At 73.7% G+C, this 57,671-nt stretch carries 48 protein-coding genes (2 of these 48 cut by a window edge); 23 read left to right on the forward strand and 25 right to left on the reverse strand.

Going from position 1 to position 57,671, the window contains the following annotated elements; genetic code table 11:
* Window positions 1–697, forward strand: the 3' portion of a protein-coding gene (locus AC1DQC_RS08550; protein ID WP_477050801.1) for an LCP family protein. It extends 233 nt beyond the left edge of the window; the window shows 697 of its 930 coding nt (coding positions 234–930); its start codon lies beyond the left edge, outside the window; it ends in the stop codon at window positions 695–697.
* 4 nt (window positions 698–701) lie between these two features.
* Here AC1DQC_RS08550 and AC1DQC_RS08555 read toward each other — a convergent pair whose 3' ends face one another.
* The 3 genes from AC1DQC_RS08555 to AC1DQC_RS08565 all read right to left on the reverse strand — a co-directional run bounded on the left by AC1DQC_RS08555 (window position 702) and on the right by AC1DQC_RS08565 (window position 3,692).
* Window positions 702–1,829 carry an acyltransferase family protein gene (locus AC1DQC_RS08555; RefSeq protein ID WP_477050802.1) on the reverse strand — a complete coding sequence of 376 codons (1,128 nt, stop codon included), beginning with the start codon at window positions 1,827–1,829 and terminating at the stop codon, window positions 702–704.
* Window positions 1,830–1,900: 71 nt separating this feature from the next.
* Window positions 1,901–2,440: a 5-(carboxyamino)imidazole ribonucleotide mutase gene (purE, locus tag AC1DQC_RS08560; protein ID WP_477050803.1), complete on the reverse strand. Its 540-nt coding sequence runs from the start codon at window positions 2,438–2,440 to the stop codon at window positions 1,901–1,903.
* 85 nt (window positions 2,441–2,525) lie between these two features.
* On the reverse strand, window positions 2,526–3,692 hold the full coding sequence (locus tag AC1DQC_RS08565; RefSeq protein ID WP_477050804.1) for a 5-(carboxyamino)imidazole ribonucleotide synthase: 1,167 nt from the start codon (window positions 3,690–3,692) through the stop codon (window positions 2,526–2,528).
* Window positions 3,693–3,819: 127 nt separating this feature from the next.
* Here AC1DQC_RS08565 and AC1DQC_RS08570 point away from each other — a divergent pair, with 127 nt between their 5' ends.
* Entirely contained in the window at window positions 3,820–4,314 is a 495-nt protein-coding gene (locus AC1DQC_RS08570) for a GtrA family protein (RefSeq protein ID WP_477050805.1), read from the forward strand.
* Between the two features lie 10 nt (window positions 4,315–4,324).
* Here the strand turns inward: AC1DQC_RS08570 and manA are convergent, their stop codons facing one another.
* The 3 genes from manA to AC1DQC_RS08585 all read right to left on the reverse strand — a co-directional run bounded on the left by manA (window position 4,325) and on the right by AC1DQC_RS08585 (window position 7,626).
* Window positions 4,325–5,521 carry a mannose-6-phosphate isomerase, class I gene (gene manA / locus AC1DQC_RS08575; RefSeq protein ID WP_477050806.1) on the reverse strand — a complete coding sequence of 399 codons (1,197 nt, stop codon included), beginning with the start codon at window positions 5,519–5,521 and terminating at the stop codon, window positions 4,325–4,327.
* A gap of 80 nt (window positions 5,522–5,601) precedes the next feature.
* Window positions 5,602–6,924, reverse strand: coding sequence for an ATP-binding protein (locus AC1DQC_RS08580; RefSeq protein WP_477050807.1), 1,323 nt, complete (start codon window positions 6,922–6,924; stop codon window positions 5,602–5,604).
* 3 nt (window positions 6,925–6,927) lie between these two features.
* The gene (locus AC1DQC_RS08585; RefSeq protein ID WP_477050808.1) at window positions 6,928–7,626 is read right to left on the reverse strand and encodes a response regulator transcription factor; all 699 of its coding nucleotides are present in this window, start codon (window positions 7,624–7,626) and stop codon (window positions 6,928–6,930) included.
* 153 nt (window positions 7,627–7,779) lie between these two features.
* Here AC1DQC_RS08585 and AC1DQC_RS08590 point away from each other — a divergent pair, with 153 nt between their 5' ends.
* The 5 genes from AC1DQC_RS08590 (at window position 7,780) to AC1DQC_RS08610 (ending at window position 16,949) form a co-directional block, all read left to right on the forward strand.
* Window positions 7,780–9,084, forward strand: coding sequence for a sensor histidine kinase (locus AC1DQC_RS08590; RefSeq protein WP_477050809.1), 1,305 nt, complete (start codon window positions 7,780–7,782; stop codon window positions 9,082–9,084).
* Complete coding sequence (locus AC1DQC_RS08595) at window positions 9,081–9,797, forward strand: response regulator (RefSeq protein WP_477050810.1); 717 nt, start codon at window positions 9,081–9,083, stop codon at window positions 9,795–9,797. The genes AC1DQC_RS08590 and AC1DQC_RS08595 overlap by 4 nt, the downstream gene beginning before the upstream one ends.
* 105 nt (window positions 9,798–9,902) lie before the next feature.
* Window positions 9,903–10,697, forward strand: coding sequence for an ABC transporter ATP-binding protein (locus AC1DQC_RS08600; RefSeq protein ID WP_477050811.1), 795 nt, complete (start codon window positions 9,903–9,905; stop codon window positions 10,695–10,697).
* Complete coding sequence (locus AC1DQC_RS08605) at window positions 10,697–13,273, forward strand: ABC transporter permease (RefSeq protein WP_477050812.1); 2,577 nt, start codon at window positions 10,697–10,699, stop codon at window positions 13,271–13,273. Before AC1DQC_RS08600 ends, AC1DQC_RS08605 begins: the two co-directional genes overlap by 1 nt.
* Window positions 13,274–13,364: 91 nt before the next feature.
* On the forward strand, window positions 13,365–16,949 hold the full coding sequence (locus AC1DQC_RS08610; RefSeq protein ID WP_477050813.1) for an FtsK/SpoIIIE domain-containing protein: 3,585 nt from the start codon (window positions 13,365–13,367) through the stop codon (window positions 16,947–16,949).
* Here AC1DQC_RS08610 and AC1DQC_RS08615 read toward each other — a convergent pair.
* A complete protein-coding gene (locus AC1DQC_RS08615) occupies window positions 16,918–17,313 on the reverse strand; it encodes a hypothetical protein (RefSeq protein ID WP_477050814.1) in 396 nt (131 codons plus the stop codon). The two genes, AC1DQC_RS08610 and AC1DQC_RS08615, sit on opposite strands and share 32 nt — an antisense overlap.
* A 426-nt stretch (window positions 17,314–17,739) precedes the next feature.
* Here AC1DQC_RS08615 and AC1DQC_RS08620 point away from each other — a divergent pair, with 426 nt between their 5' ends.
* Window positions 17,740–17,988, forward strand: coding sequence for a WhiB family transcriptional regulator (locus AC1DQC_RS08620; RefSeq protein ID WP_477050815.1), 249 nt, complete (start codon window positions 17,740–17,742; stop codon window positions 17,986–17,988).
* Between the two features lie 116 nt (window positions 17,989–18,104).
* On the opposite strand, the gene AC1DQC_RS08625 is transcribed toward AC1DQC_RS08620, so the two are convergent.
* Window positions 18,105–19,586, reverse strand: coding sequence for a sensor histidine kinase (locus AC1DQC_RS08625; protein ID WP_477050816.1), 1,482 nt, complete (start codon window positions 19,584–19,586; stop codon window positions 18,105–18,107).
* A 98-nt stretch (window positions 19,587–19,684) separates the two neighbouring features.
* Here AC1DQC_RS08625 and AC1DQC_RS08630 point away from each other — a divergent pair, with 98 nt between their 5' ends.
* From AC1DQC_RS08630 to AC1DQC_RS08650, 5 genes are all read left to right on the forward strand, one after another.
* Complete coding sequence (locus AC1DQC_RS08630; RefSeq protein WP_477050817.1) at window positions 19,685–20,203, forward strand: DUF2505 domain-containing protein; 519 nt, start codon at window positions 19,685–19,687, stop codon at window positions 20,201–20,203.
* 287 nt (window positions 20,204–20,490) lie between these two features.
* Entirely contained in the window at window positions 20,491–21,795 is a 1,305-nt protein-coding gene (locus AC1DQC_RS08635) for an ABC transporter substrate-binding protein (protein WP_477050818.1), read from the forward strand.
* A gap of 86 nt (window positions 21,796–21,881) precedes the next feature.
* Window positions 21,882–22,889, forward strand: a complete 1,008-nt coding sequence (locus tag AC1DQC_RS08640) for a carbohydrate ABC transporter permease (RefSeq protein WP_477050819.1) — start codon at window positions 21,882–21,884, stop codon at window positions 22,887–22,889.
* Window positions 22,886–23,800: a carbohydrate ABC transporter permease gene (locus tag AC1DQC_RS08645; RefSeq protein ID WP_477050820.1), complete on the forward strand. Its 915-nt coding sequence runs from the start codon at window positions 22,886–22,888 to the stop codon at window positions 23,798–23,800. Before AC1DQC_RS08640 ends, AC1DQC_RS08645 begins: the two co-directional genes overlap by 4 nt.
* 152 nt (window positions 23,801–23,952) lie before the next feature.
* Window positions 23,953–24,993 (forward strand): LacI family DNA-binding transcriptional regulator, encoded by a 1,041-nt coding sequence (locus AC1DQC_RS08650; protein WP_477050821.1) that lies wholly within the window; start codon window positions 23,953–23,955, stop codon window positions 24,991–24,993.
* A 65-nt stretch (window positions 24,994–25,058) separates the two neighbouring features.
* Here the strand turns inward: AC1DQC_RS08650 and AC1DQC_RS08655 are convergent, their stop codons facing one another.
* Window positions 25,059–28,340 (reverse strand): proline dehydrogenase family protein, encoded by a 3,282-nt coding sequence (locus AC1DQC_RS08655; RefSeq protein WP_477050822.1) that lies wholly within the window; start codon window positions 28,338–28,340, stop codon window positions 25,059–25,061.
* A gap of 405 nt (window positions 28,341–28,745) precedes the next feature.
* Between AC1DQC_RS08655 and AC1DQC_RS08660 the strand changes: the two genes are divergently transcribed.
* Window positions 28,746–30,017: a Glu/Leu/Phe/Val family dehydrogenase gene (locus tag AC1DQC_RS08660; protein ID WP_477050823.1), complete on the forward strand. Its 1,272-nt coding sequence runs from the start codon at window positions 28,746–28,748 to the stop codon at window positions 30,015–30,017.
* 46 nt (window positions 30,018–30,063) lie between these two features.
* Window positions 30,064–31,116 (forward strand): MsnO8 family LLM class oxidoreductase, encoded by a 1,053-nt coding sequence (locus tag AC1DQC_RS08665; RefSeq protein WP_477050824.1) that lies wholly within the window; start codon window positions 30,064–30,066, stop codon window positions 31,114–31,116.
* 7 nt (window positions 31,117–31,123) lie between these two features.
* Here the strand turns inward: AC1DQC_RS08665 and AC1DQC_RS08670 are convergent, their stop codons facing one another.
* The 8 genes from AC1DQC_RS08670 to AC1DQC_RS08705 form a co-directional block, all read right to left on the reverse strand.
* Entirely contained in the window at window positions 31,124–31,480 is a 357-nt protein-coding gene (locus AC1DQC_RS08670) for an META domain-containing protein (protein WP_477050825.1), read from the reverse strand.
* A 23-nt stretch (window positions 31,481–31,503) separates the two neighbouring features.
* On the reverse strand, window positions 31,504–32,196 hold the full coding sequence (gene hemQ, locus AC1DQC_RS08675) for a hydrogen peroxide-dependent heme synthase (protein ID WP_477050826.1): 693 nt from the start codon (window positions 32,194–32,196) through the stop codon (window positions 31,504–31,506).
* A 23-nt stretch (window positions 32,197–32,219) separates the two neighbouring features.
* The gene (locus tag AC1DQC_RS08680) at window positions 32,220–33,437 is read right to left on the reverse strand and encodes a ferrochelatase (RefSeq protein ID WP_477050827.1); all 1,218 of its coding nucleotides are present in this window, start codon (window positions 33,435–33,437) and stop codon (window positions 32,220–32,222) included.
* A 150-nt stretch (window positions 33,438–33,587) separates the two neighbouring features.
* Window positions 33,588–34,520 carry a carbohydrate ABC transporter permease gene (locus tag AC1DQC_RS08685; protein WP_477050851.1) on the reverse strand — a complete coding sequence of 311 codons (933 nt, stop codon included), beginning with the start codon at window positions 34,518–34,520 and terminating at the stop codon, window positions 33,588–33,590.
* A 32-nt stretch (window positions 34,521–34,552) separates the two neighbouring features.
* Window positions 34,553–35,482 carry a carbohydrate ABC transporter permease gene (locus AC1DQC_RS08690; protein ID WP_477050828.1) on the reverse strand — a complete coding sequence of 310 codons (930 nt, stop codon included), beginning with the start codon at window positions 35,480–35,482 and terminating at the stop codon, window positions 34,553–34,555.
* A gap of 100 nt (window positions 35,483–35,582) precedes the next feature.
* Window positions 35,583–36,977, reverse strand: coding sequence for an ABC transporter substrate-binding protein (locus AC1DQC_RS08695; protein ID WP_477050829.1), 1,395 nt, complete (start codon window positions 36,975–36,977; stop codon window positions 35,583–35,585).
* A 108-nt stretch (window positions 36,978–37,085) separates the two neighbouring features.
* A complete protein-coding gene (locus tag AC1DQC_RS08700; protein ID WP_477050830.1) occupies window positions 37,086–38,729 on the reverse strand; it encodes a glycoside hydrolase family 13 protein in 1,644 nt (547 codons plus the stop codon).
* A gap of 275 nt (window positions 38,730–39,004) precedes the next feature.
* Window positions 39,005–40,033, reverse strand: a complete 1,029-nt coding sequence (locus AC1DQC_RS08705) for a LacI family DNA-binding transcriptional regulator (protein ID WP_477050831.1) — start codon at window positions 40,031–40,033, stop codon at window positions 39,005–39,007.
* Window positions 40,034–40,222: 189 nt separating this feature from the next.
* Between AC1DQC_RS08705 and AC1DQC_RS08710 the strand changes: the two genes are divergently transcribed.
* Complete coding sequence (locus AC1DQC_RS08710) at window positions 40,223–41,083, forward strand: serine/threonine-protein kinase (RefSeq protein ID WP_477050832.1); 861 nt, start codon at window positions 40,223–40,225, stop codon at window positions 41,081–41,083.
* A gap of 4 nt (window positions 41,084–41,087) precedes the next feature.
* Here AC1DQC_RS08710 and AC1DQC_RS08715 read toward each other — a convergent pair whose 3' ends face one another.
* Window positions 41,088–41,564, reverse strand: coding sequence for a MarR family winged helix-turn-helix transcriptional regulator (locus AC1DQC_RS08715; protein ID WP_477050833.1), 477 nt, complete (start codon window positions 41,562–41,564; stop codon window positions 41,088–41,090).
* A gap of 188 nt (window positions 41,565–41,752) precedes the next feature.
* On the opposite strand from AC1DQC_RS08715, the gene AC1DQC_RS08720 reads away from it, so the two are divergent.
* The 4 genes from AC1DQC_RS08720 (at window position 41,753) to AC1DQC_RS08735 (ending at window position 47,304) form a co-directional block, all read left to right on the forward strand.
* Entirely contained in the window at window positions 41,753–43,204 is a 1,452-nt protein-coding gene (locus AC1DQC_RS08720) for a glycoside hydrolase family 10 protein (RefSeq protein WP_477050834.1), read from the forward strand.
* A 66-nt stretch (window positions 43,205–43,270) separates the two neighbouring features.
* Window positions 43,271–43,846: an NYN domain-containing protein gene (locus tag AC1DQC_RS08725; RefSeq protein ID WP_477050835.1), complete on the forward strand. Its 576-nt coding sequence runs from the start codon at window positions 43,271–43,273 to the stop codon at window positions 43,844–43,846.
* Between the two features lie 247 nt (window positions 43,847–44,093).
* Entirely contained in the window at window positions 44,094–44,735 is a 642-nt protein-coding gene (locus tag AC1DQC_RS08730; RefSeq protein WP_477050836.1) for a hypothetical protein, read from the forward strand.
* Between the two features lies 1 nt (window position 44,736).
* Window positions 44,737–47,304 (forward strand): hypothetical protein, encoded by a 2,568-nt coding sequence (locus AC1DQC_RS08735; RefSeq protein WP_477050837.1) that lies wholly within the window; start codon window positions 44,737–44,739, stop codon window positions 47,302–47,304.
* Window positions 47,305–47,357: 53 nt separating this feature from the next.
* On the opposite strand, the gene AC1DQC_RS08740 is transcribed toward AC1DQC_RS08735, so the two are convergent.
* Genes AC1DQC_RS08740 through nirB form a run of 6 tightly spaced genes read right to left on the reverse strand, consistent with a single transcriptional unit; the run spans window position 47,358 to window position 54,213 of the window.
* A complete protein-coding gene (locus tag AC1DQC_RS08740) occupies window positions 47,358–48,101 on the reverse strand; it encodes an alpha/beta fold hydrolase (RefSeq protein WP_477050838.1) in 744 nt (247 codons plus the stop codon).
* 44 nt (window positions 48,102–48,145) lie between these two features.
* Window positions 48,146–48,886, reverse strand: coding sequence for a sirohydrochlorin chelatase (locus AC1DQC_RS08745; protein ID WP_477050839.1), 741 nt, complete (start codon window positions 48,884–48,886; stop codon window positions 48,146–48,148).
* A complete protein-coding gene (locus AC1DQC_RS08750) occupies window positions 48,883–50,001 on the reverse strand; it encodes a uroporphyrinogen-III synthase (protein WP_477050840.1) in 1,119 nt (372 codons plus the stop codon). Before AC1DQC_RS08750 ends, AC1DQC_RS08745 begins: the two co-directional genes overlap by 4 nt.
* Window positions 49,998–51,263, reverse strand: a complete 1,266-nt coding sequence (gene cobA, locus AC1DQC_RS08755) for a uroporphyrinogen-III C-methyltransferase (RefSeq protein WP_477050841.1) — start codon at window positions 51,261–51,263, stop codon at window positions 49,998–50,000. Before cobA ends, AC1DQC_RS08750 begins: the two co-directional genes overlap by 4 nt.
* Entirely contained in the window at window positions 51,260–51,634 is a 375-nt protein-coding gene (nirD, locus tag AC1DQC_RS08760; protein ID WP_477050842.1) for a nitrite reductase small subunit NirD, read from the reverse strand. The genes cobA and nirD overlap by 4 nt, the downstream gene beginning before the upstream one ends.
* Entirely contained in the window at window positions 51,631–54,213 is a 2,583-nt protein-coding gene (gene nirB / locus AC1DQC_RS08765) for a nitrite reductase large subunit NirB (protein WP_477050843.1), read from the reverse strand. The genes nirD and nirB overlap by 4 nt, the downstream gene beginning before the upstream one ends.
* Window positions 54,214–54,348: 135 nt before the next feature.
* Between nirB and AC1DQC_RS08770 the strand changes: the two genes are divergently transcribed.
* The 3 genes from AC1DQC_RS08770 (at window position 54,349) to AC1DQC_RS08780 (ending at window position 57,014) form a co-directional block, all read left to right on the forward strand.
* On the forward strand, window positions 54,349–54,882 hold the full coding sequence (locus tag AC1DQC_RS08770; protein WP_477050844.1) for a DUF1697 domain-containing protein: 534 nt from the start codon (window positions 54,349–54,351) through the stop codon (window positions 54,880–54,882).
* 14 nt (window positions 54,883–54,896) lie between these two features.
* Window positions 54,897–55,343 carry an HIT family protein gene (locus AC1DQC_RS08775; protein WP_477050845.1) on the forward strand — a complete coding sequence of 149 codons (447 nt, stop codon included), beginning with the start codon at window positions 54,897–54,899 and terminating at the stop codon, window positions 55,341–55,343.
* A gap of 144 nt (window positions 55,344–55,487) precedes the next feature.
* Window positions 55,488–57,014 (forward strand): molybdopterin-dependent oxidoreductase, encoded by a 1,527-nt coding sequence (locus tag AC1DQC_RS08780; protein WP_477050846.1) that lies wholly within the window; start codon window positions 55,488–55,490, stop codon window positions 57,012–57,014.
* 1 nt (window position 57,015) lies between these two features.
* Here AC1DQC_RS08780 and AC1DQC_RS08785 read toward each other — a convergent pair whose 3' ends face one another.
* A protein-coding gene (locus tag AC1DQC_RS08785; protein WP_477050847.1) for a molybdopterin-dependent oxidoreductase crosses the window boundary here: on the reverse strand, window positions 57,016–57,671 show its final stretch. It continues 3,493 nt past the right edge of the window; the window shows 656 of its 4,149 coding nt (coding positions 3,494–4,149); the start codon falls outside the window, past its right edge; the stop codon is at window positions 57,016–57,018.

Genomic DNA, 57,671 nt, shown 5'->3' on the forward strand with positions numbered 1-57,671 from the left:
GCACGGCCCCACCGCGCTGATCTCCCTCCCGCGGGACACGTTCGTGGAGATCCCGGGCCACGACCCGTCGAAGCTCAACGCGGCCTTCTCGTGGGGCGGCGCTCCGCTGCTGGTGCAGACCGTGGAGGGGCTCACCGGCCTGACGATCGATCACTACGCGGAGATCGGCATGGGCGGCGTGGAGCAGATCGTCGACGCCGTCGGTGGCGTGAACCTCTGCTACGACGCGGACGTGAACGACGTCGACTCGGGCATGGTCTGGGCCGCCGGCTGCCACGACGTCGACGGGAACGCGGCGCTCGCCTTCTCACGCATGCGCAAGTCGGACCCGACGGGTGACGTCGGCCGCGCCGAACGACAGCGCCAGCTCATCGGCGCCGTCATGGCGAAGGTGAAGCCCACGTCGCTGCTGCTGCACCCGGGCCAGCAGGTGGCCCTGATCGACGCGGGCACGGCGGCGCTCACGGTCGACGACGACACGGGGATCGTCGACATGGCCAAGCTGGCGCTCGCGTTCAAGGCGGCCAACGGCAAGGACGGCATCACGGGCACCCCGCCGATCTCCGACGTGAACTACCGGCCCGGCGGCGTGGGCTCGACGGTGCGGCTCGATCCCGACGCCGCTCCCGCGTTCTTCGCCGCCATCCGGGACGGTTCCCTGCCCGCCGGCGCCGTGGGTGGGATGCCCGGCGCCTGAGGCGTCACGACATCGCGGCGACCAGCCGCGGTCCGCGCATGACGCGGTCCAGCACGGCGGCTCGGGGCAGCTCCAGCGCCGCCAGGGTCGCCCGCCGCAGGCGCGGCCCGCACGGCGCCTCGACGTACCGCTGCACCACCCACGCGAGTGCCGTCACGGTGACGAGCGCGGCGGTCAGGGCGACGGCCGGCGGCACGTGGTCCGCCAGCGCGCGGATCACGGCGAGCCCCCAGTACTGGTGCACGAGGTACAGCGGGTAGGTGAGGGCGCCGAGCGCGACCAGGCCGCGGTGCTCCCAGCGCGCGACGCTGGTCAGGACGGCCACCGCGACGGCGGCGACGCAGCCGACGACCGCGAGGCCCAGCAGGGTCGCGGACGGGGCGTAGCCGGTGGTCCGCTCGAGCACGGCCGCCCGGGAGGGCACGACGAGGGTCACGGCGAGGGCCGTGCTCGTCGCGACGACGACCCACGGGAGGACCGTCCGGCTCCCGCTCGACCGGTCGCGCAGGAGCACGAACAACGCCATACCAGCCGCGAACAGCGGGGCGTAGTCCGAGATCAGCAGGGCCGCGACCTGGTCGGCTCCCGCCCGTTCGGAGAGGAGCGCGACCCAGGGCCAGACGAGCGCGACGCCGAGCACCCGGCGCCGCGTGATGCCCACGAGCGAGAACACCCCGAGCAGCACGTAGAAGCGCAGCTCGGTCCAGAGGGTCCAGTAGACGCCGTCGATGTGGTCGACCCCGAGCGCAGGCTGGAGCATCGTGAGATTCACCATGACCTCGTGCGGCGTGATCGCCTTGCCCTGCGGCCACAGGACCAGCAGGAGCAGACCGGTGGACAGCACGGCGACCCAGTACGCCGGGTAGAGGCGGGCCACGCGCGACGCGACGACCTGGGCGGTCGGCCGGCCCCACGCCGTCATGAGGATGACGAAGCCGCTGATGACGAAGAACAGCTCCGGGCCGAGCGACCCGTAGGCGGTCCACCGTCCGACGCCGCCGAGCCGCTCCGTCTGCTCAGGCCCCCAGGCGCTGCTGGTCCGACCCGTGAAGTGGTAGAGCACCACCGCGGCGGCCGCGAGGAACCGCAGGGCGTCGAGCGCCGCGAGGCGTGGTCGAGGAGCGGCTGTCATCCGCTCGACGCTAGACAGCCGTCCAGACCCTCGCACCCCGAGAGGGCGTCCCCCACGGACCCTTCACACGGTCAGACGCTGAAACCCACGGTCGGTCGCGCGGTCGTCTGTGCCCGCAGCCGCTCGCCCTTGCCGTCCGCCTGGCCCTGCAGGTCGTCCTGGAAGGCTGCCATCGCCGCCCGCAGGCGCGTGGCCTGCTCGCCCTCGCCGGACGCGAGGATCCGCACGGCCAGCAGCCCGGCGTTGCGCGCGCCGCCGATCGAGACGGTGGCCACCGGGACACCCGCGGGCATCTGCACGATCGACAACAAGGAGTCCATGCCGTCCAGGTAGGCCAGCGGGACGGGTACACCGACCACGGGGAGCGTGGTGACCGCCGCGAGCATGCCCGGCAGGTGCGCCGCTCCCCCGGCGCCGGCGATGAGCACCTTGAGGCCCCGGTCCGCGGCCGTCCGGCCGTACGCGATCATCTTCTCGGGCTGCCGGTGCGCGGAGACGACGTCGATCTCGACGGGCACGTCGAACTCGGCGAGCGCCTCCGCCGCGGCCTTCATCACGGGCCAGTCCGAGTCGGAGCCCATGACGATCCCTACCTGGGCCTGCGCTGCCATCGTGGTCTCCGTCCAGCCGTCCGCGCCCCGGTGGCGCCGCGCCCATCATGTCCCAGCGGGCGGGGCGATCGGCGCGCTGTTCGCGTCAGGCGGACGCCTCGCCGCGCAGGAGCGCCGCCGCCTCGACGGCCCGCCGACGGACGTCGTCGAGATCGTCACCGCTGACGTTCACGTGCCCGAGCTTGCGACCGGCGCGCACCTCCTTGCCGTACAGGTGCACCTTCGCGCCGGGGTCGGCGGCCGCCACCTCGGCGAGGGCTTCGGTCGGGTCGGGCAGCGCGCTGCCCAGGACGTTCGCCATGACGGTCCACGGCGAGCGTGCCGCGGTGTCGCCTAGTGGGAGGTCGAGAACGGCACGGAGGTGCTGCTCGAACTGGCTGGTGACGGCGCCGTCGATGGTCCAGTGGCCGGAGTTGTGCGGGCGCATCGCGAGCTCGTTGACCAGGACGCGCGGGGGGCCGCCGGCCGTGCCGGGCACCTCGAACAGCTCCACGGCCAGCACGCCCGTGACGGCCAGGCCCTCGGCGATCCGGGTGGCGACGTCGAGCGCCTCGGCCTGGGTGGCCGGGTCCAGGTCGGGAGCCGGCGCGACCACCTCGGAGCAGACCCCGTCGCGCTGCACCGACTCGACCACGGGCCACGTCCGCAGCTCGCCGGAGGGTCGGCGGGCCACCAGCACGGCGAGCTCTCGGGTGAAGGGCACCTTCGCCTCGGCCAGCAGCGGTGCGCCCGAGCCGTCCTCGGCGGCCGCGAACCAGTCGGCGACGTCGGCGCTGTCCCGCACCACGCGGACGCCCTTGCCGTCGTACCCGCCGCGCGACGTCTTGACCACGGCGACCGCGCCGTTCGCGGCGAGGAAGGCGTCGAGGTCCGCGGGCGACGCCAGCGACGCCCACGCCGGGACGGGCACGTCGAGCTCCGTCAGCCGCGTCCGCATCACGATCTTGTCCTGCGCGTGCACGAGCGCGGCGGCGTCCGGGTGTACCGCGACGCCGGAGGCCTCCAGGCGGTCGAGCAACGCGTTCGGCACGTGCTCGTGCTCGAACGTCAGGGCATCGGCACCGTCGGCGAGGCGCGCGATCGCTTCCTCGTCGGACGCAGCCCCGACCGGGGCGTCGACCACCACCTGGGCGGCCGAGGACGTCGGGCTCTCGACCAGGACCCGCAGGTGCAGCCCGAGCGCGGTCGCCGCCGGCGCCATCATGCGGGCCAGCTGGCCGCCGCCCACCACTGCCACCACGGGTGCCGTCACGGGCGACGACACTAGTCGAGCGTCGGTGGGTGCGCCGAAACGCTTCGCCCGACTCCTGACAGGTGACGTCCAGGATCGCGGGCTATCCTCGCGAAACGCCCGGTCCGCACCGACCCCGAGGAGCCCTGTGAGCGCGAGCGACGAGCTGACCGCCGGCCCGGCGGTCGTCGCGGCACCGGTGGCCTCTGCCGCGCGTGCGGCGGCTCTCCGCGCGCGCGCCTACGAGCTGGCCCGCTTCCTGTCCGTCGGTGGGCTCGCGTTCGTCGTCGACCTGGGCCTGTTCAACCTGCTGCGCTTCGGTCCGGGGCACCTGCTCGAGCACAAGCCGCTCACCGCCAAGGTCATCTCGGTGGCGGCGGCGACCCTCGTGAGCTGGTTGGGCAACCGGCACTGGACGTTCTCGCAGCGGCGCACCGAGCAGCGCACGCGTGAGCTGGTCGTGTTCGCCGGCATCAACCTCGTGTGCGCGGTGGTGCCGGTGCTCACCCTCGCGCTCTCCCACTACGCGCTCGGCCTGACCAACGCGTTCGCGGACAACGTCGCCACGGTGGTCGGGATCGCGATCGGCACCGCGCTGCGCTACGTCGGCTACAAGAAGTGGGTCTTCACCGGCTCGGTCTGACCCGGGAACGTCAGGGCACGTCTGCCTGGACGAGGACGCCGTCGCCCGTCGCCGTGAGCGAGCCGTCGGAGGCGGGCACGAAGACCGACTGACCCCGGGTGAGCAGGAACGCACCGTCGCGTTGCGTCGCCACCTCGATCTCGCCCTCGAGACAGACCAGGACGCGCGGGCCCCGGCCGGGGATCTGCGTGGGGCCGTCGTCCGAGAGGCGCGAGACCGACAGCTCGAAGTCGTCGACCGGGGCGTAGTAGATCCGGGTCGCCGTGAAAGCGCGCTCGGGGGCGATCCGGATCGGCGGCGCGGCGACGCAGTCCACGTTGCTCAGCAGCTCGTCGATGTCCACGTGCTTGCTGGTGAGGCCCGCGCGCAGCACGTTGTCCGAGTTGGCCATGATCTCGACGCCGACCCCGCGCAGGTACGCGTGGACCGCGCCGGCCGGGATGAAGAGGGCCTCGCCGGGCCGGAGCGTCACCGGGTTCAGCAGCACCGAGGTCACCGCGCCCGGGTCGCCGGGGTAGGCCGCGGCGAGGCGCATGACGGTGCGGTCGGTCCGCGGCGAGGGCGACCCGTCGGCGAGGCGACGCGTGCACGCCTCCGCGAACTTGGCGACGTCCGCAGGGCTCGGCCGGGTCTGCGGACGCAGGAGCCACTCGAACGCCTTCCGGACCCCGTCCGACGTGGGGTCGTCCTCGAGCAGCGCGTGCAGGTCGGCGGCCAGGGGCGCGTCGAGGTCCGCCAGCAGCTCCGCCGCCCGGCGAGGGGCGCGGAAGCCGACCATCGCGTCCAGCCGCGTCAGCGCGTACACCAGCTCGGGCTTGTGGTTGGCGTCGCGGTAGCTGCGGTGGGGCGCGTCGATCGCGATCCCGGCCGCCTCCTCGCGGGCGAAGCCGGCGCGGGCGCGGGCGAGCGACGGGTGCACCTGCAGGGAGAGCGGCGCGTCCGCGGCGATGATCTTGAGCAGGTAAGGGAGCTGCCCGCCGAACCTCGAGGCGACGTCGGAGCCGAGGTGGTACGCGGCATCTCGGGCGATCACCGCGTCCAGCGGGCGGTCGCCGTCGGGCAGGTGCACCATCGCCGGCGCGCTCGTGTGCGCCCCGAACCACGCCTCGGCCACCGGGCGACCATCAGGGCGCCTGGCGAGCACGTCGGGGATCGCGGTGGTCGAACCCCAGGCGTAGCTCTGCGTCGTGGGTGTGATCCGGTACACGCTGCTGCACTCCTGCGGGTGGTGGGCGAGGTCCTAGGCTACTGGGCGCTCTGCCGGGCCCGTGCCGGAGGGCCGGGCACTCAGCGGCGGCGGCGGTCCGGTCGCGCCGAGACGACCGCCCCGAGCGGCAGGACCACGTCCGGGCGCATGGACGCCGGCACGCCGGACAGGAAGAGCGCGAACACGGCCGGCCGGCGCTGGGCCAGCTCGAGCCGGCCCCCATCGGCGGACGCCAGGTCGCGGGCGAGCGCGAGCCCGAGCCCGGTGCCCTTGCCGGACGTCACCTCGCGCTCGAAGATCCGCGGGGCCAGGTCGTCGGGCACGCCGGCCCCCTCGTCGGCGACCTCGACGACGACGGCGCCGGACGGGCCGCCGGGGCGCGACCGCACGGTCGTCGTGCCGGCGCCGTGGCGCAGCGAGTTCTCGATGAGCGTGGCGATGACCTGGGCGAGCGCCCCGGGGGTGGCGAGCACCTGCGTGGCGCGGTCGACCTCGACCACGAGCCGCCGACCGTTCGCCTCGAAGGTCGGCTGCCACTCCTCCTCCTGCTGGTGCACCACCTCGAGCAGCCGGACCGCCTCGGTGGTGCCGCCCTGGAGCCGCCGCGAGCTGGCGAGGAGGTCGTCGACCACGCGCACCAGGCGCTCGACCTGCTCGAGCGAGATGCGTGCCTCCTCGCTCACCGCGGGCTCGTCGGTGGCCAGCATGATCTCCTCGAGCCGCATGGACAGTGCCGTGAGCGGCGTGCGGAGCTGGTGGGAGGCGTCGGAGGCGAACTGCCGTTCGGCGGCGAGGCGCCCGGCCATGCGGTCGGCGCTGCGCGCGAGCTCGGCGGCCACCAGGTCGATCTCCTCGACGCCGGACGGCTCGAGGCGCGGGCGGACCTGTCCGGCACCCAGCTGCTCCGCCGACGCGGCGAGGTAGACGAGCGGGGCGGTCAGGCGGTTCGCCTGCCAGATCGCCATCCCGATCCCGGCGGCGAAGGCCACGACGGCGGCGACCACCACGAGGGCGATGACCCGGGCGCTCAGCCAGAAGACGTCCCACCAGGACACGTACAGCAGCACCGTCGCGCCGGTGTCGGACTCGACCTTCACGGACAGGGCGCGACCGTCGATCCGGTCGCCGGCCTGGTAGACCTCGCCGTCCGGTGCCTGGACGACGACGGACGCCGGGATGTCGCCGGGGCCGCCTGCCGCGTTCTCGAACATGCGGTCGGTCAGCGGGATGTCCTGCTCGACCCGGAAGTCGACCGCGCGCCCCGCGTCGGTGGCGCGCGACTGCAGGGCCTGCATCTCGTTCTCGCGGACCAGCTGCGCGCCGAGGAACGCCAGGGGGAAGCCGAGCAGCACGACCGCGACGGTGACCGCCGCGATCGTCGCCTGCAGGACGCGACGACGCAAAGGTCAGACCCGCTCGGCGCCGGCGCCGCCGGTCTCGAACCGGAATCCCATGCCGCGCACGGTGGTGACGTACCGGGGCGCGTTGGCGTCGTCGCCGAGCTTGCGACGCAGCCAGGACACGTGCATGTCGAGGGTCTTGGTCGAGCCGGTCGGGTCGGAGCCCCAGACCTCGCGCATCAGGGTCTCGCGCGCGACCACGGTGCCCGCCGCGCCGACCAGGACACGGAGCAGGTCGAACTCCTTGGCGGTCAGGTGGAGCTCTCGCTCGCCCTGGAACGCCCGGTGCGCCGCGACGTCCACGCGCACGTTCTGCGCGTGCAGCTCGTCCTCGTCGCCCGGGTCGCCGACACTGCGCCGCAGCAGCGCCCGGACGCGGGCGAGCAGCTCGGCGAGCCGGAACGGCTTCGTCACGTAGTCGTCGGCCCCCGCGTCGAGACCGACGACGAGGTCGACCTCGTCGGCGCGCGCGGTGAGCACCAGCAGCGGCGTGGTGAGGCCGAGGTTGCGGATGGCGCGGGCGACGTCGAGCCCGTCCATGTCCGGCAGCCCGAGGTCGAGCACGACCAGGTCGGCGGCCGCGGCGCCGTCGATCGCACCTTGACCCGTACCTTGCACGCGCACGTCATAACCTTCACGCCCGAGGGCGCGGGCCAAAGGTTCGGCAATCGCGGGATCGTCCTCGGCCAGCAGCACCTGGGTCATTCGCCCATGCTAGGTCATGGGACGGTCTTGACCGCCAGAGGGGCGCGCCTACAGGTCGACATGAACCGGCTGCGCCTGGGGTCGGACGCAGGGCGCGTTCAGGTCGTCCCCCGGGCGCACGCCGCCGTCGCCGACCGCCCCTACCCTCATGGGGTGACCAGGTGGGAACGGCTGCTGCGATGGGAGGAGGCGCACCGGTTCGCCGTCGACGCCACCGGCACCGCGTTCCTGCTGCTCCTCATGGTCGCGACGGCGACCGACATCACGGGCTCGACCCTGGACGCCACGCGGACCGCCGCCGCCACGCTCGTCTCGGTGGCCGTCGTCGCCCCGCTCGCCTGGCGCCGCGTCCGACCGACGGCCTCGGCCGCCGCCGTGTACCTCGCGGCCCTGTTCCAGCTCATCGTCGTCGCACCGCTCGTGATGCCGGCCGACATCGCCATCCTGGTCGCCCTCTACTCGGTCACCGTGCACGGCCCGCGCTGGGCGCACCGCGTCGCGATCGTGGGGGCGCTCGTCGGCTCCGTGCTGCTCGGCCTCTCGATGAACGGGTGGTCCGACGCCCCGGGCGCGGCGTCGACCGCGATCTTCGCCGGCGTCGTCTCACTGTCGGTCTGGGCGTTCGGCCTGGTCCGGCGCTCCCGGCGCGAGACCATCGAGGCGCTGGTCGACCGGGCGCAGCGCCTGGAGGTCGAGCGCGACCAGCAGTCCCAGATCGCGACCGCCGCCGAGCGGGCCCGCATCGCGCGCGAGATGCACGACATCGTCGCCCACTCCMTCACCGTGATGATCGCCCAGGCCGACGGTGGCCGGTACGCCGCCGACGCCGATCCCGCGGCCGCCACGCGGGCGCTCGGCACGATCGCGGAGACGGGGCGCGCGGCGCTCACCGACATGCGCCGCCTCCTCGGCGTGCTGCGCGGCAGCTCGGACCCCGCGACGGGCTCGATCCCCGCGGTGCCCGGACCCGGCGGCCTCGGCCACGGGACGGCCCAGGGGTTCGCCCCGCAGCCCGCGGAGTCGGACGTCGGCGCCCTGGTCGACCAGGTGCGGGCCAGCGGCCTGCGGGCATCGCTGGTGCGGATGGGCGAGCCGCGGACCCTGCCGCCGGGCGCCGGCCTCACGGTCTACCGGATCGCCCAGGAGGCGCTGACCAACGTGCTCAAGCACGCCGGCCCCGACCCCATGGTCACGGTGCTCGTGCAGTGGCTGCCCGACGCGATCGTGGTCGAGGTGAGCGACGACGGCCGCGGCGCCTCGGCCGAGACCGACGGCCTGGGGCAGGGGCTGCTCGGGATGCGCGAGCGAGCCACCATGTTCGGGGGCACGGTCACCGCCGGCCCCCGGCCCGGCGGCGGCTTCCGGGTCCGTGCCCGGCTGCCCACGCCGGGCGACCACGCCACCCCACCCGAGAGGACCACACCTGTGCCGACGAGCCACGACGAGGGCACCCGATGAGCGACGACCACATCCGCGTCGCCCTGGTCGACGACCAGCAGCTGGTGCGCGCCGGCTTCCGCATGGTCATCGACTCGCAGGCCGACCTCGAGGTCGTGCTGGAGGCGGGCGACGGCGCCCAGGCCGTGCGCGCGCTCGACCCCGCCGCCCTCACCGCGACCGGACCGGTGGACGTCGTGCTCATGGACGTCCGGATGCCGACGATGGACGGCCTGACCGCGACCGCGCAGATCACCGCGCGCGCCACCGACGACCGGCCGGCACCCCGCGTCATCGTGCTGACCACGTTCGACCTGGACGAGTACGTCCTGGCGGCCATCCGGGCCGGCGCCAGCGGTTTCCTGCTCAAGGACGCGCCGCCGGAGGAGATGCTCGGCGCCATCCGGACGGTGCACCGCGGCGACGCCGTGATCGCGCCGTCGAGCACCAAGCGGCTGCTCGAGCACCTGGTGACGGCGCTGCCGCCCGACGAGCCGGGCGCACCGACCGACCCCGCGCGGCTCGCCGTCGCCGACCTGACCGACCGCGAGCGCGAGGTCCTCGTGCTCATGGCCCGCGGCCGCTCGAACACCGAGATCGGCTCGGACCTGTTCGTCGCCGAGGCCACGGTCAAGACGCACGTCGGCCGCATCCTGGCCAAGCTGCACGCACGCGACCGGGTGCAGGCCGTGGTCGTCGCGTACGAGACAGGGCTGGTCAGGCCGGGGTCCTGATGGGCCCACGGGATGACGGACGACCCGCCCGGGGTCCGATGTGCCGCGTGCCGACGGCTCCGTAGCGTCGGGAGCGTCATCGCCGCACCCCGAAGGAGCCCTCTCGTGGACACGACCGTCTTCCGCCCCCTGGAGACCGACCCGCCCCACCCCGCCGCCGCCGTCGCCGTCAGCGCCCGGTCGCTGACCAAGGTCTACGGGCAGGGCGCCGCCGAGGTCCGGGCGCTGGACGGCGTCGACGTCGACTTCGCGGCGGGCGCGTTCACCGCGATCATGGGCCCGTCCGGCTCGGGCAAGTCGACGCTCATGCACGTGCTGGCCGGCCTCGACCAGGCGACGTCGGGCACCGCGCGCCTCGGGGCCACCGAGATCACCTCGCTGGACGACGGCGCGCTGACCCGGCTGCGCCGCGACCGCGTCGGGTTCGTCTTCCAGAGCTTCAACCTGCTGCCGATGTTCACCGCGGAGCAGAACATCCTGCTGCCGCTCGAGCTGGCCGGGACCGCCGTCGACCGCGAGTGGCTCGACACGCTCGTCACCACCCTCGGCCTCGGGCAGCGCCTGACGCACCGGCCGTCGGAGCTGTCGGGCGGCCAGCAGCAGCGCGTGGCGATCGCCCGCGCGCTCATCGCGAAGCCCGAGGTCGTCTTCGCCGACGAGCCCACGGGGAACCTCGACTCCCGCTCGGGCGCCGAGGTGCTGAGCTTCCTGCGCCGCTCGGTGCGCGAGCTGGGCCGCACGATCATCATGGTCACGCACGACCCGACCGCCGCGGCGTACGCCGACCGCGTGGTGCTCCTGGCGGACGGTCGGATCGCCGGCGACATCGCCGACCCGACGCCGGAGTCGGTGCTCACGGGCCTGGAGGCCCTCCGCACGCTCGACCAGGCGGCGATCTGATGCTGCGTCTGACCCTGGCGCAGATGCGCCGCAGCCTCGGCCGGCTGACCGCGGCCGCCGTCGCCATCGCGATCGGGACCGCGTTCCTGGCCACCACCCTGCTCGCCGGCAACATCATGACCCGCACCGGGTACGACGCCGTGACGGCGACGTACGCGGACGCCGACGTCGTGGTGCAGGGCGACGTGACCGACGACCAGCTGGATGCCCTGCGCGCGCTCCCGGGCGTGGAGGCCGCCGAGGTGCTCGCGCCGACCGGCTTCGAGGTGCGCCGCGGCGGCGAGAGCCGCTACCAGCTGATGCTGCCGACGTCGAGCGACGCCCGGCTGAGCTCGCTCGTCGTCGACGACGGGGCCGCGCCCACCCGGAGCGGCCAGGTCGCGCTGCCCCCGGCGACCGCGAAGGCCCTGGGGGTCGGCGTGGGCGACCACGTGCAGGTCCGCTACTCGGTGCCGGACCCGGCCGAGACGTCCGACGACGGGACCACCGACGAGGTGTGGCGCTCGGTCGACGAGGACGTCGTCGTGACCGGCATCGCGACGGACCCCGCCGACGCGTGGTCGCAGTCCGGCGGCGTCGGCCTCGTCACCCCCGACGACGCGGTGCGCTGGAGCGGGGCCGGCTCGCTGCTGGAGCTCGGCTCCGAGACCCTGGTCGCCGCGCGGCCGGGCGTGAGCACGCAGGCGCTCCGCGACCAGGTCGCCCCGTTGGTGCCGGGCGGCGAGGCACTCACCAAGGACCAGGCCGCCGCGCAGTCCGTCGAGGAGTTCTCCGACGGCGGCAACGTGCTGGTCACCGTGGTGCTCGGGTTCGCCTCCGTGGCGCTGCTGGTCGCGGCGCTGGTCATCGCCAACACGTTCCAGGTGCTGGTCGCCCAGCGGACCCGCACGCTCGCGCTGCTGCGCTGCGTGGGCGCGGGCAAGGGCCAGCTGCGGCGGTCGGTGCTGCTGGAGGCGGCGATCCTCGGCTCGGTGGCCTCGTTGGCGGGCCTCGTGCTCGGTGCGGCGCTGGCCCAGGCCGCGCTGCTGGTGCTCGGTCGCCTCGACCTCGGCGTCCCGCTGCCCGACACCATCCAGGTGACCGTGCCGGTCGTGGTGCTCCCGCTGCTCGTGGGCACCGTCGTCACCGTGCTGGCGTCGCTGGTGCCCGCCCGGGAGGCCACCCGCGTCTCCCCCATGGCCGCCCTGCGCCCCGCCGACGCCCCCGCCGTGGGCGCCCGCGCCGGTCGGGTGCGTCTGGCGATCGCGCTGCTGCTGATGCTCGGCGGCTTCGCGGTCATGGTGCTGACGGCGGTCGTGGCCCGGACCGGGGGCGCCGACGTGACCCTGCTGCTGGGCGTCGGGACCCTCGCGGGCGCGCTGTCGTTCGTCGGCGTGCTCGTCGGCGCCGTGTTCTGGGTGCCGAAGGTCGTGTCCTTCGCCGGGCGCGCGCTGGGTCGCACCGGGACCAGCGCCCGGCTTGCCGCCGCGAACACGGTCCGCAACCCGCGCCGGACGGCGGCCACCAGCGCGGCCCTGCTCATCGGCGTCACCCTCGTCGCGATGATGAGCACGGGCGCAGCGAGCGCTCGGGTGTCGCTGGCGCAGGAGCTCGACGAGCACTACCCGGTCGACCTCACGATCGACGCCGGCGTCCCGGACGGCGACGCGACGCTCACGCCGGACGTCGCCGACGCGGTGGCCGACGTGGCCGGGGTGGACACTGTGCTCGAGATGCGCACGGCGCCCGTCAAGATCGGCGAGAACTGGTACACCGTGGCCGCCCCGGCGGACGGCGCCTCGGTCTCCGGGGTGCTGGCCGACCCGCGGACCGTGGGAAACCTCACGGACGGCACGCTGCTGCTCCCGAAGATCCAGGGCGAGCCCGCCAGCAACGACGTTCAGGATGCGACGGCCTACGCGAGCAACTGGGACGACTCCGTACCCGCCGAGGGTGGGACGACGGTCGCCCTGCGGCCGGTGACCACCGACCTGGGCGGCCTCTACTCGCTGGTCACCCCGGCGACGCTGGACGCCCTCGACCCGCACGCCCCGGTCTCGATGGTGTGGGTCCGGCTCGAGCCGGACGCCGACGCGGCGCTCGTGCTGCAGGACGTGCGCGCGGCGCTGCCGGACACCGCGGCCGAGGTCAGCAGCGCCGGCGCGCAGCGGGCGACCTACGAGCGCGTCGTCGACACGCTCCTCGCGGTGGTCGTGGGGCTGCTGGGCGTCGCCGTGGTGATCGCGCTGATCGGCGTCGCCAACACGCTGTCGCTCTCGGTCCTCGAGCGGCGCCGCGAGTCGGCGACCTTGCGGGCGATCGGGCTGTCGCGGCGCCAGCTGCGCTGGATGCTGGCGGTCGAGGGCATGCTCATCGCGGGCGTCGGCGCCGTCCTGGGCGCCGGGCTGGGCCTCCTGTACGGGTGGGCGGGTTCGGTCGTCCTGTTCGGCGAGATCGGCGACGTGGTGCTCGTGGTCCCGTGGCTGGACCTGGCGATCGTCCTCGTCGTGGCGCTGGGCGCCGGCCTGCTCGCCTCGGTCCTGCCGGGTCGGGCGGCCGCGCGGACGTCGCCCGTGGCCGCGCTCGCCGTCGACTGAGCCGACCGGCGGGCCTGTGGGTGGGCGGCCCGGTCCCCGAGCACGGGGGTCGGGCCGCCGGGTTGCGGGCCCGCGCGGGCAGGGTCGGGCGGTGCGGTTCACCCTGCTCCACCCTGATCCTGCCCGCGGCCCGGGCCTGCACCGCACCGACGTCGAGGCGGAGCCGGGCACCGCGCTGAGCGACCTGCGGCCCGTCCTGTCCCGCGTGACCGGCTACGCCGGCTGGGTCGGCGTGGGCGTCCGCCTGGCGGTCGCCGACGTCCCGCTGGACGAGCACCACGCGGTCGGCCAGCCCCCACTGGTCGCAGGGTGCGTGCTGCGCGTCGGCACCGGTCCGCGCCCGGCGGAGGAGGTCGCGGCGCTGGCGCCGTGGCACGTCGCCGTGGTCGAGGGACCCGGCTGCGGCGACGTGCTCGCGGTCCCCGACGGGATCGTCACGACCGTCGGCTCGACATTCCAGGTTCGGCGGCGCGGCCAGCGCGTACGAGTCCGGACAAGGGGCCACGCTCGCTGGCGTCCTTGGCGGCCCGGCACGCCGCGCCCACTGGGGGCGAACACCGTCGTCCTGCGCCGCGCACGAGCTGACGACGAACCGGCCGCGCGCGTCACCGACGAGCCCGGCCTGCTGGGCCGACCCACCGCCTGGCTCACTCCCGCGGTCGGGTCGGCGGCGCTCGCGGTCGCCCTGCACCAGCCGGTCCTGCTGCTGGCCGGGCTCGCGGCCCCGCTCGCGGCCCTGGGCTCGGCCGGCCTGAGCCGGTGGCGACGCCGCCGCGCCACCCCGACGCCGCAGGACCCCGCAGCGCTGGCCGTGGCAACCACGCGGGCGCGGTTCGCCGACGCCGAGCCGATCGTTGTGGACCCGCCGTGGGACCCGGGAGGCTCGCTCGCCGTCGTCGGTCCGCGTCACCTCGCCCTGCCCGTGGCCCGGTCCGTCGTGGTCGGGGCGCTGGGCACGCACCTCGCGGTGCCGCTCACCGTGCACGCGCGGTCCGCCGACGACTGGTCGTGGGGGGTGTGGGCGTCCGACGTCCCCGGTCCCGGCGCGCTGGTCGTCGCCGACGGCCCTGCTGATGCCGCGGCGCTCGCCCGCTGGAGGGCGTCCGCTCCCCCGACCGAGCGCCTGGTGCTGCTCGCCCAGACCGCCGACGACGTGCCGGCCTGGTGCCGCGCGCGGCTCGAGGTGGGACCGCGGTCGGTGCTCCTGCGGGACGCCACGGGATCGACGCGTGTCGTCCCGAACCACGCGGTCAGCGCCGATCGCGCGGACGCGCAGGTGCGCGCCGCGGCCGCCGCTCGCGCGGCACGCACACGCCACGACCCGTCGGGCGTCCTGCCCGCCCGGGCGTCGCTGGGCGCGCTCGACGGCATCCCCGCGCCGGACGGCGTCGCCGGCGCATGGGACGCGCCGCGCCCGGGCCTCGTCGCGGTGCTCGGTGTCGGCGCCGAGGGGCGCGTGCTCGCCGTCGACCTGGTCGCCGACGGCCCGCACGCGCTCGTCGCGGGCACCACCGGCACCGGGAAGTCCGAGCTCCTCACGACGCTCGTGCTCGCGTTCGCCGTGACGCACCCGCCCGACCGGTTGGCGATGCTGCTCGTCGACTTCAAGGGCGGCACCGGCCTCGGACCCGTCGCACGGCTCCCCCACGTGCTCGAGCACGTCACCGACCTCGACGCGACGCACGCCCGCCGGGTGCTGACCGCGCTGCGCGCCGAGCTGCGGCGACGCGAGCGCGTCCTCACCGCGGCCGGCGCCCGCGACCTGCTCGACCTGGACCCCGCCGCACCCGGCACGCCGCCGCGCCTGCTCGTGGTCGTCGACGAGCTCCGCGCGCTCACCGAGGACGTCCCCGACGCGTCCGGCACGCTCGCGAGGATCGCCGCCCAGGGTCGTGCGCTCGGCGTGCACCTGGTCCTGGCCACGCAGCGCCCCGCGGGCGCGGTCGGCGCGGACCTGCGCGCGAACGTCGCGCTCCGGATCGCTCTGCGGGTGGCCGACGTGGCCGACTCCACGGACGTCCTCGACGCGCCCGACGCCGCCCGGATCGACCCCGCGACGCCCGGGCGGGCCTGGCTGCGCCGGGGCTCCCGACCGCTGGAGGCCGTGCAGGTCGCACAGGCCGTCGCKACGAGAGCGGCGCCCGTGGTGCGAGTCGCCCGCCCGTGGCCGGTCGCCACCACCTGGGCGCCCCGCCCGACGACACCTCGGGAGGCGCCGGATGCCGTGACCCCCTGGGTCGTGGCCGCCCGCGAGGCCGCGATCCGGCGCCCGCCCCGGGACGGACCGCCGTGGCTGCCCGCGCTGCCCGCCGTCCTCGGCCGGGACGACGTGCCGGACGGGCCCGGCTTCGCGCTGGCCGTGTCCGACCTCCCCGAGCAGCTGCGCCGTGGTGCGGTGCGGTGGGAGCCGGCGCACGGCCACCTGCTCGTGCTCGGCGGCCCCCGCTCGGGCCGCAGCACGACGCTGCTGACAGCCGGGGTCGAGGCCCTCGAGCAGGGCTGGGTCGTGCACGCCGTCGGCCTGCCCTCCGACGCGGTCGACCGCCTGCGCGCAGGCGACCGGCACGGCGGGCTCGGGAGCGTCCTCGACGTCGACGACGCCCGCGCCGTCGCACGCCTCCTCGAGCTGCTCGGCACGACCTCGGGAGACCGTTCGCTGCTGCTCGTCGACCGGCTGGACCTCGCCCTCGAGTCGCTCGGCCGGCTCGCGCACGGCGCGGGCGCCGACCGGCTGACAGCCCTGTGGCGCGGTGCGTCGGGCGGCACCGCGGTCGCGGCGAGCGCGGACGTGGGCGCGGGCGCGCTGCAGCACGCGGCCGCCTTCTCCGAGCGTCTCGTGCTGCCCCTGACGGACCCGACGCTGGACGCTGTTGTCGGCGTGCCTGCCACGCTCGCGGGACCTCGGCGCACCGCCGGACGAGCCGTGCGCCTGCACCCCGCGGGCGCGGAGCTCTGCCAGGTCGTGCTGCCCGGGGCGCCGGAGACGGGCTCCTCCTCGACCCGCGCACGGCGGCCGGCCCTCGTGCGGGCGCTGCCCGACCGGGCCGACCTGCCGTCGGACGCATCGTCGCTGGACGGCCGCGTGCCGCTGGGCCGCGGCGGGGACGACGCCGGCATCGTCCGGGTCGACCTCGCCGGCGGGCTGCTGGTGGCCGGCCCGCCCGGCTCCGGCCGCACCTCGACGTTGGCGGTGCTGGCGTGCTCGCTCGTACGCATCGGCGCCGACGTGCTGCGGCTGGTCGACCCGTTCGGGTCACGTTCCCCGGGCGTGCCGGGGGTCGAGGACGTCGTGCCCGCGGACCTCGTCGCGCGGTGCCGGGCCGCGAGCGCGCCGCCGGTGCTGCTCGTCGACGACCTGGACGACCTGGAGCGCGCGCACCCGTCGCTCGGTGAGCTCCTGGCCGACGTCCCCGCCACCGTGGTCGCCGCGGTGACGTCCGCGGCGGCCGTGCAGGCCTTCCGGGGTGCGATCCCCGCGCTGCTGCGGCGACGACGCACGCTGGTCCTCGACGTGCACGACCCCGCGTCGGCGGAGCTCGTGGGGCCGCGCGCCGCGTTCAGCGTGGACCCGCGCCGGCGCCCGCCCGGCCGCGGCGTCCTGCTGGACGGGCGCGACGCCGTCGTGGTGCAGGTCTACGCGGCGGCTACTCGGCGGGAGGCTGACGACGCCCGGTGACCGCGACGACGGACGGCAGGAGGAGCCCCACCCCGACCAGGGTCGCGACGACGAGCACGACGACCCCCCACACGGACGGCCCGGAGGTGAGCCAGCCGAGCGCCAGCACGACGAGCAGGATCTGCCACATGATCACGGGAGAGCGCGCCCAGCGCCGCCCGCGCCAGAGCCCGCGCGCGGCGAGCAGCAGCAGGAGCGCGATGCCGATGCCGAAGGCGGCGAGGAACAGGCTGGCGCCGGGAAGGGTCGCGGTCCCTCGGACCACGTCGGTGGTCCAGGCGACGCCCAGCCCCAGGAACGCGGCCGCCTCGAGGGTCACGAGGGCGCACACGAGGAGCAGGAGGGTCGGTCGACGCTCGGTCACAGGCAGGAGCCTAGGCAGGTGACGGCGCCGCCGTGGACACGGTGCGGCACGGCCCGACCGGTCCGCGCGGTCCCCTGACCTGGGCTCTCTCCGCCGCGGGCCGCCGGACGCGATACCACGTCCGCGACGTGTCCCACACCACGACGTGACGCCGATCACCCCTGCTGAACCGCGCGTTGACCTGGACATTTGTCCGACAATGCCCCTCACCTGCATCAACACGCGGGCTCAGGGCGCACACGGGTGAATCACAGGTGTGACGAACGCCTCAGTCGTTACGGAGATGAAACCTTCCCGTAACCCCTTGTGCAGTCCCCGTACCGGTGCGAGCCTTGACGAAGCAAGAAACCCACCCCCGATCTCACGTCCAGACTCGCGCGCCCTGACCCCCGGGTGCCGTCCCGACGTGTGCCTAGGAGAGAAACCATGGATTGGCGCCACCGCGCAGCGTGTCTCGACGAGGACCCGGAGCTCTTCTTCCCCATCGGGAACACCGGACCCGCGCTGCTCCAGATCGACGACGCGAAGGCCGTCTGCCGCCGCTGCCCCGTCGTGGACACCTGCCTCAAGTGGGCGATCGAGACCGGTCAGGACGCCGGCGTGTGGGGCGGCCTCTCCGAGGACGAGCGCCGCGCGCTGAAGCGTCGGACCGCCCGCCAGCGCCGCGCCAGCTGATCTCTCGCTCCGCCGTACCGGCCCCCCCACGTCCCACGTGGCGGGGCCGAGTCGTGTCTGCGCCGAGAAGCCGCAGCGACCGCGGAGATCGCGAGACCGCCAAGACCCGAGACCGGTCAGATCAGCGTGCCCGCATCGCGCGGTGCTCGGAGCCGGGCCTCGATGACCACGGACGTCCCGCCACCCTCGCGGCTGGCCCACTCGATGGTGCCGCGCATCTCGTTGGTCACGAGCGTCGAGACGATCTGCGTGCCGAGGCCCGTGCCGGCGCCGCGCTCGGTCGGCAGGCCGGAGCCGTCGTCGGCCACCTCGACCCGCAGCTGGTCGTCCTGACGGTCGACGATGACCTCGACGGTCCCCGACTCGCGCCCATCGAACCCGTGCTCGACGGCGTTCGTCACCAGCTCGGTGAGGATCAGCGCGAGCGCGGTCGCGTCCTCGGCCGGGATCGAGCCGAACGAGCCGCGCACCAGCGTCCGGACGTGCGCGCCCTCGGTGGCGACGTCGGCGGCGAGCCGGAGGCTGCGGCCGACCAGGTCGTCGAAGGGCACGCTCTCGTCCAGCGTCTGCGACAGGGTCTCGTGCACGAGCGCGATGGTGGCCACCCGGCGCATCGCCTCCCCCAGCGCCTCCTTGGCCTCCGGGGAGTCGACGCGGCGCGACTGGAGCCGCAGCAGCGCCGCCACGGTCTGCAGGTTGTTCTTCACGCGGTGGTGGATCTCGCGGATCGTCGCGTCCTTGGTGATGAGCTCGCGCTCGCGCCGGCGCAGCTCCGACACGTCGCGGCACAGCAGCACGGCGCCGACGCGCTGGCCGTGCTCGGTCAGCGGGACCGCCCGCAGCGAGAGCGCCACGCCGCGCGCCTCGACGTCGACCCGCCAGGGCGCCCGGCCCATGAGGACCAGCGGCATGGACTCGTCCACCGTGTCGTGCTGCTCGATGAGCTCGGCGGTGACCTCGACCAGCGAGCGCCCGACGAGGTCGCCGACCACACCGAGCCGGTGGAAGCAGGACAGGGCGTTGGGGCTGGCGTACAGCACCTCGCCCTCGGAGTTGAGGCGGACCAGCCCGTCGCCCACGCGCGGGGCGCCGCGCCGCGGACCGGTCGGCGCGTCGGGCGCCGGGAACTCCCCGCGGCCGACCATCGCGAAGATGTCATCGGCCGCCTCCACGTAGTTCAGCTCGAGCCGGCTGGGCGTCCGGGCGCCACCGAGGTTGGTCTGGCGGGCGAGCACCGCGATCGGCTTGCCACGGCGGACCACCGGCACGGCCTCCTCACGCACGGCGTACGACCCGAACCAGCGCGGCTCGCGCGACCGCTGCGCCGCGCGCTCGTCGAGCGAGCGCTGCAGCTGGGGTCGCTGGCCCTCCGGCGCACGCGAGCCGACGACGTCGTCGTAGTGCACGGTCGCGCCGGTCGACGGCCGGGCCTGCGCGATGGCCACGAAGTCGCCGTCCGTGGTGGGCAGCCAGAGCACGAGGTCGGCGAAGGCCAGGTCCGACAGCACCTGCCAGTCGCCGACGAGCAGATGCAGCCACTCGAGGTCATGGGCGTCGAGCGCGGCATGACGAGCGGCGAGGGTGCTCAGCGTGGACACGGGGACAGGGTAGGTGTCACCGGACGACCTCCGGGCGGGACGGCCAGGACGTGGGCAGATAACCTCGGAGCACCACCTCGACCCTCGAAGGACCTGACGTGCGACTGAGCGTGACGCTCGACCTGCCGACCGACGCGCATGCGGCGGCCCGGCTGCTGGCCGACCCCGAGTACGTGCACCAGAAGGTGCGCGCGAGCGGTGCGCTCGAGCAGCACGTCGACGTCACCGGCTCGGCCGACGGGGCATTCACCGTCACCACGCGCCGTGCGCTGCCCACCGACCAGATCCCGGCGCACCTGCGCAGCCTCGTCGGCAACCGGATCGACGTCCGCCAGGTCGAGGCGTGGGAAGCGCCCGACGCGGACGGCGCCCGGGTGGGCACGGTGGTGGTCGAGATCGCCGGCGCGCCGGTACGGCTCAGCGGGCGCACGTCGCTGACCGCGACGGCGACCGGGTCCACGACCGTCGCGTACGACGGCGACCTGCGCGCGTCGGTGCCGCTGTTCGGCTCCGCGATCGAGCAGGCGACCGCGGGCGCGGTCCGGTCCGCGCTGGAGGTCGAGCAGGACGTCGCACGGCGCTGGATCGCGGGTCACGGACAGGCGCCGCAGCCGTAACGATTCGGTAACACGGACCGGTGTCCATATCGCTCTGACCTGCACAAACACCGGTGTGGGATCGCTACCACGCCATTCCGACCACCGTGGCTCCTTGACACTCGCGGGGGCGCCGACGACAGTATCCGCAGCGCGTGGGAACGCTCCCGCATCACTGCGGATGGGAACGTGTCCACGCCGGGTCCACACGGCCCAACCCGACGTCCGTCCGCGCCCCCTGCGGCGAGCGGTCGGCGGGTGCCCTAGGGGTACGGCGAGGACGCCGTCCGACTGACAAGGGAGTCACAGTGCGCAAGACCACCAGCAAGATGTGGGCGGCCGCGGCGGGGGTCACGGGCATCGCCCTCCTCGCCACCGCCTGCTCTGGCAACTCGGACACGCCCAGCGACGAGGGTTCTGACGGCGCTGCCGGCGAGAACATCACGCTGACGCTCGGCACGTTCAACGAGCCTGGCTACACGGACGAGATGTTCAAGGAGTACGAGGACGCCAACCCCGGCATCACCATCGAGAACAAGAAGGCCGCGACCTCGAACGAGGCCCGCGACAACCTGAACACGCGCCTCGCGTCGGGTTCCGGTGCCTCCGACGTCGAGATGATCGAGATCGACTGGCTCCCCGAGCTCATGCAGTACCCGGACAAGTTCGTCGACCTGACGGACCCGGCCCTCGACGGCCGCTGGCTCGACTGGAAGGTCGCGCAGGCGACCACGCCCGACGGCGTCCTCCTGGGCTACGGCACGGACATCGGCCCCGAGGCCATCGCGTACCGCTCCGACCTGTTCGCCGCTGCCGGCCTCCCGACCGACCGCGAGGCTGTCGCCGAGCTGCTCGGTGGCAAGGACGCCACGTGGGACAAGTACTTCGAGGTCGGCAAGCAGTACCAGACCGCCACGGGCAAGCCGTTCTTCGACGCCGCCGGTGCCATCTACCAGGGCATGATCAACCAGGTGAAGAACGCCTACGAGAAGGACGACGGCACGATCATCGCCGCCTCCAACCCTGAGGTGAAGGACATCTACGACGCCGTCACCAAGGCCTCGGTCACCGACAACCTGTCGGCCCACCTCGGTCAGTGGAGCGACGACTGGACCGCCTCGTTCCAGAACGACGGCTTCGCGACCATGCTGGCGCCGGGCTGGATGCTCGGTGTCATCGAGGGCAACTCGGCCGGCGTGACCGGCTGGGACATCGCGGACGTCTTCCCCGGCGGCGCCGGCAACTGGGGCGGCTCGTTCATGACGGTCCCCGCCCAGGGCAAGCACACCGAGGCCGCGAAGAAGTTCGCCGCCTGGCTGACGGCTCCGGAGCAGCAGCTCCAGGCCTACAAGAACAAGGGCACGTTCCCGAGCCAGACCGAGGCGCTGTCCTCGGACGAGCTGCTCAGCTCCACGAACGCGTTCTTCAACAACGCTCCGGCCGGCCAGATCCTGGCCAACCGCGCCGTGGGCATCGTCGCCCCGTTCAAGGGCCCGAACTACTTCGCCGTCAACGACGCGATGCAGTCGGCTCTGACCGAGGTCGACGTCAACGGCGGTGACCCCGCGACCCAGTGGGACACCTTCGTGAGCGCGGTCAACGCTCTCGGCTGACCCTAGCCAGGGGCCGGGCCGATGGGTSACCCATCGGCCCGGCCCCGCCAGCGTAGGCACCTGCCCACCAGCACGAAGGACTCCTGATGGTCACCTCCACCACCCCGCCTCAGCTCGACAGCGGTCGGCAGCCCGACCCCGAGCGCGTGCCGCGCCGCGTCGGCTTCAGCCAGACGCTCGGTCGCTGGGACGTCAAGGTCTCGCCCTACCTCTACATCTCCCCGTTCTTCCTGCTCTTCGCGCTCACGGGTCTCTTCCCGCTGGTGTACACGGCCTTCGTGTCGGTGCACGACTGGAACCTCATCGGCGGCAAGGGTGACTTCGTCGGACTGCAGAACTACCTCTTCGTGCTCCAGGAGCCCAACTTCTGGAAGAGCATCCGCAACACCTTCAGCATCTTCTTCCTGTCGACGATCCCCCAGCTGATCATCGCGATCGTGCTCGCGGCCCTCCTGGACGCGAACCTGCGCGCGCGCACCTTCTGGCGGATGGGCGTGCTCCTGCCCTACGTCGTGGCACCGGTCGCTGTCAGCCTCATCTTCGGCAAGCTGTTCGCCGACAAGTCCGGCCTCATCAACACGGTGCTCGGCTACGTCGGCATCGACCCGATCGGCTGGCACGCGCAGATCCTGCCCAGCCACATCGCGATCGCGACGATGGTCGACTTCCGCTGGACCGGGTACAACACCCTGATCCTGCTGGCCGCCATGCAGGCGATCCCGCGCGACCTCTACGAGGCCGCCGTCCTCGACGGCGCGACCCGGGTCCGGCAGTTCTTCTCGGTCACGGTCCCGATGCTGCGGCCGACCATCATCTTCGTCGTGATCACCTCGACCATCGGTGGCCTGCAGATCTTCGACGAGCCGCGTCTGTTCGACCAGACCGGCCAGGGCGGCCCGAGCCGTCAGTGGATGACGACGACCATGTACATCTACGAGCTGGGCTGGGGCAACCAGAAGAGCTTCGGACGCGCGTCCGCGGTCGCCTGGATCCTGTTCCTGATCATCGTGCTGATCGGCATCATCAACTTCTCGATCACGCGACGGATCTCGTCCGACACCTCGTCGACCAAGCGGAAGAAGGTCTCCCGATGAGCGCCCCCTCGCTCCCGGTCATCCGGCAGACGGCCGGCCGCGGTGCCGCGCGTGCCGCCGGGCGGAGCCGCTCGACGGCCGCCGGGTCCGAGCGTCGTCCGGGCTGGGTCACGTACACCCTGCTCGCCGTCGCCATCGTCCTGGCGATCGCGCCGCTGTACTACGCGTTCCTGCTCGCGTCGTCGAACTCGGCGTACATCGCGCAGCACCCGATCCCGTCGCTGATCCCGCAGGGCGAGTTCTTCGACAACGTCGCCAAGGTGCTCAACGGCGACATCCAGTTCTGGAAGGCGCTCGGCAACTCGATCATCGTCGGCACCGTCACCGCGCTCTCCGTGGTGCTCTTCTCGACGCTGGCCGGGTTCTCGTTCTCGAAGCTGCGCTTCCGGGGCCGCAACGCCCTGCTCGTGTTCGTCATCGCCACGACGGCCGTGCCGACGCAGCTGGGCATCGTGCCGCTCTTCATCGTGATGTCGCAGCTCGGCTGGACCGGCAAGCTCATCGCCGTCATCGTGCCCGGCCTGGTCACCGCGTTCGGCGTCTTCTGGATGACGCAGTACCTCGAGTCGGCGCTGCCCTACGAGCTCGTCGAGGCCGCGCGCGTCGACGGCGCCTCGATGATCCGGACGTTCTGGCACATCGCCCTCCCGGCGGCGCGCCCGGCGGCCGTCATGCTCGGCCTGTTCACGTTCGTCGCCTCGTGGACGAACTTCTTCTGGCCGTTCATCGTCCTCGGACCGCAGAACCCGACGCTCCCGGTGGCCATCCAGCTGCTCCAGGCGTCGTACTTCAAGGACATGTCCCTGATCATGGCGGGTGTCACGGTCTCGACCATCCCGCTGATCATCCTGTTCTTCGTCGCGGGCCGTCAGCTCGTGGCCGGCATCATGCAGGGCGCCGTCAAGGGCTGAGCCCCAGACTGTCCCTGGTAGGTACCGGACGTCGCGGTCGTTCCCGGCCCGGCCCCGGCAGACGGTTGGGCGGGGTGCTCCCCCAGCACCCCGCCCTTCCCGTCACCAGCTCGTCATCGCTGCTCCGGCAGCCACAGGAGGGAAGACCAACGGTGGTCGACAACATCCCGGTCCACGTGGACCCATCGCGGCCGCCCGCGCCGACGCTCGAGCAGGTCGCCGAGCGCGCAGGTGTCTCCCGCTCGACAGCCTCTCGCGCCATCAACGGCGGGCTGCGCGTGTCTCCCGAGGCCCTCGCCTCGGTCGAGGCCGCGGTCGCCGACCTCGGCTACTCGCCGAACCGCGCCGCCCGGTCGCTGGTGACCAAGCGCACCGACTCGATCGCCCTCGTGGTGCCCGAGCCCGACGAGCGCGTGCTCTCGGACCCGTTCTTCGCGGGCACGCTCAACGGCCTGAGCACGTCCCTGGTCGACTCGGACATCCAGGTGGTCCTCGTGATCGCGCGGCCCGGCGAGAGCGAGCGCACGGTCCGGTACCTGCGCAACGGGCACGTCGACGGCGCGATCGTGGTGTCGCACCACGCGAACGACGAGCTGGACCGCGCGCTGCAGCTCTCGCACGTGCCCAACGTCTTCGTGGGGCGGCCGCTGTCGGCCGACGAGCGCGATGTCCAGTACGTCGACACCGACAACGTCGAGGGCGGCCGCCTGGCCACCCAGCACCTCATCGACCGGGGGTGCCGGCGCATCGGCACCATCGCCGGGCCGGCCGACATGTCCGCCGGCATCGACCGGCTCGCGGGGTGGCGCCAGGCCATGCACACGGCCGGGATGGCCGACGACGCGGTCGTGCGCGGCGACTTCACCATGGCCTCGGGCACGATCGCCGCGCGCGAGCTGCTGGCCAAGCACCCCGACGTCGACGCGATCTTCATCGCCTCCGACCTCATGGCCGCCGGCGCGCTGAGCGTGCTGGCGGAGCACGGCAAGGAGGTCCCGGGGGACATCGCGGTCGTCGGGTACGACAACCTCGGGGTCGCGGCGTCGACCACTCCCCCGCTCACCAGCGTCATCCAGCCGGTCGTGGCGATGGCCCGCGCCGCCGGTGCGCGCCTGCTCGACCAGCTCAACGGCGCGCCGCCGTCGCCGCCGCTGATCTTCGCGCCGGAGCTGGTCATCCGCGCCTCGGCGTAGCGGGGAGCGGGCCGAACGGTCGCGAAGGGCCCGGTGGGRCGYCCCACCGGGCCCTTCGCATGACGTCAGCCGGCGGCCGGCGGCACGTGGCCGAAGCGGTGCAGCGTGCGGCTCACCGCCTGCTCCCGGACCACCGTGAGCAGCTCGCGGGAGCCGCTGGCCAGCACGGGGCCGTCGAGCACGGTCACCTCGCCGGCGCGGGTGGCCGCAGCCTCACGCAGGCCGGGTGCCGACCCGACGACGCGGATGCGCCCGGTGACCCCGCCGGCGCGGACCCGGTCCGCGAAGGCCTCGTGCGACTCGACGGCGGCGTCACTCACCGTGACCGGGACGCCCGCCGTCACGGCCGCGTGCCGCACGCGCGCGACCTCCCGGTCCCGCGCGTCCGACCCCACCCGCAGCACCAGGCCGGGCACCGGCCGGTAGCGCAGGATGTTCGCCTCGACCCGCAGACCGGACCGGTCGTGCTCGACGGCCAGGTCGTCGGCCCACACGCGGGCGTCGTCCCGCGCCGCCCAGTCGAGCCAGCCGGCGTCGTCCTGCGGCACCTCGGGCGCGTCCTGCCACCGGCCGATCTGCGCGACGTAGTGCGGTCCTCCAGCCTTCGCGCCGGGGCCGACCGTCGACGCCTTCCACCCGCCGAACGGCTGGCGCTGCACGATCGCGCCCGTGATGTGCCGGTTGACGTACGCGTTGCCGACCTCGACGCGCTCCAGCCAGTGGTCGATCTCCGCCTCGTCCAGCGAGTGCAGGCCACCCGTGAGGCCGAACGCGACGGCGTTCTGCAGGTCGATGGCCTCGTCGAGCGTCTCGACGCGCATGATCCCGAGCACCGGTCCGAAGCACTCCGTGGTGTGGAACCACGAGCCGGGGGCCACGCCGTGCTTGACGCCCGGGGTCCACAGCCGGCCCTCGTCGTCCAGCTGCCGGGGCGCGACGAGCCACGACTCCCCCGGGTCGAGCGTGGTCAGCGCCCGGAGCAGCTTGCCCGAGGCGGGCTCGGTGAGCGGCCCGACGGCGGTGCCGAGGTCCGTCGACGGCCCGACGCGCAGCGACGAGACGGCGTCGGCGAGCTGGCGGCGCAGCCGGTCGGAGCGGCCCGCGGAGCCGACGAGGATCGCGAGCGACGCGGCGGAGCACTTCTGGCCCGCGTGCCCGAACGCGCTGCGGACGAGGTCGGCGACCGCGAGGTCCACGTCCGCGGAGGGGGTGATGACGAGCGCGTTCTTGCCCGACGTCTCGGCCAGCACGTCGAGGTCCGGGCGCCAGCCCGCGAAGAGCCGGGCGGTCTCGATCGACCCGGTGAGCACGACCCGGGCGACGTCCGGGTGCGTGACGAGGCGACGCCCGACGTCCCCCTCGGGGCTGAGCACGACGGTGAGGATCCCGGCGGGCGCCCCGGCCGCGTCCAGGCCTCGCTGGATCGCCGCCATCGCCGCCTGCCCGCAGCGCGGCGCCTGGGGCGCGGGCTTGACCAGCACCGGGCTGCCGGCCGCCAGCGAGGCGAGCACCGACCCGACCGGGATGGCGACCGGGAAGTTCCACGGCGGGGTCACCACCGTGAGCCCGTCGGGAAGGTGCACGGCGCCGGGCACCACGCCGTCGGCCAGGTCCGCGGCGCGCTCGGCGTAGTAGCGCGCGAAGTCGACGGCCTCGCTGACCTCGGGATCGGCCTCCGCGACGGTCTTGCCCGCCTCGTGGACCATCGTGGCGACCAGGTCGGCGCGCGCGTCCTCGAGCGCGGCGGCGACGGCGTGCAGGGCCCGCGCGCGCTCCGTCGGCGGGGTCGCGGCCCAGGCGGGCAGCGCGGCGACCGCGCGCGCGACCACGGCGTCGACGTCGTCGACGGTCTCGACCTCGACCGCCCCGTCCGGCACCGGCACGTCGCGGGCCACGATGCCGCGCGCCCAGGCGCGGGCCACGCCGACGGCGGGGTCGGTGTCGGGCGTGTTGACGAAGCCGTCGGCACCGGGCGCGTCCGCGAACGGTCGGGCGGCTCGGCGGGCGGCGGTCGACGGCTCGTCGCGGTCGCGGTACGCCACCCGGAACGCCTTCTCCTGCGCGTCCATCGCGGCACCGGGGGCGAACAGGGCGTGCAGGAAGTTCTGGCTCGCCGAGTTCTCCTCGAGACGTCGCACCAGGTAGGAGATGGCGACGTCGAAGTCGTCGCGCGCGACCACGGGCGTGTAGAGCAGGACCGCGCCGACCTCGTCGCGCACGGCACGCGCCTGGGCGGGGGCCATCCCCTGCAGCATCTCGATGTCGAGCGCCTCCGCGACCCCTCGCCGCTGGGCGATCAGGTGCGCGGCCGCGACGTGGAAGAGGTTGTGGCTCGCGACGCCGACCCGCAGGGCCGGTGTCCGCGCCGGGTCCAGGGCCCGGTCCACCAGCCGCAGGTACGCGGCGTCGACCTCGTCCTTCGAGCCGTAGGGCGCCTGCGGCCAGCCGTGCAGCTCGGCCTCCACCTGCTCCATCGCGAGGTTGGCACCCTTGACCAGCCGGACCTTGAGGCGGGCGCCGCCGGCCTCGCGCCGCTCCTGCGCGATCGCGGTGAGCTCGTCGAGGGCGTCGGCCGCGTCGGGCAGGTACGCCTGCAGGACGATCCCGGCCTCCGCGCCGAGCAGCTCGGGGTCGGAGACCAGCCGCTCGAACACGCGCAGGGTCAGCGTGAGGTCGCGGTACTCCTCCATGTCGAGGTTGAGGAACGTGCCGTGCCGGGCGGCGGTCAGGTACAGCGGTCGCAGCCGTTCCACGACGCGGCCGACGCTTCCCTCGGTGTCCCAGGTGGACAGCTGGCTGGCGACGGCGGACACCTTCACCGAGACGTAGTCGACGTCCGGCCGCTCCACCAGGGCCTGGACGCGAGCCAGCCGCGCGGCCGCCTCGCGCTCGCCGAGGACCGCCTCGCCGAGCAGGTTGAGGTTGAGCCGGAAGCCCTCCGCGCGCGTCGCGGCGAGGTGCTTGGCCAGGCCCGGGCCGTCGTCCGCGACGAGGTGGCCGACGAGGCTGCGCAGCCGCTGCCGGGCCGCCGGGACCACCACGTCGGGCAGGACGGGCGCCACCCGTGCGCCCACCCCGAGCATCGCCCGGTCGAGCGGACCGAGGAATCCGGAGGCCGCACCCGACGACAGACCGGCGAGCTCACGCGCCGCCACGCGGACGTCCTGCGGGCGTGCCACCCGGTCGACGAACCGGACCGCGAGCTCGAGGCCCGCGGGATCGGCGACGAGGGCCGCCAGCCGACCCGTGGTCCGACGCTCCGTGGCCGTCTGCCCCTCCGCCGTCGCCGAGAGCCAGCTCCTGGCCAGCCGGATCGCGTCCTCGGTGACGTCGCCTGTGGTCGACATTCTGCTCCTCGTCCTCCTGGGGGGACCGGGTCTCGGTCCGTGCCAAGTCTGTGCCGTCGGGGCACGTCCGTGCGACGCGCCCCGCCCGGATGCCGGTGGTCCGCTCGGTCAGTCTCGCGCCGGTCTGGTGCGGCTGCTCGCGACGGCATCGTCGTGCGGACGTCCCGACACCGCTGTCGACCCGTCCTGGGGACCACCATGATCGCTCCTCCGGCTCGCGCGCCCGTCACGGTCGCTCGAGCGGGTGAACCGCGCCGTCGCTCCGAGCGGAGCGCGCACCGCTGACCAGGCGCGTCGCCGTCGGGCGCCGAGGTTGTCCGAATGGTCCTGCCCGCGCCTCGGACACGTGCGGCTCGCCCTTCGGGCCTGGCGTGCGCGGGCGCCCGGCGGTGGCAAGGTGGGGACGTGACGGACCTCACAGCGGAGACCCCGCAGCAGACCACGCCCCTCGCCACCGCCAAGGCACAGCTTGCCGGTGCCGTCGACATCCTCGGCTACACCGAGGGGCTCCACCGCATGCTCGCCACACCCCGGCGCGAGATGAACGTCGCTGTCCCCCTGCGTCGGGACGACGGCGAGATCGAGCTCTTCACCGGGTATCGCGTGCAGCACAACATCTCCCGCGGCCCGGGCAAGGGCGGGCTGCGCTACTCGGCCGGCGTCGACGTCGACGAGGTGCGGGCGCTCGCCATGTGGATGACCTGGAAGTGCGCGGTCGTCGACGTCCCGTACGGAGGCGCCAAGGGCGGCGTCACCATCGACCCGCGGCAGTACTCGCAGGCGGAGCTCGAGCGCGTCACCCGGCGCTACACCAGCGAGATCATGCCGATCATCGGGCCGGAGCGGGACATCATGGCGCCCGACATCGGCACCAACGAGCAGACCATGGCCTGGGTCATGGACACCTACTCGGTGAACCTCGGCTACACCATCCCGGCCGTGACCACCGGCAAGCCCCTGGCGGTCGGCGGCTCGCTCGGGCGCGCGACCGCCACCTCGCGCGGCGTCGTGCACTCGGCCGCGGCCGCGCTCGGCGACGCCGGCGTCCGGCTCGACGAGGTCAGCGCGGCGGTGCAGGGCTTCGGCAAGGTCGGGTCGCACGCCGCCCGGTTCCTGCACGACGCCGGCACGCGCGTGGTCGCCGTGAGCGACGAGCAGGGCGGCGTGATGAACAGCGACGGCCTCGACATCGTCGCGCTGGTGCGGCACGTGGAGGCGACCGGGACGGTCACCGGCTTCGAGGGCGGCTCCCCCATCGACAACACGGAGCTCCTCGCGCTCGACGTCGACGTGCTCATCCCGGCGGCGGTCGAGGGCGTGCTCGACGCCGACGCCGCCGGTCGGGTCAAGGCCCGCTGGGTGGTCGAGGCCGCCAACGGCCCCACCACGCACGACGGCGACCGGGTGCTCGCCGAGCGCGGCGTGGTCGTGGTGCCCGACATCCTCGCCAACGCGGGTGGCGTCGTCGTGTCGTACTTCGAGTGGGTGCAGGCCAACCAGGCGTACTGGTGGACCGAGCAGGAGATCGAGGACCGCCTCGAGCACCGCATGGTGTCCGCGCACCGGGCCGTCGCGGCCCTGGCCGGGGCCGAGGGCATCTCGCTGCGGGACGCCGCCCTGACCATCGGGGTCCGACGCGTCGCCGAGGCGCACCAGATCCGGGGGCTGTACCCCTGATCCCGTGAGCGGGAGTACGGGCGGGGGCACGGGTGTTGCGAACGAGGTGACTCGTCCGAACCCCGTGCCCCTGTCCGTGCTCGACACCTCGCCCGTCGCCGTCGGGCAGTCGTCCGCCGACGCGCTCGCCGCGACGACCGCCCTGGCCCGCGCCGCCGACGCCGCCGGCTACGCGCGGTTCTGGGTCGCGGAGCACCACGCGATGCCGGCCGTCGCCTCGACGTCGCCGGGCGTGCTGCTCGCGCACCTCGCCTCGGCGACGGACCGCATCCGCGTCGGCTCGGGCGGCGTCATGCTGCCGAACCACCCGACGCTCGTGGTGGCGGAGCAGTTCGCGATGCTCGAGGCGCTGCACCCGGACCGCATCGACCTGGGCATCGGCCGCGCCCCCGGCGCCGACCCGATGACCGCGGCGGCGCTGCGGCGCACGGTCGAGGGCCTGGGTGCCGACGACTTCCCCGCCGAGGTGGTCGACGTCCTCGCCCTGCTCGGGCAGCAGCTGCCCGGTCGGTCGCCGTCCCTGCGCGCGACGCGCCTGTCCGCGACGCCGGCGGCGACGTCGACCCCGCAGGTCTGGCTGCTGGGCTCGAGCTCGTTCAGCGCGCAGCTGGCCGGCGAGCTGGGGCTGCCGTTCAGCTACGCGCACCACTTCAACACGGGCCACACGCTCGAGGCCGCCGCCGCGTACCGACGCGCCTTCCGGCCGTCGCCCGTGCTCGACGTGCCGCGCCTCATGGTCTCGGCGTCGGTGCTGGTGGCCGACTCCGACGACGAGGCCGCCTACCTGGCCGGTCCCAGTCGTGTCATGGCCCTCTCGCTGCGCACCGGCCGGCCGCTCGGACCGATCGTCTCGCCCGAGGACGCCGCTCGGGAGCTCGCGGCCCTCGACCCCGCCGCCGCGGCCGACTTCTTCGCCCGGGTGCCCGGCACCCAGGTGGCCACGACAGCCGACCGCGCTGTCGAGGAGCTGGCCGCGCTGGTGGAGCGGACGGGCGCCGACGAGCTCATGATCACCGGGACCGCCTACGACACGGCCACGCGCGTGCACACCCTGACGCAGGTGGCCGAGCGATGGCCGGGCCTCGCGGCCGCCGCCTGACGGCGCGTCAGACGGGCCGGTCGCCCGCCGTCGGGTCCTTGACCAGCCGCGCCGAGCCCGTGCCGACCAGCGCGAGGGTCTCGTCGTCCGGCGTCGACACCGTGAGCGGCGCGCCGAGCAGCCGGAACACCTGCTGCTCGCAGGCCATGGCGTCCGGCGGGCCCGCCATGAGCGTCGAGACGACGGGACCGAAGGTCAACGTGTCACCGGCCAGCTCCCACGTGCCCCGGACCCGGTTGACGCCCGCCATGCCGAACACGACGCCGTCACCGTCGAACGTCAGCCACGGCGTGGCGCGTCGCGGCCCGTCGACCTCGGCGCCCTCGAGCGCGGTGAACCGCCAGGTACCCGCCAGATCGACCATGTCCCGATGATGTCACCCGAGGGTCAGCCGCGGGGCTGCCGGTCCGCCCAGGTCTCGAGCGTCACGCGCGGGCCCGTGTAGAAGGGCACCTCCTCGCGGACGTGCAGGCGGGCGTCGGTGGCGCGCAGGTCGCGCATGAGGTCGACGATGCGGTGCAGCTCGGGTGCCTCGAACGCGAGGATCCACTCGTAGTCGCCGAGGGCGAACGCCGAGACGGTGTTGGCGCGGACGTCGGCGTACCCGCGGGCCGCCTGGCCGTGCTCGACGAGCATCCGGCGGCGGTCGTCCTCCGGCAGCACGTACCAGTCGTACGAGCGGACGAACGGGTACACGGTCATGTAGTCGCCGGCCGGCTCGCCCGCGAGGAACGCGGGGACGTGCGACCGGTTGAACTCGGCCGGCCGGTGCAGGCCGACCACGGACCACACGGGCAGCAGGTGGCGGCCGAGGTCGCTGGCGCGCAGCCGCTGGTAGGCGCCCTGCACCTCCTCGACCGTCTCGGCGTGCCACCACACCATGAGGTCGGCGTCCGCCCGCAGCCCGGCGACGTCGTACCAGCCCCGGATCACGAGCCCGTCGGCGGCCACCGCGGCCTGCGCGGCGGCGATGAGCTCGGCGCGCTCGTCGTCGTCCTCGGGGAGCACCTCCTCGAGCGCGAAGACGGTCCACATGGTGTACCGCACCGTGGCGTTGAGGGTCTCGGCGTCGTGCGTCATCGCGGGTGCTCCAAGGTGAAGGGTCAGGACCAGGGGTCGGTCGAGCAGGCGGCGGGGATGCCCGTGGGCTGGCCGGCGCGCATCTGGCAGCAGCCCGGGCGGCACACGGACCGCCACGGCGGCAGGTCGCCGACCGTCGCCTCGTCCACGGGCCGGGCGGCGGCGTCGGCCGCGACGTCGTCCGTCACGGGCGCCGCGCCGGACGCGTCGTCGTGCCGGGCCAGCGCGGCGCGCTCGAGCACGAGGTCGACGAGCCCGCGGACGAACGGCTCCCGGGTGCCGACGGTGTCCGCGCGGACGGCGGCGAGCCCGAGCTCCGCGGCCGTGRCCAGCGCCTCGGTGTCGAGGTCGAAGGCGACCTCCATGTGGTCCGAGACGAAGCCGATGGGCGAGAGCACGACGGCCTGCACCCCCTCGGCCGCGAGCGTGGCCAGGTGGTCGTTGACGTCGGGCCCGAGCCACGGCTGGGTGGGCGGGCCGGAGCGCGAGCAGTACGTGAGGTCCCACGTCACGGGCCGACCGAGTCGCTGCTCGACCGCGGCGGCCACCGTGGCCGCGACGTCGCGGTGCTGCGCGCTGTAGGACGCGCCGCTGACCGTCGACGCCTCCTCCATCGTGTCCGGGATGGAGTGCGTGACGAACACCAGGCGGGCGTCGCGACCCAGCGACTCGAAGGCCTCGGTCACCGCGTCGACGTTCGCCTGCACGAACCCGGGGTGGTTGAAGTACGAGCGCACCTTGTCGACGACCAGCGGGTGCTCGCCCTCGCCGAGCCCCACGTCGAGGCCGAGCTCGTCGAGCGAGGCCCAGAGGTTCTCCCGGTACTGCCGGCACCCGGAGTACGACGAGTAGGCGCTGGTCACGAGCGCGACCATCCGCCGGGCGCCGTCGGCGTGGGCGGCCGCGAGGGCGTCGCGGGTGTACGGCTCCCAGTTGCGGTTGCCCCACAGCACGGGCAGGTCGATCCCGCGGTGGGCCAGCTCGTCGACGAGCGCCTTCTGCAGCGCCAGGTTCTGCCCGTTGATCGGGCTAGCCCCGCCGAAGTGGTGGTAGTGCTCGGCGACGGCCGCCAGGCGCTCGTCGGGGATCCCCTTGCCGGCGGTGACGTTGCGCAGGAACGGCAGGACGTCGTCGGGACCGTCCGGGCCGCCGAACGAGAAGAGCAGCAGAGCGTCGTACGGGGCGACGGCGCTGGTCTCGGACGACGACGTGCGGGTGCTCAGGGCGGTGTCAGGGGCCACCGTCCGATCATCGCACCGGCCGCGCGGCGCCCTCGCGGCGAGCGGCCGGACCGGCCCGTGAGATTGTCGAGACGCGGTGTCAGAAAATGCGCCGACGCCCGGCGGCGACCTGCACCACCGGGCGTCGGGACGGGCGAACGCTGCGGACGCTCAGCCCTTGACGGCACCCCCGAGCCCGGCGCCACGCAGGAACATGCGCTGGAAGACCAGGAACATGAGGATCGGGATGACGGTCGCGATGCCGTAGGCGGCCATCAGCGTGCCCTTGTCGGTGGTCGCCTCCAGCGACGGCAGCCGGACGGACAGCGGCTGCAGGTCCGGGTTGCGCAGGACGAGCAGCGGCCAGAGGAAGTCCTTCCAGGACGCGATGACCGCGAACACGGACACCACGCCGAGGATCGGCTTGCTCATGGGCAGCACGATCGACCAGAAGAGCCGGAAGGGTCCGGCCCCGTCCACCCGGGCGGCCTCGAAGATCTCGCGCGGCAGGTTGTCGAAGAACCGAGCCACGAGCACCACGTTGAAGGCGCTGGCACCGGCGGGGAGCCACACGGCCCAGTACGAGTTGACCAGCGAGTGATCGACCAGGGGCGGGTGCAGGATGATCAGGTAGAGCGGCACCAGCAGGACGACGGCCGGCACGAACAGGGTCGCGAGGACGAGGCCCTGGGCGTAGCGGGCCCACCGCGGTCGCAGCACGGAGAGCACGAACCCGCCGGTGGTCGCGACGAGCATCTGCGAGGCCCACGACCCGGCCGCCAGCACCACGGTGTTGACGAAGTACTTGCTGATGTCGATGTCGAACCAGGCGTCGTGCAGGTTCGACCACTTGATGCCGTTGGGGAAGATCGCGAGCGGCGTGCGCAGGATGTCCTGCGTCGGGGTGACGGCGAACTTGGCGAGCAGCAGGAGCGGCCCGACGCACCACACGATCAGCAGGATCAGCAGCAGCACGTGCATGGTGTTCCACGTGTGCCGCACGCGGGGGCGTCGCCAGTCGGCGGTGGAGACCGCGGTGCGGTCCTCCTCGGGGGGCGGCGTCTGCACGCCCTCCGCGGGCCCGGTCGGGACCTCGGTGGGCAGCACCGCCTCCGGCAGGGACGGGGTGGTCGTCGTCACGAGGTGCTCCAGCTGCGGGTGAGGCGGAAGTAGATCAGGGACATCACGGCGAGGAACGCGGCGAGCATGAGGGACAGCGCCGTCGCCATGCCGTAGTTGCCGCCCAGGCTGTTCTGGAACGCGTACCGGTACACCAGCAGGAGCACGGAGATCGTCGCGTTCGCGGGACCACCACCGGTGAACAGGTACGGCTCGAGGAACACCTGGGCGGTCCCGATGATCTGCAGGATGAACGTGATGAGCAGGACGCCGCGCAGCTGCGGCATCGTGACGTGCCAGATCTTGCCCCAGACGGAGGCGCCGTCGACCTCGGCGGCGTCGTACAGCTCGGTCGGCACGGCGGTCAGCGCGGCCAGGTAGATGATCACGGTGCCGCCGGCCGCGGCCCACGTGGCCTCGAGCACGAGCGACGGCATGGCCGACGTCGCGCTCTGCAGCCAGGGTTGGGGCGGTATCCCGACGTAGCCGATGATCGTGTTGAACACGCCCTCGGGCCGCGGGTCGTAGAAGAACTTCCACAGCAGGACGGCGACCACGGGCGGGACGACGACCGGCAGATAGGCCAGGGCCGAGTAGAGGCCCTTGGCGCGGCGCACCTCGCTCATCAGGACCGCGGCGATGAGCGGCACGGGGTACCCGAAGATGAGCGCCAGCAGCGCGAAGTAGGCGGTGTTGCGGATGGCCATGGGCAGGACCGGGTCGGCGAAGACGCGCTGGAAGTTCTCCAGCCCCACCCACGAGGTCACGATGAGGTTCGTCTTCTGGAAGCTCATCACGACGGCCTTGACGATGGGCGCCCAGGAGAACACCCCGAAGATCACCAGCATCGGCAGCGCGAACACGAGGGTGCTCAAGCCGCCGCCACGGACCCAGGTGGCCGGGGTACGTCTCCTCGTCGGTCGCTCGACGGCGGTGTCGGTGGTCATGCGGTCCTTCTCTCGGTGCGTGTCGTCGTTGTGCTGGACCGGCTGGACGGGTCGAGGTGCCCGGCCCGGGGACGGACCCGGGCCGGGCACCTCGCCGGTGTCAGCCGGCCTGGTCGATCAGGGCCTGCGACTGCTCGTTCGCATCGGCCAGGAGCTTGTCCAGGTCGACGCTCGGGTCGGTCATCACGGCCTGCACGATCGGGAACAGCAGCCCGTAGGTCTCCTGCGTCGCGCGAGCGGCCTCAGGGATGACCGGCTGGGTGAACATGACGTCGGTGTAGCCCGTCATGTGGTCCAGCGGGACGTTGACGTAGTCCTTGATCCAGCCCAGCGACTTCGTGTACTGGTCCTTGCTGAAGATCGGCAGCGTCGGGGTGCCCACCGCCTGCGGCGGGTCCTGCTCCGCGAGGATCTTGGCGTCCGCCACGGCCTGGTCCTGATCGACCAGCTTGGACAGGTACCAGAAGTCGATCCACTTGACGGCGGCGTCCTTCTCCTCGTCCGTCGCCTTCGGCGCCACGGCGGCGTAGGTACCGCCGCCGAGCGTGCCCGAGTCGTCGCCCTCGGTGGGGAGCGCGGTCAGCCCGTAGTCCAGGTTGTCCGCGGTGACCCCGTTGTTCTGCACCAGCGCGGTATAGATGTCGGAGCCCGACGTGTACATGGCGAACTGCCCGGCCGCGAAGCCCGAGTTGACGTCGCCCCAGCCGAGCTGGGTGTTCTCCAGCAGCGAGCCGTCCTTCTTGAGGTCGCCCAGGAACTGCAGCGACTCCTTGACGGCCGGGTCGGTCAGCGTGGCCTTGTACTTGTCGCCGTCCAGCACCTGGGTGCGGCCGCCGCGCGAGTAGGCCGCGGCGGTCAGCTGCCAGCCGCCCGCGTTGTCGAGCGCCATCATCGCGTAGCCCGGCACGCCGGTCTTGTCGTGGATGGTCTTGGCGTCCGCCCGGACCTCGTCCCACGTCGTCGGCGGCTTGTCGGGGTCGAGCCCGGCGTCCGTGAACAGCTTGCGGTTGTAGTGCAGCGCGACGGCGTAGATGGACTTGGCGGGGACCGCGTACACCTTCCCGTCGTCGCTCAGGCCGGCCGCGAGGACCTCCTTGTTGAAGTCGTCCGCGTACGGCAGCTGCTTGACCTGCGCGTCGATGTCCGCGATCTGACCGTTCTGGATGAGCACCTTGGTGTCCGTGGCGGGCACCTCGAAGACGTCGGGCAGGGTGCCACCGGCGAGGTCGGCCGCGAAGGTCGACGCGAGCCAGTTGTACTCCTGCGTCTCGATCTTGATGTTCGGGTACTTCTCCTCGAACTGCTGGACGCGCTCGTTCAGCGCGTCCACAGCCGTCTGCTCGGCGCCGGGCTGCAGGCCGGCGACCGTGATGGTGACCTGGTCGCCGCCGGCGGACGACGAGTCGCCCGAGGGCGTGTCGTCGCTGCACGCGGCCAGCAGGCCGATCGAGAGCACACCGGCCATGGTGAGCGCGGTGGTGCGTGAGGACCTCATCGTCACTCCTTCGTGAGGGAACGCCCCTGACAGGGTGCCAGGTCGCGATCGTTTTCTGCGGTCGGGATCAGTACGGGTCTAGCGGGGTCCAGCGGTGGTGCGGTCGGGTCAGGCGGGGGTGCGCAGCCACGCGGCGGTGTCGCGCGGCAGCAGACCTGCGTCGAGCGGGGCGCTCGAGAGCAGGACATCGGTGTGGGCGGGCAGGGCGGCGGGTTCGTCGCCCAGGTTCACGACGCACACGAGCCCGCCACGGGCGAACGCGAGGACGTCGTCGGCCGAGTCGATCCACGTCATCGGACCGTCGCCCAGGGCGGGCTCGGAGCGGCGGATCGCCAGCAGGTCGCGGTACAGGTGCAGGGTCGACGAGGGGTCGGCCTCCTGTGCCGTGACGGTCAGGTCGGCCCAGACGGCCGGCTGCGGCAGCCACGGCTCGGCCGTGGAGGCGTCGGGGCTGAACCCGTAGGGCGACGACGTGCCGGACCACGGCAGCGGCACGCGGCAGCCGTCGCGGCCGGGGTCGACGCCCTCGGAACGGAAGTGCATCGGGTCCTGCAGCACGTCGAGCGGCAGGTCCTCGGCCTCGGGCAGCCCGAGCTCGTCGCCCTGGTAGATGTAGAGCGAGCCCGGCAGGGCGGCCGTGAGCAGGGCTGCCGCGCGCGCCCGGCGCAGGCCGACGGTGAGGTCGGTCGGCGTGCCGAAGCGCTTGGCGGTGAACGCGAACGACGTGTCGTCGCGCCCGTACCGCGTCACCGGGCGCGTGACGTCGTGGTTGGAGAGCACCCAGGTGGCCGGCGCCCCGACGGGACCGTGTGCGGCCAGCGTGATGTCGATCGACTCCCGCAGTTGCTTGGCGTCCCAGGGTCGCGCCATGAAGTCGAAGTTGAACGCGGTGTGCATCTCGTCGGGACGCAGGTACTGCGCGAAGCGGGCCTTGTCCTGGAGCCAGACCTCGCCGACGAGCACCCGCGTGCCCTCGTACGAGTCCGCCACGGCGCGCCAGCCCCGGTAGACGTCGTGCAGCTCGTCGCGGTCGACGTGCGGGTGCTCGCCCGGTCCGGGCTGGGGCGGGACCTCGGGCAGCGAGGCATCCTTGACCAGCAGCGCGGCGGAGTCGATGCGGATGCCCGCCACGCCCCGGTCGAACCAGAACCGGAGCACCGACTCGAACTCCTCGACCACCTCCGGGTGCGACCAGTTGACGTCCGGCTGCTGCGGCGCGAACAGGTGCAGGTACCACTCGCCGGGCGTGCCGTCGGGGTTGGTCGTGCGCGTCCACGTGCTGCCCTGGAAGTCGGAGACCCAGTGCGTCGGGATCTGCTCGCCCTGCTCGCCCTTGCCGGGGTGGAACCAGAACCGGTCGCGCTCCGGCGAGCCGGGACCGGCGGCGAGCGCCGCCTGGAACCACTCGTGCTGGTCGGACACGTGGTTGGGGACGACGTCGATGATGGTCCGGATGCCGAGGGCGAGGGCCTCCTGGATGACCTGCTCGGCCTCCTCGAGCGTGCCGAAGGCGGGATCGATCGCGCGGTAGTCGGCGACGTCGTACCCGCCGTCGGCGAGCGGGGACACGTACCACGGGGTCACCCAGATCGCGTCGACCCCGAGGTCCCGCAGGTACGGCAGGTGGGCGCGCAGACCGGCCAGGTCACCGGTGCCGTCACCGTTCCCGTCGGCGAAGCTGCGCGGGTAGACCTGGTAGATCACTGCGCCACGCCACCACTGCGGGTCGGTCTGCGGCTGAGCCTGCGCCACTCGGGTCTCGTCTCTCGTGGGCCGTCGTCGTCGACGGGGCCTGGTGTCCGGTCTCACGCGCCGCGACGAGCTCCGCGGCCCGGGAAGGCCTCACGAGACGTCGGCGTCGCGTTCCAGACACTAAAGGACGCGACGAGAACCACGCAAGAAACTGACAGGAGAGTTATCGAAGTGTGACCGAGGCGCCACCGAATCTCGATGACAGACGCGAGACGACGAAGGCCCCGCCCCACCCCGGACGGGTGGGACGAGGCCTCGAGGGGCCGTCCTGGTGCTCAGTCCGCGACCGACACCGGTTGCGCAGGAGCGGGGCCGGTCGAGCCGCGCACCACGAGCTCGGGCTCGAAGAGCAGCTCGTCCTGCGGCACCGCTCCCCCGTGGATCTGGCTGACCAGCAGGTCGATCGCGGCGCGGCCCATCGGCTCGATGGGCTGGCGCACCGTGGTCAGCGGTGGCTCGGTGCAGCTCATGAAGGCGGAGTCGTCGTAGCCCACCACCGAGATGTCGTCGGGCACCCGCAGCCCGGCGCGCCGGGCCGCCCGGATCACGCCGAGGGCGAGCGGGTCGCTCGCGCAGACGATCCCGGTGACGCCCTCGCGCAGCAGCCGGTTGCCCGCCGCCTGGCCGCTCTCCAGCGAGTACGCGCTGCGGACCACCTGGTTCGGCTCGAGGACCAGGCCGAGGCGCTGCGTGATCGCCTGGGCGGCGCGGAGCTTGCGCTCGGACGGCACGTGGTCGACCGGGCCCAGGACCAGGCCGATCTTCGTGTGGCCGAGCGAGGCCAGGTGGCCGATGGCCTGCTCGATCGCCACCTCGTCGTCGCAGGACACCCGCGGGAACGGGAGCTCCTCGATGGAGGCGTTGATGAGGACGACCGGCAGGTTGCGCCCCGTGAGCCGCTCGTAGTGGCCGTGGGTCGCGTCGCGCTGGGCGTAGTGCCCGCCGGCGAACACGATGCCCGAGACCTGCTGGCCGAGCAGCAGCTCGACGTAGTCGGCCTCGGACACGCCGCCGGCGGTCTGGGTGCACAGCACCGGTGTGAACCCCTGCTGCGCGAGCGCCCCGCCGACCACCTCGGCGAACGCCGGGAAGATCGGGTTCTGCAGCTCGGGCAGGACGAGCCCCACCAGCCGGGCGCGCTCGCCGCGCAGCTTGGTCGGCCGCTCGTAGCCGAGCACGTCGAGCGCCGTGAGCACGGCCTCGCGCGTCGACTCCGAGACGCCGGGCTTACCGTTGAGCACGCGGCTGACGGTCGCCTCCGAGACGCCGACCTTGCGTGCCACCTCTGCGAGTCGCCGTGACATGCGCGTCACTCTACAGTCGCCGACTGCAAGTCGCTTGCAATCGGCTGCAAACGGTGGACGAGTCGCGTCACCCGTTCGCGCGAGCCCACGCCACCTCCAGGTGCGCCGCCCGCGACGTCCTTCTACCGTCGGTGCTGCCGGGCGCGCCGATCCGAGCCGTCCGACGCGACACCCGAGAGACAGGTCCACGTGCCCGAGCCCGAGCCCAGCCCGTCGGCGAGCCCCGCGCTCGGCCGGCGCTACCACCTCGAGCAGCAGCTCGGCCGGGGTGGGTCGGGCGAGGTCTTCCGGGCCACGGACGCGCGGCTCCACCGCGCCGTCGCGCTCAAGCTGTTCGCCCTCGGCTCGGCCTCCCCGGACGAGATCCGCCGCTACGCCCACGAGGCCCGGGTCCTGTCGTCCCTCGCGCACCCCAGCCTCGTCGCGCTGCTCGACGTCGGCGCCGACGTGATGCCGGACGTCGGCCCGGTCGCGTTCCTCGTCATGGAGCTCGTCGACGGGCGGACGCTGCGCGACACCATCGCCGACGGACCGCTCGCCCCGGGCCTGGCCGCCGACGTGGGGCGCCAGCTCGCGCTCGCGCTCGACCACGCGCACGCCGCCGGGGTGGTGCACCGGGACGTCAAGCCGTCGAACGTCCTCGTCGCCACCGACCGGGCCGAGAGCGGCCACCGGGACGCGCCCTGGCTCCCGGTGGTGCTCGCCGACTTCGGCATCGCGGTGACCACCGCGAGCGCGGCGCCGGCGCAGCGCGGGACGTCCGGCACCGCGGGCTACCAGAGTCCCGAGCAGGCGCTGGGCGTGCCGGCAGGCCCGGCGAGCGACATCTACTCGCTCGGCCTCGTGCTGCTCGAGTGCCTGACGGGCGAGCGCGCGTACCCGGGCGACCCGTTGAGCAGCGCCCTCGCCCGCCTGCTCGAGCCCGTCCACATCCCGGGGCACGTCGGCCGGGACTGGACGCGGTTGCTGCGCGCGATGACCGCGGAGGACCCGGCCGCGCGCCCCGCACCGACCGTGGTCGCTGCGGAGCTGCGCGCTCTGCGGGTCTGACGCACTAGGACGGGTCCGGGATCCGTGCCTGGGCCGCGCGCAGCTTGTCGGTGAGCCCCTGCAGGGTCGCCAGCTCCTCGCGGTCCAGGGCTCCGCCGACGAACCGCCGGATGGAGCGCACGTGCCGCCGGCCGATCTCGCGCTGCACCCGCGCCCCCTCCGCGGTCAGGCTCACTGCCACGCCGCGGGCGTCGCCGAGAACCGGGCGGCGCGTGACCAGCCCGGCGGCCTCGAGGCGTTCGACCATCCGCGACAGGCTGGGCTGGGTCAGCAGGCTGCCCTCCCCGAGCTCCTTGAGCCGAGCCGTCCCGTCCGGGCAGCCCGAGAGCGTGAAGAGGACGTCGTACTCGCGGATGGTCAGGTCGCCCCAGACGTCGTCGCGCTGGAACCGGCGCATGAGGGCGACCTGGGCCCGGAACAACGACTCCCACGCCTCGGCGGCCTCGCGCGTGCCGGGGAGCTCCCGTGCTCCGTCGTCCATCGAAAACGCCCCTCGTCCCTGTCGGTTCATGCAAACGTATCGACCTCAACGCGCCTTCGACGGCTCCTGTTCCGCTGCTGTATCGAAACACCGGCCCGGGCGCTGCTGAAACGCTTCGGCACCTCGCGGCCCCACGCGTGCGGCGACCACTCTGCGATCCGGCACTGGCTCAACGAGGAGGAACCCCTATGCCCGTCGTACCCACCCCCCGCCGCTCGGCGCTCCGCACCGCGGCCGTCGCGCTCGCCGCGACCATCGCCGTGGGCGCCGCCATCGCGATCCCCGCCCAGGCGGCTTCGACCCTCAAGGACCTGGCGACGGCAGCCGGCAAGGACGTCGGTTTCGCGCTCGCACCCGACCGGCTCTCGGAGTCGGCGTACAGGTCGATCGCCGACAGCGAGTTCACGCTCGTCGTCCCCGAGAACGCCATGAAGTGGGACGCGACCGAGCCGTCGCAGAACTCGTTCAGCTACGGCTCCGGCGATCAGGTCGTCAGCTACGCCGCGACGAGCGGCAAGAAGGTCTACGGCCACACGCTGGTCTGGCACTCCCAGCTGCCCGGCTGGGTCAGCAACCTGTCGGGCACCGCCTTGCAGTCCGCGATGACGAACCACATCACCAATGTCGCGACGCACTTCAAGGGCAAGGTCGTCGCGTGGGACGTGGTCAACGAGGCCTTCGCCGACAACGGCGCCCGCCGCGGGGACTCGCCCTTCCAGCAGAAGCTGGGCGACGGGTACATCGAGACGGCGTTCCGGACCGCCCGCGCCGCCGACCCGGGCGCCAAGCTCTGCATCAACGACTACAACACCGACGGCATCAATGCGAAGAGCACCGCGATCTACAACCTGGTCAAGGACTTCAAGTCCCGCGGCGTCCCCATCGACTGCGTCGGCTTCCAGGCCCACCTCATCGTCGGGCAGGTGCCGTCGGACCTGCAGGCCAACCTGCAGCGCTTCGCCGACCTCGGCGTGGACGTCCGCATCACCGAGCTCGACATCCGCATGACCACGCCGTCGGACGCCACCAAGCTCGCGAACCAGGCCGCCGACTACAAGAAGGTCTTCCAGGCCTGCCTCGGCGTCACCCGCTGCCAGGGCGTGACCATCTGGGGCATCACCGACAAGTACTCGTGGGTCCCGGACACCTTCCCGGGCCAGGGCGCGGCGCTCGTCTGGGACGCCGGCTACGCCAAGAAGCCGGCCTACGACGCCATCGCGTCGGCCTTCGGCCAGGTCCCGCCGAGCACCCCGCCCGTGACGCCCACGACCCCGCCGGTCACGCCGACGACGCCCCCGGTGACCCCCACCACCCCGCCGAGCGCCGGGTGCCAGGTCACCTACGGCGTCAACCAGTGGAACACCGGCTTCACGGCGAGCGTCATCGTGAAGAACACGTCGTCGGCCGCGATCAACGGCTGGACGCTGAGGTTCACGTTCCCCTCGGGGCAGGCGATCACGCAGGCGTGGAGCTCGGTGGCCACGCAGTCCGGCTCGGCCGTCACCCTGACCAACGCCGCCTGGAACGGCTCGATCCCCGCCGGCGGCAGCCAGCAGATCGGCTTCAACGGCTCGCACACGGGCACCAACACGGCGCCGACCTCGTTCACGCTGAACGGGACCACCTGCAGCAACGCCTGACGCGTCGGGCCCGGGTCCCCTAGGGAACCCGGGCCCGTCCGTGCCACCTGCGGATACGCTGGCGCGATGACGACCGAGGCGGCCCCGCGCACCACCTACCTGCTGGTGGACGGCGAGAACATCGACGCGACGCTCGGGTCCTCGATCCTCGGCGGACGACCCACCCCGGAGCAGCGGCCCCGCTGGGAGCGCGTGCTGACGTTCGCGCAGCAGACGTGGAACCAGCCGGTGAAGGCGCTGTTCTTCCTCAACGCCTCCAACGGCTCGCTCCCGATGTCGTTCGTGCAGGCGCTGCTGGCCATCGGCTTCCAGCCGATCCCGCTGTCGGGCGAGTCGTACGAGAAGGTCGTCGACATCGGCATCAAGCGCACGCTCGAGGCCATCTCCGGCCGGGGCGGCGACGTGCTGCTCGCCAGCCACGACGGCGACTTCGCGCCCGAGCTCGAGTCGCTGGTGCTCGACGACGACCGCCGCGTCGGGCTCCTCGCGTTCCGCGAGTTCACCAGCACGCAGCTGTCGGCCCTCGTCGCCCACGGTCTGGAGACGTTCGACCTGGAGGGCGACGTCGCCGCGTTCAACGTCCAGCTGCCCCGGCTCCGGATCATCCCGCTCGACGAGTTCGACCCGCTGCGCTACCTCTGAGGCCCGCGCACGTGACTCAGGTCACGGCGCCATAACGATGTACCTGCTACCGGTCCGGTTTTACCTAGTACCGCGTGGCTCAGGTGCTTTGTGCGCTGGTAGACAAGCGCCTGGTTCCGCCCGAGAAGTCTGCCGAGCTGCACCGTCAACGGCGACGACGCAGGTCAGCGGCCTCTCGGGCGGCCATCTACCGGCAGCACCGACCGGGCGGTCCCCTCCGCCCGGCGGTCACCACGACGAGGTGGTCATGAAGCGTCACATCTTGGCGGGGCTCGTCCTCGCACTCCTCACGACGGCGATCGTGCTGTTCTCCGGCCCCGAGCTCCAGGGCGTCGCCCTGCTCGGCGCCGCGCTCGGCGGGGCCCTCGGCCTCGTGCCCGACCGCTCCCCCGCCCAGCGCGCCGGCGGGTTCGCCGTCGGGTTCGCCGCCGCGTGGCTCGGCTACGCGCTGCGCGCCGCGGCCCTGCCCGACGCCGCCGCCGGCCGCGCCGTCGCGGTGCTGATCGTCCTCGGGCTCTGCCTCGCGGTCGCCGGGCTCACGCGCGGCAGGCTGCCGCTGTGGTCGGCCCTGCTCGGCGCGGCCGCCATGGCCGGCGCGTACGAGGCCACCTACGCGGCGGACCCGACCGCGTTCGTCACGTCCTCGGCGACCACCGCGACGTCGATCCTGCTCGCCGCCGGTGCCGGCTTCCTCGCGACGTCCCTGCTCGGCGTCGTCGTCGTGCAGGACCGCGAGGCTGAGCGCGCCGCCGAGGAGCTCTCCCCGTTCGTCGAGGAGCAGCAGCCGGCCGCCGCGTACGAGGGCGCCGCGAACTTCGAGGCACCCCGCGCCGCCCCACGCCGCGGCCTGCCCGCCACCCGTCCTTTCGACCCCCAGCCGGAGGCCTGACGTGCGCCGCACGACCACCACGGCGGCCGCGGCCGTCGTCCTGATCCCCCTGCTCGTGTGCGCCGCCGGCTTCCCCGCGCTCGCGGCGGACTCCGGCGACGTCGCCGTGACCAACACCGAGACCGTGCAGGCTCGCCTGTCCGCCACGGGCGCGTTCCAGGAGGCGCGCGTCTACGACCAGCTCGCACTCAGCGGCCACGGCACGACGACCGTGACCAACCCCGTCTCGACGAAGGGGCTGCGCAACCTCGACGGCTTCGGCGGCTACAAGGTCGTCGACGGCAACCTCGTGAGCACCCTCAGCGTCGACGGCGAGCGCCGCGAACGCTCGGTGAGCACCTACGACAAGGACCTGCCGCTGCGGGTCGAGGTCACGTACACGCTCGACGGCAAGCCCGTGCAGCCCGGCGCGGTCGTCGGCAAGAGCGGCACCCTCGCCGTGCACTACAAGGTCACGAACACGACCGGCAAGACGCAGGACGTCACCTACGACGACGGCACGGGCACGCAGGCCACCGCGTCAGCCCAGACCGTCATCCCGATGATCGGCCAGCTGGTCACGGTCCTGCCCTCCACGTTCACCGACGTGCAGTCCGAGGAGGCCGGCATGGCCGGCGACGGGCACGGCGGGACGCGCATGCAGTTCCAGATGACCCTGTTCCCGCCCATCGGCTCCGCGACCGCCGAGTTCGGCTACACCGCGAAGATCAGCCACGGCGTCGTGCCGTCGGCCAACCTCACGTCCATGCCGGTCTCGCCGCTCGACTACCCGTCGTTCAAGGGCGGGGCCGAGAGCTACAAGTCCGGCGCGCAGAAGGGCGTCGACCTCACCGGCGGCGCCCTGCAGATCGACGACTCCGTCCTGCAGCTGCACGACGGCGCGGCCCAGCTGCTCGCCGGCCTGCTCCAGCTGCGCGACGGCGCGGCGCAGCTCCAGACCGGACTCAACGACTCCGCGGCGCCGGGCGCCGCCGAGCTCTCGGCCGGTCTGAACGGCGAGGCAGCCCCGGGCGCAGCGAAGCTCGCGGCGGGGCTCAAGGGCGACGCGGCGCCGGGTGCAGCGAAGCTTGCCGCGGGTCTCAACAACAGCGCGGCGCCGGGTGCCGCCCAGCTCGCTGCCGGAGCGCAGCAGCTCGATGCCGGTCTGGACCAGGCCACGTCGAACGCTCCCGCGCTGCTGTCCGGACTCACCCAGGTCAGCGACGGGCTCACGCTGGTCGACACCGGTCTGGAAACGATGTACGGCAAGGTCGCGTCCGGTGGCGCCGATCTCGACAGCGGGCTCGAGCTGCTCAAGACGAAGATCGGAGCCGTCGGCACTCCCGGGACACTCCTCGATGGCGTTGACCAGCTGCGCACCCAGGTCGGCACGAATGCGCCGTACCTGCTGAACAAGCTCGCGACAGGCGTGTACAACCCCAGCGCGACGGCGCCTGGCGCGTACCAGCAGCTCACCTGCGCGATCGCGATGCTCGACGTCATCAGCAAGGGCACGGCCGGTGGCGCCGGACCCGCGGAGTGCGGACCGACGACCCTCCCCCCGATGCCGGCCGCCTCGCCCACGTCCGCGCTCGTCCTGGCAAAGCTCGGCTCCGATCTCACGGCCGGTCGGGCCTCGTTGGCCGATCCCAGCAACCTCGGCGACCCGACGAGCAAGGCGTTCTACGGCCCGGAACTGAGCAAGACCGCCAACTTGCAGCAGGGCCTGACCTACTTGCAGGGAAGGCTCGCCAACATTGCTGGACCGGGCCTCGCTCAGGTCGAGTGCGGCCTGAGCGGATACCTCGCGATGTGCCCTCCCGACTCGAGCGGGGAGAAGGTCCTCGGCGTGATCGAAGGTATCGGAGCGATCGACGACGGAGTCACTAAGCTCGTCTCCGGCGTCACGGTCGGCATCGGTGACGACGACGACACCAAGGTGGACGGCACCCTCCGCGGAGGCGTGCACTCGATGCAGAGCGGTACCGGCCAGCTGTCGGCCGGGGGCGGCACCCTCGCCTCCGGGCTCCAGAAGCTCGGCGTGGGGGCGCACCAGCTCAACACCGGTGCGGGCGCGCTGTCCGCGGGCCTGCAGGACGCAGCGACGGGCTCGTCGACGCTCGCCCAGGGTCTCGCGGGCGCCGCGACCGGCTCGTCGCAGCTCGCAGACGGCATCGCCAGGGCGGCTCTCGGCTCCCGAGCGCTCTCCGACGGCCTGGCCACCGCGGCCGACGGGTCCACCCAGCTCTCCGACGGCCTCAACACGGCCGCCGAGGGCGCGCCGCAGCTGGTCGACGGCACGCAGCAGCTGTCCGACGAGGGCACGTCGCAGGTGGTCGTCAGCGGCCAGGACACGGCCGAGGACTTCGGCGTGAAGTACGCGGTGCTGAGCGCGGGCGCCGACCGGGCGTCGGCCGAGGGCATGGCGTACGGGGCGCCCGCGGGCGCGGTCGGCGCGACGGCCTACTCGATCGACATCGCCGGGGCCGACGGCTCCGGGGTCAGCTCGCTCGGCCGCTTCATCGCGGCGATCGTCCTGTTCGCCGCGGGCATCGGCCTCGCGACGTTCGCGCGGCGCCGCTTCGTCTGACCCTGCACGACGAAGGCGTGCGACCCAGCCCGGGTCGCACGCCTTCGTGCTGCCTAGCCGCCGGCGAACGCCGACGCGAGGGCGTCGTCGATCGCCTGCTCGACCTGCGCGCGGTGCTCGCCGGCGAAGAGCGCGACGCCGTGCGCGCTGCCAGTGAGCTCGAGGAAGGTGCTCGGGTCGTCGGCGCGGGAGACGAGCTTCGACGAGAGCGCCGAGACGTTGCGGTCGTCCGTCGACGCGACCACGAGCAGCGGCCCGGTGTACCGGCTCGACGTCGAGCGCGCGTCGTGGCCCTCGTACTCCGCGGGCGGGCCGAGCGCGACGACCGTCACCGGGTCGAGGTCGTCGGCGAGCGCGGCCGCGTACATGCCGCCCTTCGAGGCGCCGACGAAGGCGACGTCCGTCGCACCGAGGCTGTGCAGCACGTCGACCGCGTCCGTGAAGGAGCGCTCGCCGGAGGCCGACCAGCTGAACGTGGCGACGAGGTACCCCTCGTCCGCCAGGCGGGCGAGCTGCCGGGCCCACTGGCAGACCTGGCCGTCGCTCTGCGGGGCCAGCACGACGCCGTGCGTGCCGGAGCCGGCGTAGCCGACGAGCGTCGGGTCGTCCTCCGGTCCGGTCGCCACCGCGGTGGAGCCTTTCGGGAGGCAGAGCGGCACGTCGGCCGGGCGCACCGATGCGGCGACGCCCGACGGTGTCGGCGTCGGGGACTCGTCCGGCGACGCGGAGCAACCGAACAGCACGACCGACGAGGCCAGCAGGAGGGCAGAGGCCCGGGCGAGGAGGGCGGAGGGCATCCCCCGTTCCTAGGCCCCGGGGTGGCTCCGGGGCAAGCGTTGTCTCAGGTCGCGGCGTCGTAGCGGTCGAGCACGATCTGCACGAGCCGGTCGTCCGGCGCGAGCGGCGCGGCGACGACGTCGGCACCGGCCTCGAGCACCCGGTCATAGAAGTACCCGGGCGCCAGGAGGTAGGAGGCGACGACCACGCGTCCGCCGGGGGGCAGGTCCGCGCGCGCCGCCTCGACCGCGGCGGGGACGCGGGGCTCGGCGCCCGCGCCGTACCCGATGGTCACGGGCTGCACCAACCGGTCGGCGAGGCCCGCGGCGACGGACTCGACCGCCAGCGCGGCGGCGGGGTCGGTCGACCCGGCGGCGGCCAGGACCACGGAGTCGTCGTCGGCGAGCCCGGCCTCCTCCAGCCGGTCCACCAGGATGTCGACCAGGAGCGGGTCGGGACCCAGCGGGGATGCCGCCGTGGCGCCGGGCTGGTCGACCGCCTGGGCGATGTCGACCTTGACGTGGAAGCCGACGGACAGCAGCAGCGGCACGACCACCGCCGCCGAGGCGTCGCCGTCGAGCGCGTGCGCGACGACGTCGGCGACCTCGGGCTGCTGCACGTCGACGAACGCCTCGCGCACGTCGAGGTCGGGTCGGGCGGCGGCGACGCCGGTGAGGATCGACCGRACGGCCGCGCGGCCGTCCGGGTCGTCCGTGCCGTGGGAGCAGCCGACGAGCACAGGCCCGTCGAGGTCCGTCCGAGGGCGCTCCGGGACCGGGCCGCGTGCGTGCAGGGCGTTCGTCATCCGACCTCCTCCAGCTGGAGACGGTATCCCCTCTTCACCACCGTCCGGATGAGCACCCGACTACCCGTGGCTTCCCGCAGGCGCGCGATCGCGACCTCGGCGGCGTGCGGGTCGCGCGAGTCGCCGGGCAGCGCGGCGAGGACCTGGTCGCGCGGGACGACGGCGCCCCCGGCCGCGGCGAGCAGCCGGAGCACCTCGAGGCCCGTCGGGGTCAGCGCGAGCACGTGTCCGTCGAGCACGGCGGTGCCGCGATGGACCTGCAAGGGCCCGGCGACGGTCTGCAGCGCCTGCAGCCCGCCGTAGTGCCCGACCAGCGCCCGGACCAGCGACCCCAGCCGCCCGCGGTCGGGCACGAGCGGGGCGATCCCGCGTTCCAGCAAGGGCTTGGCGGTGATCGGACCGACCGCCGCCATCACGACGCTGCCGCGCCGGGCCAGGGCGACGATGTCGTCCGTGACGCCGGCATCGTCGGCGGCCGCCAGCCACGCGGCAGCGCCCGGTGCGGAGGTGAAGACGACAGCGTCGACCTCCCCCGCGGCGACCGCGCGGACCGACGCCGCGACCACCTGCGGGTCCGGCGGCGGACCCCAGCGGTAGACGACCAGGCTGCGCACGCGGGCGCCGGCGGCGGCGAACGCCTCGTCGAGGCCGTCCGCKCCGGCCCCGTGGTGCTGCACGGCGATGTCCCGACCCGCGACCCCCTCGTCGAGCAGCACCTCGGCGATCTCCGCGCTCGTCTCCGACTCGGCCACCCAGTCCGCCGTGAGGCCGGCGGCCTGGATCGCGCCGCGCGCCTTGGGGCCCCGGGCGACGATGCGGGTGCCCCGCAGCATCTCCACGAGCGGCTCGTCCAGGCCTGCCGCGTCCGCGGCCTCGATCCAGCCGCGGAAACCGATGCCCGTGGTCACGACGACCGTGTCCGGCGGGGCCGCCAGCAGGGAGCGGGTGCCCTCGAGCAGCGCGGCGTCGTCGGTGTGCGGGACCATGCCGAGCGCGGGCGCGTGCCGGACGGTCGCGCCGCGGCGGCCCAGGGCGGCGGCGAGCTCCGCGGAGCGGCGGTCGGCGGTGATGAGCACGACGAGGCCCGCGAGGGTCTGGTCGATGGGTTCGCTCACGGCGCCATTGTGACGGGCCCGGGGACGGTTGCGTCGGGCGGCCCGGAGATGTGAGCCGCGTCACCAGGCTCGAGCAGGCCGGCCGCCGCGACGGCACCCAGCACGATCACCGCCGGAGCCTTCACGCCGGCCGCCGCCGCGACGTCCACGACGTCGTCCAGCCGGGCGCGCGTGACCCGCTGCCCGGGCAGCGTGCCCTCCTCGACCAGCGCGACCGGCGTGGCCGGGTCGGCCCCGGCGTCGAGCGCCTCGGCGGCCAGCTCCCCCAGCGCGCTGACCCCCATGAGCACGACGACGGTGCACGAGGCGTCCCGCAGGCCGGTGAGCGCGGCGGCCGACCAGCCGTCGTGCCCGTTCATCACGTGCACCGCCCCGACCGTGCCGCRGTGCGTCAGCGGGATGCCAGCGGCCGCCGGTGCGGCGAACGCGCTGCTCACCCCGGGGATGACCGTCACGTCCACGCCGGACTCCCGGCAGGCGAGCACCTCCTCGCCGCCCCGCCCGTACACGAACGGGTCGCCGCCCTTGAGCCGGACGACCGTGCGACCGCGCTGCGCCTGCTCCACCAGGATCCGGCCGATCTCGTGCTGCGGGACGGGGTGGTGCCCGGGCGTCTTGCCGACGTCGATGATCTCCACGCCCGGCGCGAGCTCGTCGAGCACGGCGACCGGCCCGAGCCGGTCCGTGACCACCACGTCCGCCTCGGCGAGCGCGCGGCGCCCCGCGAGCGTGAGCAGCCCGACGTCGCCGGGGCCGCCGCCGACGAGCACGACGCGCCCCTGGCGGGACCGCCGGTGCCGGAGGTCGACGCGCCCCTCGCGCAGGTGCTCCGCGAGCGCGTCCCGGACGGCGACCGTGCGCCGGGGGTCCGGTGCACCGCTGGAGACGACGCCGACCAGCACGTCGCCGTGCTGTGTGGTGGCGGGCGTGCGGGCGGAGCCCTCGGTCCCGGCGCCGGCGTCGACGCAGAACGTGTGGCGGGCCTGCGCCCAGCCGACGACCGCGGCGTCGGTGCCGCGGTCGCCGGTGGCGGTGTGCACCAACCAGGCACCGTCGAGGTCGCTGTCCTCGACCTCGCGCGCGTGCCACTCGAGCAGACCCCACCGGTGCAGGTCGCGCAGCGCCTCGCAGAGCTGGGGTGCCACGACGACCACCTGCGCGGCGTCGGCGAGCAACGCCTGCACGCGGCGCGCGGCGACCGGTCCGCCGCCCACGACCAGCACGCGGCGGCCCGTCAGCTGGAGCCCGAGCATCGTCGTCATCGCCCGACCTCCACGATCCCGTCGCCCACCCGTACCGGCCACGTGCGCAGGTCGGGTGCGAGGTCGCGGGCGGGCTCCTTGCCCGCCACGTCCAGGCAGCGGCCCGTCGTCAGGTCGAACACCTGCTTGTACATCGGGGAGGCGACCGTCGGTACCTCGTCTCCCTCGACGGACCGCGAGCCGACGATGCCGCGCGAGATCACGTGCGCGTCGCTGAACGGGTCGTGCTGCTGGACGGCCAGCACGCGGCCGTCGAGCAGCCGGAACAAGGCCACCTGCTCGCCGTCGACGAGGGCGGCCGCGCCCCGCTCGGGGGCGAGGTCGTCGAGCCGGCACACCGTGGTCCACACGGCCGTCTCCAGCAGGGTCATGAGCGGACCTCCAGGGTGGTGCCGGCGACGAGCACGGGCTCGCCGCGCCGGGCCGCGTCCTTCTCCTGCGCCGTCGCCGGCCGCGACTGGCCGCGCTCGGGCACGTACGCGAGCGACGGGTCGGGGGTGTCGGGCGCGTTGACGAAGCTGGCGAACCGGCGCAGCTTCTCCGGGTCCTCGAGGGTGGCCCGCCACTCGTCCTCGTACTCGTCGACGTGCCGGGCCATCTGGGCGTCGAGGTCGGCCGCGATGCCCAGCGAGTCCTGCAGGACGACCGCCCGGACGCCGTCGAGACCGCCCTCGACGTCCTCGATCCAGGGAGCCGTGCGCTGCAGCCGGTCCGCGGTGCGCACGTAGTACAGGAGAAACCGGTCGATGGTGCGGACCAGCGTCTCGGTGTCGAGGTCCTCGGCCAGCAGCTGCGCGTGCCGCGGGGTGAAGCCGCCGTTGCCACCCACGTAGACGTTCCAGCCCTTGTCGGTCGCAATGACGCCGACGTCCTTGCCGCGGGCCTCGGCGCACTCGCGCGCGCACCCCGAGACCCCGAGCTTGATCTTGTGCGGCGACCGCAGCCCGCGGTAGCGCAGCTCGAGCATGACCGCGAGCGCCACCGAGTCCTGCACGCCGAACCGGCACCACGTCGACCCGACGCACGACTTCACGGTCCGCAGGGACTTGCCGTAGGCGTGGCCGGACTCGAACCCGGCGTCGACCAGGCGCTGCCAGATGAGCGGGAGCTGGTCGATGCGGGCGCCGAACATGTCGATCCGCTGGCCGCCGGTGATCTTGGTGTACAGCCCGAAGTCCTTGGCCACGGCCCCGATCGCGATGAGCCCCTCGGGCGTGACCTCACCGCCGGCGATGCGCGGCACCACCGAGTACGAGCCGTCCTTCTGCAGGTTCGCCATCACGTGGTCGTTGGTGTCCTGCAGCGCGGCCCGCTCGCCCTCGAGGACGTGCGCCGGCGAGGTCGTCGCCAGGATCGACGCGACGGTCGGTCGGCAGATGTCACAGCCGCGACCCTCGGCGCGGGTGCCGAACCGCTCGATGACCTGCGTGAACGACGACACGCCGGAGACCCGGACGGCGTCGTACAGCTGCGCGCGGCTCAGCGCGAAGTGCTCGCAGAGCGCGGTGCTCACGGCGATGCCCTGCGCGGCCAGCTCGGTGGTCACCAGCTTCTTGACCAGCGGGAGGCACGAGCCGCAGCTGGTGCCCGCCTTGGTGCACGCCTTGACCGCGCCGAGGTCCGTGCACGCGTGGTCGGTGACCGCGCCGCGGATGGTGCCCGCCGAGACGTTGTTGCACGAGCACACGGCGGCGTCGTCGGGGAGCTCGAGGTCGGGGGCTCCCCCGCCACCCTCGGGCAGCAGGTAGGCGGCCGGGTCGCCGGGGAGCTCGCGGCCGAGCATCGGGCGCAGGCTCGCGTAGGCGCTGGCATCGCCCACGAGCACGCCGCCGAGCAGCGTGCGGGCGTCGTCGGACATGACGAGCTTCTTGTAGACGCCGCCGACCGGGTCCGCCCAGACGATCTCGAGCGCTCCGGGCGTCTCGCCGAACGCGTCCCCGAAGCTGGCCACGTCGACGCCCGAGAGCTTGAGCTTGGTCGCCGTGTCGGCGCCGGGGAACTCCGAGGTTCCGCCGAGCAGCCGGTCGGCGGTGATCTCGGCCATGGCGTAGCCGGGGGCGACGAGCCCGATGCAAGCGCCCTGGATGCAGGCGACCTCGCCGACCGCGGAGATGTCCGGGTCGCTGGTCAGGCACGTGTCGTCGACGACGACGCCGCCTCGCTCGCCGATCGTCAACCCCGAGGAACGGCCGAGCTCGTCGCGCGGACGGACACCCGCGGCGATCACGACGACGTCCGCGTCGACGCGGCCGCCGTCGGCGAGCTCCAGGCGGCCCACGCCGCCGCGGCGGTGGGGGCGGATCCGGGTGGTCATCGCGTTGAGCCGCACCCCGACGCCCAGCTGGTTGATGAGCCGGCGCAGCGCCTCGCCGCCGCCGAGGTCGACCTGCGCCGACATGAGGTGGGTGCCCACCTGCAGGACCGTCGTGCGCGCGCCGAGCGCCTGCAGCGCCCCGGCCGCCTCGAGCCCGAGCAGGCCGCCGCCGAGGACGGCTCCCTTGACCACGCGGTCCTCGGACAGCTTCTCCACGTAGCCGCGCAGGGCGGCGACGTCGTCGACCGTGCGGTACACGAACACGCCCGGCAGGTCGGCGCCCTCGAGCGGCGGCACCCACGCGGACGAGCCGGTCGCGAGCACCAGGTGGTCGTAGTGCTCCACCCGGCCCCGCGACGTCGTGACGGTCTTGGCCTCCCGGTCGATCTGCGTCACGGCGTCGTCGCGGACCAGCGTCACCAGCGGGTCGGACCAGAGCTCGGGGTCACCGAGCGCGAGGTCGTCGGCGTCGCGACCCGAGAAGTAGCTGGTGAGCGCGACGCGGTCGTACGGCCGGCGCGGCTCCTCGGCCAGGACCGTGATGCGCCACGCACCGGCCGCGTCGCGGTCGCGCATCGCCTCGACCAGCCGCTGCGCGACCATGCCGCCGCCGACGACGACGAGGTGCTGGTTCATGGGAGCTCCGTCTGGCTGGGGTCCGGGGGCGCCTCCCACGCTAGGAACGGCGTGTTTCCGCCGGGGGTGCTGCTCCGTTACCTCGGAGGAACCTTTCCCGCACACGGCGTGGGTGCCCGGTGTGAGAGTGAGGGCATGAGTCCCGTGATCGCCCTGCTGCGGGCCGCCAACGTCGGCGGCCGCACCATCAAGGCCGCCCAGCTGCGCGCCGCCGCCGAGGGTCTCGGCCACACCGAGGTCGCCACCTATGTGAACAGCGGGAACCTCGTCCTGGTGCCGTCGGGGCCGGTCGCCGGCGTCGGCCCGGGCCTGTCGGCCGCGCTGTCCGACGAGCTCGGCTTCGACGTGCCCGTGCTGACCCGCACGCTCCCCCAGTGGGACGCGATCGTGGACCGGCTGCCGTTCCCCGACGAGGCCGCGTCCGACCCGTCGCACCTGGTCCTGTACTGCTGGGACGGCGCGCCGACGGACACGTCGTTCGACCCGGCGCCCTACGGCAACGAGAAGGTCGCCTTCGCCGGCCACGAGATGTACGCCTACTTCCCCGACGGCATCGGCCGCTCGAAGCTCACGCTCCCCCTCATCGAGAAGTCGGTCGGCCGCTCGGGCACGGCGCGGAACTGGAACACGGTGCTCGCGCTGCAGCGGCTCGCCCGCGAGCGCGCCTGACTAGCGTGGGCGCCATGAGCACCCTGTTCACCAAGATCATCGACGGCGAGATCCCCGGCCGGTTCGTGTGGGCCGACGACGTCGCCGTGGCCTTCGGCACGATCGCCCCCATCACCGACGGGCACGTGCTCGTGGTCCCGCGCGCGGAGATCGAGCAGCTCACCGACGCGCCCGACGACGTGCTGGCCCACCTGGTCGCCGTCGCGAAGACGATCGGCCGGGCCCAGCAGCAGGCGTGGTCGGCGCCGCGCGCCGCGCTGCTGGTGGCCGGCTTCGAGGTCCCCCACCTGCACCTGCACGTGCTGCCCGCGTGGGACGAGGCCAGCCTGTCGTTCCGCAACGCCCGCACCGACGTGCCCGCAGCGGACCTCGACGCGGCGGCGGAACGGGTCCGCGCCACCTTGGTCGACCAGGGCCACGGCGACCACGTCCCCTCGTCGCTCAGCTCCGCGACCCTCTGACCACCTGGGGCGCGGCATCGGTGCCGCGTGCGTCGGTGTTGTGCCTGCGAGAGATGCACAGGTGGCGCGCGGAGGATGGGTGACGACATCGGGCCGTCGGCAGTGCAGAGTCTGACCAGCAGTCACCACGGGAGGCAGGCAGCGATGGCAGCACGTCGAGACACCGGGCTCGCCGCGCTCGCGGGGCTGGCCGCGGGGGCGGTCACGCTCGGCGTCGGGGCACTCGTCGCGCTGGTGACCGGCCCGACGTCCGACCCCCTCGTGGCCGTCGGGTCCGCGTTCGTCGACGCCACGCCCGCCTGGCTCAAGGACTTCGCGGCCTCGACGTTCGGCACCGCGGACAAGCTCGTGCTCGGCATCGGCGAGGTGGTGGTCCTGCTCGCGCTCGCGGCGCTGGCCGGCGTGCTCGCCGCGCGCCGGTGGGCGTGGGGCGCGACGCTGGTCGTCGTCCTGGGGGCTGCCGCCGGCCTCGCGGCGATGGGACGGCCCGACGCGGGAGCGCTGGCCGCGCTGCCGAGCGTCGCCGGAGCGATCGCCGGCCTGATGACCCTGCGCGCCCTGGTGCGGCGACTGCCCGGCGCGCCCGGGCAGCGACCGCGGCCCGTCGGCGCCGAGCGTCGTGCGTTCCTGCAGGCCACGGCCGCGGCCGGCGCGCTCGGGGTGGTCGGCGTGGTGATCGGCCGAGCGGTCGGCGCGGGTGCGCGCGGCGCCCAGGCGGCGCGCGCGGCGATCACGATCCCGCGGCCGAGCACGACGGCGGCACCGGTCCCGGCGGGTGTCGACGTCGGCGTGGACGGCGTGGGGCCGTGGCAGACGCCCGCCGACGAGTTCTACCGGATCGACACCGCGCTCGTGGTGCCGCAGGTGGACCCGAGCACGTGGAGCCTGCGGGTGCACGGCATGGTCGAGCAGGAGGTCACGCTCACGTGGGACGAGCTGCTGGCCTCCGACCTGGTCGAGGCCTGGGTGACGCTCGCGTGCGTCTCCAACCCGGTGGGCGGCGACCTCGTCGGCAACCAGAAGTGGCTCGGCCTGCCCATCCGTGAGGTGCTCGCGCGCGCCAAGCCGACCGGCGACGCCGACATGGTGCTGTCCCGCAGCGTCGACGGGTTCACGGCGTCGACGCCGCTCGCGGCCCTCACCGACGGCCGCAACGCCCTGCTGGCGATCGCGATGGACGGCGAGCCGCTCCCCGTCGAGCACGGCTTCCCGGTGCGCATGGTGGTCCCGGGCCTGTATGGGTACGTCTCGGCGACGAAGTGGGTGACGGAGCTGACGGTCACCCGGTTCGCCGACGCCACGTCCTACTGGACGGACCGCGGCTGGTCCCCCGAGGGCCCGGTCAAGACCCAGTCCCGCATCGAGGTGCCCAGCGGCGGGTCGGTGCCCGCCGGCCCGGTCGTCGTGGCCGGCACCGCGTGGGCGCAGCACCGCGGGATCACGGGCGTGCAGGTCCGGGTGGACGACGGGCCGTGGAACGACGCGACGCTCGCCGACGACGGCGGGATCGACTCGTGGCGGCAGTGGTCATGGACGTGGCAGGCCGAGGCCGGCCAGCACGACCTGTTCGTCCGTGCGTCGGACCCGGTCGGCCCCCAGACGGGCACGCCCGCCGACGTCATCCCCGACGGCGCCACCGGCTACGACACCGTCCGCGTGTCGGTCACCTGACTCAGTACACGTCCCGCACGTAGCGCCGCCTCGCGCTGAGGTCCTTCACGTAGGCGGCCGCGGCGTCGGCGCTGAGCCCGCCGTGCGTCGCGACGATCTCGCGCAGCGCGGCGTCGACGTCCTTCGCCATCCGCGAGGCGTCGCCGCACACGAAGAACGACGCGCCCTGCTCGAGCCACTCCCACAGGCGCGCGCCGTGCTCGCGCATCCGGTCCTGCACGTAGACCTTGGCGCGCTGGTCCCGCGAGAAGGCCGTGGCGAGCCGGTCGAGCGTGCCCTCGGAGAGCATCCGCGACAACTCCTCGCGGTAGTAGAAGTCGGTCGCCTGGTGCTGCTCGCCGAAGAAGAGCCAGTTGCGGCCCGTGTGCCCCGCGGCCGCGCGGTCGGCCAGGAAGCCGACGAACGGGGCCACGCCCGTCCCCGGTCCGACCATGATCGCCGGGACGTCGGGGGCCGGGGGCCGGAAGTGCGACGTGGGCTGCACGTGCACCGGCACGACGGTCCCGAGGGGCGCGTCGGCGAGGAACGTCGAGCACATGCCGCCGCGCGCGGCACCCGACGGCGAGGCGTACCGGACGACGGACATGGTGAGCGCGATCGTGTCCGGCGAGACGCGCGCGCTCGACGAGATCGAGTACTGCCGCGGCGCGAGGCGAC

Source organism: Cellulomonas sp. P4_H12 (assembly GCF_056400905.1).

Bases quoted from the DNA above. Each gene is read 5' to 3' on its own strand.
- AC1DQC_RS08555 (WP_477050802.1), bottom strand. From the start codon at position 1,829: ATGACAGCCGCTCCTCGACCACGCCTCGCGGCGCTCGACGCCCTGCGG.
- purE (WP_477050803.1), bottom strand. From the start codon at position 2,440: ATGGCAGCGCAGGCCCAGGTAGGGATCGTCATGGGCTCCGACTCGGAC.
- AC1DQC_RS08585 (WP_477050808.1), bottom strand. From the start codon at position 7,626: ATGACCCAGGTGCTGCTGGCCGAGGACGATCCCGCGATTGCCGAACCT.
- AC1DQC_RS08595 (WP_477050810.1), top strand. From the start codon at position 9,081: ATGAGCGACGACCACATCCGCGTCGCCCTGGTCGACGACCAGCAGCTG.
- AC1DQC_RS08605 (WP_477050812.1), top strand. From the start codon at position 10,697: ATGCTGCGTCTGACCCTGGCGCAGATGCGCCGCAGCCTCGGCCGGCTG.
- AC1DQC_RS08620 (WP_477050815.1), top strand. From the start codon at position 17,740: ATGGATTGGCGCCACCGCGCAGCGTGTCTCGACGAGGACCCGGAGCTC.
- AC1DQC_RS08640 (WP_477050819.1), top strand. From the start codon at position 21,882: ATGGTCACCTCCACCACCCCGCCTCAGCTCGACAGCGGTCGGCAGCCC.
- AC1DQC_RS08645 (WP_477050820.1), top strand. From the start codon at position 22,886: ATGAGCGCCCCCTCGCTCCCGGTCATCCGGCAGACGGCCGGCCGCGGT.
- AC1DQC_RS08655 (WP_477050822.1), bottom strand. From the start codon at position 28,340: ATGTCGACCACAGGCGACGTCACCGAGGACGCGATCCGGCTGGCCAGG.
- AC1DQC_RS08670 (WP_477050825.1), bottom strand. From the start codon at position 31,480: ATGGTCGATCTGGCGGGTACCTGGCGGTTCACCGCGCTCGAGGGCGCC.
- hemQ (WP_477050826.1), bottom strand. From the start codon at position 32,196: ATGACGCACGACGCCGAGACCCTCAACGCCACGGTGCGGTACACCATG.
- AC1DQC_RS08690 (WP_477050828.1), bottom strand. From the start codon at position 35,482: ATGACCACCGACACCGCCGTCGAGCGACCGACGAGGAGACGTACCCCG.
- AC1DQC_RS08695 (WP_477050829.1), bottom strand. From the start codon at position 36,977: ATGAGGTCCTCACGCACCACCGCGCTCACCATGGCCGGTGTGCTCTCG.
- AC1DQC_RS08705 (WP_477050831.1), bottom strand. From the start codon at position 40,033: ATGTCACGGCGACTCGCAGAGGTGGCACGCAAGGTCGGCGTCTCGGAG.
- AC1DQC_RS08715 (WP_477050833.1), bottom strand. From the start codon at position 41,564: ATGGACGACGGAGCACGGGAGCTCCCCGGCACGCGCGAGGCCGCCGAG.
- AC1DQC_RS08720 (WP_477050834.1), top strand. From the start codon at position 41,753: ATGCCCGTCGTACCCACCCCCCGCCGCTCGGCGCTCCGCACCGCGGCC.
- AC1DQC_RS08725 (WP_477050835.1), top strand. From the start codon at position 43,271: ATGACGACCGAGGCGGCCCCGCGCACCACCTACCTGCTGGTGGACGGC.
- AC1DQC_RS08730 (WP_477050836.1), top strand. From the start codon at position 44,094: ATGAAGCGTCACATCTTGGCGGGGCTCGTCCTCGCACTCCTCACGACG.
- AC1DQC_RS08740 (WP_477050838.1), bottom strand. From the start codon at position 48,101: ATGCCCTCCGCCCTCCTCGCCCGGGCCTCTGCCCTCCTGCTGGCCTCG.
- nirD (WP_477050842.1), bottom strand. From the start codon at position 51,634: ATGACCCTGCTGGAGACGGCCGTGTGGACCACGGTGTGCCGGCTCGAC.
- nirB (WP_477050843.1), bottom strand. From the start codon at position 54,213: ATGAACCAGCACCTCGTCGTCGTCGGCGGCGGCATGGTCGCGCAGCGG.
- AC1DQC_RS08770 (WP_477050844.1), top strand. From the start codon at position 54,349: ATGAGTCCCGTGATCGCCCTGCTGCGGGCCGCCAACGTCGGCGGCCGC.
- AC1DQC_RS08775 (WP_477050845.1), top strand. From the start codon at position 54,897: ATGAGCACCCTGTTCACCAAGATCATCGACGGCGAGATCCCCGGCCGG.
- AC1DQC_RS08780 (WP_477050846.1), top strand. From the start codon at position 55,488: ATGGCAGCACGTCGAGACACCGGGCTCGCCGCGCTCGCGGGGCTGGCC.